The following is a 41,353-nucleotide window of genomic DNA, read 5'->3' as shown; positions in this document are numbered from 1 at the left end:
GGGTGCCGCTGTTCCCGAGGGTGCCGCTGTTCCCGAGGGTGCCGCTGTTCCCGAGGGTGCCGCTGTTCCCGAGGGTGCCGCCGCCGCCCGGTCTGCCGGTCCCCGTCGCGGCGGACCAGCCCACGGGTGACACCGCACGGGTCGTCATGCGGCGGGGTACACGGCTCGCACTCGGCCTCGATGGTCGCGTGAGTGATGCCGTGCCGCGCGGCGAGCATCGCCTTGATCGCATCGGACACCGATCGGGCCTGCGCCAGGCTGGGATGGCCCCCGTCGCCGTGGGCACTGTCGAGATGGCCGAGCTCCAGATGCACCGACGCGGCGAGGAGTCGGTCGGACAGGCTCCAGACGTGCAGGTCATGCACGTCGAGGACATGAGGGTCGCGCAGGATGTCGGCACGCACCGCCGCGACGTCCAGGCTCGCCGGGGTTGCCTCCAGCAGCACCCGTGAGGCACTCGCCAGCAGCCGCGCCCCCTGGACGGCGATGAGCAGCGCGATCACCAGCGAGACCAGCGGATCCAGCCAGTACCAGCCACCGACCAGCCAGATGGCCCCGCCGGCGGCGGCGACCGCCAACGATACCGCGGCGTCCCCGGCGAGGTGCAGCACCGCGGCCCGGGTGTTGAGATCACCATCGCCGCCGTGGACCACCCACGCGCTGACCCCGTTGACAACGGCGGCGGCCAACGCGACGGCGACCACCACTCCCCCATCCACGAAACCGGTCGAACCGAGGCGCCGCAGGGACTCCACCGCCAGCAGCGCCGTCACGACCAGCACGGCGGCGGCGTTGGCCTGCGCGGCAAGCACCGGCCAACGCACCCCGCCGAAGGTGCGGCTCGCCGACGGCGGCCGCCGGGACAGTGCCACCGCGACGAGCGCGAGCACCACGCCGGCAGTGTCGGTCAGGTTGTGCCCGGCGTCGGCGAGCAGACCGACCGAACCGACCGCGAGCCCCGCCGCCGCCTGCCCGATCACGATGGCGATGTTCAATGCGGTCGCCAGCAGCAGCCGGCGCCGTTGGCCGGCACTCCCGGGCGTCTCGGAAACACCATGACCATGACCATGACCATGACCGTGGCTGTGGCCGTGACCGTGGCCGTGGCCGTGATCCCGGCCACGACGATCATCGTGGCCGGCGCCCTGGTCACCGAAGGTGCCGGTGCTGGTCATGCGTCGCACGCACCGGCCAGGGCGGCACGGTCGGCGGCGCCCCCGGAGCCGACGTCATCAGCACCACCGGCCTCGCCAAAGACCCCACCGCGGGCCCCGCCGAGGCTCCCCGGCGCGGCAGCCGCGACGGGGGCGGTGACGTTCGGGTGGATGTGGTCGGTGTCGACGGCCAGGACGACGCCGAGAAGATCGTCCAGGGCATGGCGGAGCTTGTCATCGGCGAGCTCGTAGCGCTGCCGGCGACCCTCCGGCGTGGCGACGACCAATCCGCAGCCACGCAGACAGGCCAGATGATTGGACAGATTCGTGCGCCCCACCCCGAGGATCTCCGCAAGATCCGAGGGGTAGGCCGCGCCCTCCCGCAGTACCAGCAGCAATCTGGCCCGCGTCGGGTCGGACAGCGCGTGCCCGAATCGGGCGAGCACCTCGGCATGCGAGGCAACCTTCACCATGCTTCAACGGTACAGCCGGTCCTGACGTCAGCCAACGCTGAACGGAACCGGCTACCGCCCCGTCGGACGGCGACAGGAATCCGTCGCGCCACCGACCTCCCGGGCCGAGTGCGCGAACTTCTCCGGGTACGTGTGCTTCGGTCGGCGAATTTGGGGGACCTGAGGATGGTCTGCGGGCCTGGACCGTGCCCTGCTCCCCATAACGTGGCCGCCGCGCGATCAGGCGGACCCCTGTGTCCGAGACCCGGGCCAAGTCGGCGCGACGGTCAGGCGTCGAAGAGAGCGCTGACGGACTCGCCGTTGTGGATGCGGCGGATGGCCTCGGCGAGCGCCGGGGCGACCGTGAGAATCTTCAGCTTCGGCACTCGGTCCCCCGCCGGAATTGGCACCGTGTTCGTGCACACGATCTCGGCGACCTCGGGCTGGTCGCCGATGCGCTTAAGCGCACCCGCCGCAAACAGCCCGTGCGTACACGCCACCCGCACCGACCGCACGTTCAGCTCACGCAGCCGCTCAAGCAGCTCGAGCACGGTGCTACCCTTGGCGATCTCGTCGTCGAGCACGATGACGTCCCGGCCAGCCACGTCACCGATGACCGTGCTGATGCTGACCCGGTCGTCGGCGAAACGCTGCTTGGCCCCCGCCGCCACCCGCACCCCGAGCATCCGGGCGAACGCCGCCGCCTCCTTGGCGTTGCCGAGGTCCGGGGAGACCACCGTCGTGTTCGACAGCTCGTAGTGACGGAAGTGCGCGGCAAGTTCCCGCAACGCATGCAGATGATCCACCGGCACGCTGAAGAAACCATGGACCTGCGGCGAGTGCAGGGTCATGGCGAGGACGCGGTTCGCNCCCGCGGTGACGAGCAGGTCCGCGACCAGCCGCCCGCCGATCGAGATCCGCGGCGCGTCCTTCTTGTCCGAGCGGGCATAGGCATAGTGCGGCAGCACGACCGTCGTGCGCGCCGCCGACGCCCCGCGCGCCGCGTCCAGCATCAGCAGCAGCTCGACGAGGTTCTCCTGCACCGGTGCGACCAGCGGCTGGATGAGGAACACGTCGCGTTCCCGGCAGTTCGCGGGAAGCTGGACCTCCAGGCAGTCGTTGGCAAAACGCTGCACCCGCACCCGATGCAGCGGCACGTCAAGGTGTGTGCAGATCTCCTCGGCGAGACTCGGATGGGCACTGCCGCTGAAGACGGCGATGTCTCGCACGAACCGCTCCTCGTTCCCCGGTCTCGGTGTCCCGGGCCTCGGTGTCCCGGGCCTCGGTGTCCCGGGCCTCGGTGTCCCCGGTCGACGTCCGATGGACCCGCCCGTCCCGGATGGTATCGACCAGAGGCCGAGTCATGCCGAGGTCCCTAGCGCCTCCCGGATCGACNCCCGAGTCCCGCCACGCTTCACCGCATTGCCGTACACCCGCCCGGCCAGCCAGACCAGTGCCCCGATCAGCGCGAGCGTCAGCGCCATCGCGACCACCACCTGCCNCCCCGCCACGCTGCCGATCCCGATCACCATCGGCATCAGGACCGGCGCGAACAGCGGAATCATCGCCAGCGCCAGGATGAGGCCGCTGTCCGGCGACCCCGGCAGCACCGAGATGCCCAGCACGTACGGGACAACGATCAGCAAGATCATCGGTGCCGTGACCCCGCCGGCGTCCTCCTGCCGAGACACCAGTGCCCCGGCGGCCGCGAACAGCAGCGCGTACACGGCAAACCCGAGCAGATACCACAGCAGCGCCAGCGCGACCGACCCGATCGCGATCCCGGCCGGAATGTCGAGCTGCCCGGTGGTCAGGCCCAACGACACGCCGACCACCCCGATCAGCGTCAACTGACCGAGAGCCACGGCGCCGATCCCGATGACCTTGCCGGCCATCAGCTGCCACGGACGCACGGTCGCCAGCAGCAGCTCCACCACCCGGCTGCTCTTCTCCTCGATCACCCCCTGCGCCACGGCCGGGCCGAAGATCAGCAGAGACAGGTAGATCAGCCCGCCGGAGAGCAGGCCGAGCAGCAACCGGGCCCCGTCCCGTTCCGAGGCCGGCCGCAGGGCGCTGACCTGGACCGTGGCCGCGGACACGGCTCGCCCCACGACGGCCGGATCACCACCGAGCCCCACGACCTGGCGCTCGAGCGCGACCTGCCGGGCGGCGAGGCTCAACACCGACGTCAGCCGGTCGCCGAGCTCCTTCTTGACGACCACCCGGTAGACGGCGTTCCCCGCCGCGCCAGGGGTCGCAACCACGCGGACGAACGCGTCGACGTCACCGTCGAGCACGGCCCGCTCGCCGACCGCCCGATCCGCCACCGCACGGACCTCGACGTTCTCGCCCAGCGACCGGGCCGCAGCCTCGACCGTCGCCGCCTGCCGGAAGTCGACCGCGGTAAACGCGATCCGGCTCGCCGACGAGCCGCCGGTCAGGGACGTCAGCAGCACCATGGCGCCGATCCCGAGGACGAACAGCCCCGTGGTGATCCGGAAGGCCCGCGACCTGGTCCTGGTCACGATCTCCCGCCGGGCGATCAGCCGGATCACCCGGCCCGACCCCTGCGCCGCGCCATCCAGCCCCCGCACGCTCACGCCGCGTTCTCCGGGAACGCCCCACTCCCCGGCTGCTGCCCAGCCTGCACGACGACGTTACGGAACAGCTCGGTCAACGACGGCCGGCGACGACGGAACTCCCGCACCGGGCCCGTGGCCAGCGCCGCGCGCAGTACCGCCTGGTCGTCGGCGCCCGCGGTGAGGCCCAGCACCGTCCGCGGCCCGTCCCGGTGACGCACGACGACCCCCGGTATCCCGTCGGCCCAGCCCGGCGGCGCCGCCGGCGCGTCCACCACCACCTGCAGATCACCACCCGCGCGCAACTCGTCAACCGAACCGCAGGCGACCATCCGGCCCGCCCGCACGATCCCGACCCGGTCGCACAACCGCTCGACGAGATCGAGCTGATGGCTGGAGAACATCACCGGAACCCCGGCGGCGCGACGCTCCCGCAGCACCTCGCTCATCACGTCGACGGCCACCGGGTCCAATCCGGAGAACGACTCGTCGAGTATCAGGACGACCGGATCGTGCACGAGCGCGGCGGCCAGCTGCACCCGCTGCTGGTTCCCGAGGCTGAGCTTCTGCACCTCGTCGTCCAAGCGGCTGGACACCCCCAGCCGCTCGGTCCACCGCGCCACTGCCCGACGGGCTGCCGCCAGCCCCATTCCGTGCAGTTGCGCGAGGTAGACGAGCTGCTCACCCACCCGCATCCGCGGATACAGACCGCGTTCCTCCGGCATGTAGCCGATCCGGCGGCGGGTGCGTAACGTCAGCGGAACGCCGTCATAACGCACGACCCCGGAATCCGCCGCGAGCACCCCGAGGGCGATACGCATCGTCGTCGTCTTCCCGGCACCGTTGCTGCCGACGAACCCGAACAGCTCGCCGGCCCGCACCTCGAACGTCATCGACTCCAACGCGACGACGTCGCCGTACCGTTTCGACACCCCGTCGATTTCGAGCCGTCCATCGCCCACCTGCACCAGCTTTCCACGGCGTTCCAGGTAACGGTCAACCCCTGCCTCTGCCACCCAGATGCTATTCGCGGTGGTTTTCATGATCAATTTTGCGTGGTGCGACGATGTCAACACCGTTGATTATCAGGATGCGCCGGGGGGGACGAACGGCAGGCCGGCGGGTGTGCCCTCGGCGAGCAGGCGGCGCAGGGCGCCTGTGTCGAGATGGTCGGCGACGAGGTCACCGAGGGCGTCGAGGCGGCGCTGCCGAGCATCGGCGAAGCACGTGAACGCCGGGACGAACGAACGCCCCGCGGCCGTGGCCACGTCGGCGAGATAGGCGCGGCGGAACGCGTCGTTCTCCAGCACCCCGTGCCAGCTCGTGCCGGCGACCGCGCCGACGCGCACCCCGTCCGCGGCGAACGGCGCGCTGTCCGGATGCTCCTCGACGGTCAGCCGCCCGTGCCGGATCTCGTAGCCGGTCAGCGGTCGGCCGGCGGCATCGGTGGCCGCGCGCCGACCGAGCAGCTTCACCGGGTCGAACGTGGTGATGACCGGGAGCAGGCCGAGACCATCGACCTCGCCCGCACCCGATTCGACGTCGTCACGGATGCGACGGCCGAGGATCTGGTAGCCGCCACAGATACCCAGCACCGGACGGGCCGCGGCGGCGCGTTCGGCGAGGGCCGCGGCGAGACCACGGCGACGCAGCCAGCGCAGGTCCTCGACGGTGGAACGGGTGCCCGGCAGGATCACGAGGTCGGCGTCGGCGAGCTCGTCCGGTCGGGTGGCCAGGCGCACCGCGACCCCGGGCTCGACGCGCAACGCGTCGATGTCGGTCACGTTCGACAGCCGGGGCAGCCGGATGACGGCGACCCGCAGCACCTCCCGCCGACCGCCGTGCGAGGCAGGCCGCGCCTCGGGACAGGGCTCGGCGTCGGGACAGGGCTCGGCGTCGGGGAAGGCAGCGAGGTCGAGGGAGTCCTCGACGTCCAGCCACAACCCCGCCTTCCAGGGGACGACGCCGTGCACCGGCCGGCCGGTGAGCCGTTCGATCTGGCGNAGTCCGGGTTCGAGCAGTCGGGCGTCGCCACGGAACCGATTGATCACCCAGCCGGCAACCAACGCCTGGTCGGCCGCATCGAGCAGGGCCAGCGTGCCGAACAGGGCGGCGAAGACCCCGCCCTTGTCGATGTCGCCGACCACGATCACCGGCAGGTTCGCGGCGCGCGCCAGGCCCATGTTGGCGATGTCGGTCGAACGCAGGTTGATCTCCGCCGGAGAACCGGCCCCCTCGCAGATCACCGCGTCGAACCGGCCGCGCAGGTCGTCCAGGCACTCCAGGACAATCGCGGCCAGCCGTTCCTTGTACGGGCGGTAGCCGAGCGCGTCGACCTCGGCGACCGGGCGGCCCAGCACAACGAGCTGGCTGTGCCGCTGGCCCCCCGGTTTGAGCAGCACCGGGTTCATCGCCGCCTCCGGTTCGACACCGGCCGCCGCCGCCTGCATCGCCTGGGCCCGGCCGATCTCCGCACCATCGGCGGTGACCGCCNAGTTCAACGCCATGTTCTGCGCCTTGAACGGGGCGACCCGCACCCCCTCCCGCGCCAGCCACCGGCAGATCCCCGCGGTCAGCACGCTCTTGCCGGCATCCGACGCGGTCCCGGCGACCAGCAGTCCCCCGCTCACCGGCGGCGCTCTCTTCTCCCGGGCCCACCAGAGCCCCCGGAGCCAGCGCGTCCGGATCCGGTACCGAGGCCGAGGCGCGCGGTCAGGGCGGAGGTGACCAGCCGCGCCACCGGAGCCGCCGCCGCCGTCAGCGCGACACAGACCACGCTCACCGCCGCGGACAACCGGGCCGCGGCTGCGACGTCCGCGCCCTGCGGCCGCCGGCCGAACCCGAGCTCCGGCCGGTGCTCGACGCGGTAGGGGTAGCGCAGCTCTCCCCCGAGCCGCAGCCCCAGCGCCCCGGCGAACGCGGCCTCCACCATCCCGGCGTTGGGGCTNGGATGCGACCGGCCGTCCCGGCGCATGACCCAGTACGCGTCGACCGCCGAACCGCCGACGACCGGGGCGCACGCGCAGGTCACCAGCGCGCACATCCGCGCCGGGAGTAGGTTCGCCAGATCGTCGAGGCGCGCCGCCGCCCAGCCGAAGCGTTCGTACCGGGGGCTGTGGTGTCCGATCATCGCGTCAAGGGTGTTGATCGCCCGGTAGGTGACCAGGCCGGGCAGGCCGGCGAGCGCCCCCCACCACAGCGGGGCGACCAGCGCGTCGGAGGTGTTCTCGGCGATGGACTCGATCGCGCCGCGGGCGATCCCGGCGGCGTCCAGCGACGCCGGATCGCGTCCGCACAGCGCCGGGAGCCGTTCCCGGGCCGCGGCGAGATCGTCGGCGCGCAGCTCCTCGCCGAGGCGTCGGCCCTGACGGCGCAGCGAGGCGCCACCGAGGACGGTCCACGTGACCACCGCCGTGAGCGCGACGGCGCGTTCAGCGGCGCGTTCAGCAGCGCGTTCAGCAGCGCGTTCAGCAGCGACGGCGGGCACGGCGACCGCGGCTAGCAGCACCGCGGTGTGCAGCGCTCCGGGCGCCCGGCCGTCCCGGTAGAGCCGGTTCTCCAGCCGGGACGCGGCCCGCCCGAACCCGGCGACCGGATGCAGCCGCGCCGGGTCGGCGAGCAGCCCGTCCAGCACGGCACCGAGGACCAGACCGAACGCGCGCACGGCACGGGAAGGGACCACGGCACGGGAAGGGACCACGGCTCAGACGCTCATCGCGTACGCGACGACCCCGCGACGGACGGCGTCCATCGCCGCCCGGGCGGTCCGGCGCACCCGCGCGCCGTCCGGCGTTCCCGGGTCCGCCTGCACCATCGGAGCGACCTGCGCGATCTGGTCAAGGATGTCGATGAGCTGGCGCATCCACCGAACGAAATCGCCGGCGGTCAGTTCCACGGAACTGTCGGTCAGCACCCGTTCCAACGTGCGGCCCGCGGCCCAGTCGTGCGCGACGGCGACGAATCCGAGCTCGGGCGGGCGCAGGAACGCGAGCCGGTGGGCCTGCTCGGCCTCGGCGAGCCGCTCCGACAGCCGGACCATCTCGGCGAGGCAGTCGCGTAGCGCCGCGCCGCCCGGCAGCGCCGGGACGCCGGCGTCGTCACCGCGCGGCTCGAACACCAGCGTGGACACGGCGGCGGCCAGCGCCGGCGGGGNGAGATCGTCCCAGATGCCGGCGCGCAGGCATTCGGCGACGAGCAGGTCCTGCTCCGAGTAGATGCGCGCGAGCACCCGCCCGGCGGCGGTGACGCGGTCCCCGTCCAGGTAGCCGAGGTCCTCGAGCGCGGCGCGGACCCGGTCGAACGTCTTCGCGACCGTGTTCGTCCGGCCCTCCACCTTCCGTGAGATCGTGGCGGTCTCCTTGACCAGCCGGTTGACCTGCTCGGCGGAGCGCAGGTGCTCCTCGCGGCGCGGACAGTCGTGCACCGGATGGGCGCGCAGGGCCCGGCGCAGCCGGGCGAGCTCGGCGTCGTCCGCCGCGGCCGAACGGACCCTGGCCCGCCGGCCCGGAGGGGCATCGGGGTTGACGTCGGCGGCGCGCAGGGAGGAGGCCAGATCCCGGCGTGACTGCGGCGAGCGCGGGNTGAACGACCGCGGCACCCGGACCCGGCCGAGCGGTTCGACGGCGATCGGGAAGTCGGTCAGGGACAGCCTGCGAACCTGCCTGTCCGCGGTGAGCACCACCGGCCGCGGGCCGTCGGCGGCATTCGCGGCGGCGTCGGCGTCGAGCACGACAGCGAGCCCACTGCGCCGCCCGGCGGGCACCCGCACGATGTCCCCGGTCCGCAGCCGGGCGAGCGCCGCCGCGGATTCGGCCCGCCGGCGCGCCGAACCCTCCCGCGACAGCGCGGCCTCCCGCTCAGCGATCTCCCGGCGCAACCGGTCGTACTCGCCGATGTCACCCTTGTCGCAGCTCAACGCCTCACGCTTCGCGTCGATCGCCTCGGTGTTGCGCTGCACCGCCCGGGCCAGGCCCACCACGGCCCGGTCGGCCTGGAACTGCGCGAACGACGACTCCAGCACGGTGCGTGCCCGCTCCCGCCCGAGCCTGCCGACCAGGTTGACGGCCATGTTGTACGACGGCCGGAACGACGAGCGCAGCGGATAGGTCCGCGTGGAGGCCAGCCCCGCGAGCGCGAGCGGATCCAGCCCCGGCTGCCACAGGACGACCGCGTGGCCCTCCACGTCGATGCCGCGCCGCCCGGCGCGGCCCGTCAGCTGGGTGTACTCCCCCGGGGTGATGTCCACGCGGCTCTCGCCGTTGAACTTCGTCAGCCGCTCCAGCACGACGGTACGGGCGGGCATGTTGATGCCGAGCGCCAGGGTCTCCGTGGCGAAGACCACCCGGACCAGCCCCTGGACGAACAGCTCCTCGACGATCTCCTTGAAGGTTGGCAGCATGCCGGCGTGGTGGGATGCGATGCCGCGTTCCAGCCCCTCCAGCCACGCCCAGTAGCCGAGCACGGCGAGGTCGGTCTCGGGGATCCCGGCGGTGCGTTCCCGGACCAGGGTCCGGATCCGCTGCTGCTCCGCGGGGCCGACGAGCCGCAGACCCGCACGCACGCAGGAGGTGACCGCCGCATCGCAGCCGGCCCGGCTGAACACGAAGACGATCGCCGGGAGCAGGCCGTCGCGGTCGAGCCGTTCGACGACCTCCGGCCGGCCCGGCACCCACGTCCGCCGGCGCGCGCCGGGCGCCGGCCGACCGCGGCCGACCGCGGGNGAGCCCCCCGACAGCGCCCGGCTCTCCTCGCGGGCCAGCCGCAGCAGGTCCGGGTTCACCACTCGTCCACCGACCGCCGTCGGACCACCACGGGCCGCGGGGATGGCTGCCACGGGCGCCTGGCCGGCACCCCCATTGCGGCCACGGTCGCCACCGCGACCACCCTGGGTGGCCCGGCCCCGTTCGCCGTTGCGGTTGCCGCCCCGCCCCCGTCCGCGGTCCCGGTCGCCGCCGCGGTCCCGGTCGCCGATGGTGGCGCGCCGGGTGCCGGCTACCTCGAATCCGGCTTCGACCCCGACGTTCCACCTCGACCGGACGAGATCACCGTCCAGGGTGGCACGAAGTGCCTCGGGTCCGCCCGGCGGCGGGGTGCCGGCAGTGTCCTCGAGGAACAGGTCGTACAGGGTGCGGTCAGCGAGCACATGCTGCCACAGCGGAACGGGACGGTGATCGCTGACGATGACCCGGGTATGGCCGCGCACCGTGACCAGCCACTCGGCGAACTCCTCGGCGTTGCTCACCGTCGCGGACAGGGAGACCAGCCGGACCTGCGCCGGCAGATGGATGATGACCTCCTCCCACACGGCGCCGCGCTGGCGGTCGGCGAGGTAGTGCACCTCGTCCATGACGACATAGCCGAGGTCGTCCAGCCGGCCGTTGTCGACCGGGCCGGCGTAGAGCATGTTGCGCAGGACCTCGGTGGTCATCACCACGATCGGGGCGTCGCCGTTGCGGGAGGTGTCCCCGGTCAGCAGGCCGACCGAGACGGCGCCGTAGCGGGAGACGAGATCGGCGTACTTCTGGTTCGACAGCGCCTTGATCGGCGTCGTGTAGAAGCAACGCGTCCCGGTGCGCAGGGCGAGATGGGCGGCGAACTCGCCGACAACCGTCTTACCCGCTCCCGTCGGGGCCGCGACGAGCACCCCTTCACCGGCAGCCAGCGCCGCGACCGCCTCGAACTGGAACGGGTCGAGTCCGAAGGGGAGGCCAGCGGCGAACTCCACAAGAATCTCGGGCGTGGAGGACACATCAGCCACCCTACGGGACGCGACGGCCGGCAGCCGACCGGTTTATGCCGGTCCCGACCGGCCGGGGAAGAACCTACGAGCGTCAGGTGATGTCGCCGTGGGTGACGTCGGTGCTTGGGGAGACGGGGGCCGTCCCCGCGCCGACGGGTGTTGACGACCCGGTGCCGACCGGGTTCGCCGTGCCGACCGGGTTCGCCGTGCCGACCGGGTTCGCCGTGCCGACCGGGTTCGCCGTGCCGACCGGGTTCGCCGTGCCGGGCGGGTTCGCCGTGCCGGGCGACGTGGCCGTCGCCGCGGGGCCCGCGGAGGCCGCCGGGCGGGGCGGGGCGTCGTCGAAGTCCAGCGGGGAGGTCTCGTCGTCGTCCAGGTCGGCATACGGGGAGGTGTCCCCGCGGCGGGCCACCCGCCGGTCGTTCAGCCAGCCGATGATCAGCGCGACCTCGTAGAGGAGCACCATGGGCAGGCCCAGCGCGAGCATGGTGAACGGGTCCTGGCTGGGGGTGACGACCGCGGCGAACACGAACACCAGGAAGATCTCGGGCCGCCGCCAGGAGCGCAGCTTGGCGGTGCTGACGATCCCGGCCAGATTCAGCATCATGACGAGCAGCGGAACCTCGAACGACAGTCCGAAGATCAGCAGCATCGCCTGGACGTAGCTGAGGTACCGGTTGCCGTCCAGGACGCTGACCAGCCCGTTGCCGCCGAAGCCGAGCAGCAGGCCCAGCCCGGTCGACAACGTCAGGTAGGCGAAGACCGCACCGGTGGCGAACAGGACGAGGGAGACACCGACGAAGGTCAACGACCAGCGCCGCTCATGACGGTGCAGACCAGGGGTGATGAAGGACCAGAGTTGGTACAGCCACACCGGCGAGGAGACCACCACCGCGGCGATCATGGAGATCTTCAGGCGGATAGTGAACGCGTCGAGGATGCCGAAGAAGTACAGGGTGCAGTCGTTCGCCGCCAGGCCGTCCGGGCTGAACCGCTTGCTCGCCGGCAGGTCGCAGTACGGCGCCTTGAGCCAGTCGAAGATGCGCGGCTCGAAGATGAAACAGACGACACCGGCGATCGCGAACGCGAGGAGCGCGATGGCGACGCGGTTGCGCAGCTCACGCAGATGCTCGGTGAGCGGCATGCGACTGTCCTCGACAGTGCGCGTGCGGCGGTAGTTCACCGAGGCGACGAGCCTTCGCGGCGTGGGCAACCCTGGCACGTCGGCGGCTCCTGGTCGAGAGGAAGGAGGAAGGGGCGCCGGCGGACGCCCGACAGGCCGTGGGACCGCCGTGAGGTCAGCCCCGGTCGGCGGCCGACGCGGTGCCGTTCACGGACGCGGTGGCGTTCACGGACGAGGCGGAGACCTGACCGGGCGCGACGGCCTGACCGGGCGCGACGGCCTGCGGCTGGGCCACCGGCGGCTGGGCCTCGATCGGCAACGGGGCCGGCTGCGCCGCGGGCGCGGGCTGGTCATCCTCGCGCAGGCCCTTCGTCTCGGCCTTGAAGATGCGCAGCGAACGACCGAAGGAACGCGCGGCGTCGGGAAGCTTCTTCGACCCGAATAGCACCAGAACGACGAGGGCGATGATGATGATTTCGGTGGTGCCCAGGTTTGGCATGGTCGGCGTCCTCCGATGAGCGCGGTACCGGGCCCGGTCCGACGACCGGTGCGATCGATGCTACGTCCGCCAGCCTAGGAGGGGATAGACGGCGTGCGGGTATCCCGGAGATGACGGATGCGCAACGAAGTCAGCCTGCACGATAGCTCGTAGCACTCGGCGGGCAAAGCGTGTCCACAACGACACCGGAAACCCAAATCATCACCGACCGCTACCTCGTCAACCCGGAAGTCCCAAATTGTGGCGACACAACGTCGTATGGCACGATCGACGTCACGCGACGGTCGCTCCCGTCAGACCACACGGGGACCACGGATCCGGTCGGGCGAGGAGCCGGTCAGGACGTGCGTTCGGCGAGCCGCGCGCTGACCTCGGCGTGGTCGAGCCGCGCCGCGAGCGCCGCGGTGTCCGAGGCCAGGACCGAGACCCGCGCGGACAGCTCCGTCGTGACGGCCCGCACCGCGCGCATCTTCTGCCACACTCGCCACGCACTGAGCGCCAGCAGGGCAAGCGCGCCGACGATGAGGACGAGGTAGAGGAGCGCCCAGAGCATACCGATCACCCTACTCGGCGGTCGGCGTGAGCCCGTAGGCGAGCAGGGCCCGGCGGGCCAAGGCGTGCACCTCCTCGGCGAGCGCCGGCGGCTCGACCACCCGCACGTCGGCCCCGAGGCCGAGGACCAGCCGGTGCAGCCAGAAGGTCTCCCCGGCGTACAGCGTGACCTCGAGCCGTCCACCGGGCAGCTCGCGCATCCCGGTGACCGGGTAGTAGTCGGCCACCCACCGGGCCGGGGACGCCAGCTCCAGCACGACCCGCACGTCCGCCGGGCCGGGCCGGTAGATCCCCTCCCTGGTGTCGCGGGACACCGTGCCCGGCGGCGGAACCGCCGGGGCGTCGAGGATCGTCACCCCGCCCGGCCCGTCGATGCGGTCCAGCCGGAACAGCCGCACCGCCTCCGCCCGGTGGCACCATCCCTCCAGGTACCAGCGGCCGTCCTGGACCAGCACCCGCATCGGGTCGACCTCGCGCTCGGTCAGCTCGTCGCGGGACCACACCAGGTAGCGCAGATGCACCCGCCGGCGGTCCCGCAGCGCCCGCTGCACCACCGCGAGGACCTCGTCGTGGACGTCGAGGGTGACGCGTACCTGGCCGACGGCGGCGGTGCCGGCGGTGCCGACCGCCTCCTCCAGCTTCTCCAGCGCCCGATCCAGGGCCTCGCGGCCGGCGAGGCCGGGCACGTCGGCGAGCGCGCGGGCGGCGACGATCAGGGCGGTCGCCTCGTCGACCGACAGCCGCAGCGGCCGGTCGAGGGTCTGCGGATCGACGATGGTGATCTGATCGCCGGAGTAGCTCAGGTCGATGAGGTCCCCGGGCGCGCCGCCGGGCAGGCCGCAGACGAACAGCAGGTCGAGGTCGTCGCGCAGCTGGCGGGGGGTGATCCCGAAGGCCGCGGCCGCCTCGGTCAGGGAGATCCCGGGATGCGCCCGCAACCAGGGGACGAGCGCGAGCAGCCGGCTCAGCCGGTCGGTGGCGGCGCTCACCGCGTGCCCGGGGCGGGCGGTGGACGATGAGCCGGGGCGGGCGCCGCCCGACGGATCATCGGGCGCTCACCGGACGTTCGTCGCGGCGCACCCCCGCAGGTGGGGACGCCACGTCGCGGGCGGCGGTGCCCGCGAGGGCCGCCCGGAGCCGACCGACCACAGCCGCGCGCAGCTCGGGTGGGTCGACGACGACGACGTCCGGACCCGATCCGACGATCCACCGGGCGAGCTGTTCGGTGTCGGCGAAGTCCATCTCCAGCAGATCCATGCCCGGCGGTGGATTCGTATCCGGCGACGGGCGGGCGTACCGCCGCAGCGCGTGCGCGCTGCCCCGGCGGACCGCCAGCGTGGCGGTCCGGAAGCGGTCCGGGGGGGCCTGCGCCGAGACCATCGCCCGCAGATCGACCCCTGGCGGGACCTGGACCGCGCCGGCCGGTCCGACCATGCGCACCGGGCCGGTGAACCGGGACAGCCGGAACACCCGGGCCGCGCCANGGTGCAGATCGTGCCCGGCAAGGTNCCNCCNCCCCCGCCACGACAGCACCCCCCAGGGCTCGACGTGCCGGTCGGCGGAGTCCGTCTCACCGACCTTCCGGTACGGGAAGCGGATGGTCCGACCGGCCTGGACCGCCGCGAGGCACTGCTCGAAGGCCGGCTCGGTCGCATCGACCCGCGGTTCGAAGCCGTCGAGCACGCCGAGCCCGCCACCGCTCACCGCGGCCCCGCCCGCGGCGAGCTTGCGCAGGGCGCTGGCGGCCGGCCCGGCGAGCGCCGTGCTCGACCACAGCGAGCCGGCGACGGCCAGGGCCGCGGCCTCGTCCGGTTCCAGGGCGATGTCGGGCAGCGCGTAGTCGCCGCGGCGGATGCGGTAGCCGGTCTCGTTGCTGAACGCCGAGTCCGCGCCGGTCTCCAAGGGGATGCCGATCTCCCGCAGATACGCCTTGTCCCGCTCGAACATCCGCCGGAAGGCGTCCTGCTCCTCCTCGGTGCGCCCGGGCTCGTAGCCCTCCACCAGCTCGCCGATCTGGGACACGGTGAGGAAACGCGATGTCGCCATCAGGCACATCGTCAGGTTGAGGAGCCGCTCCACCCGTCGCCGGGACACNCCCGNAAAGGGTAGCCGCCGGAGTTCNCCGGGCACGCAGCNCCCCATCACCGCCGCTGGCCCACCGGTCGCACCGGGCCCACCGGGCCACCCGCGGCCGGGCCGGGTGAGGGCCCGTGGGCTACGGCTGGCCGGCGCCGGCCCCAACACCCGGCGTGGCCCCAACACCCGAGGTGGCGCCGTCGACCGCGATCAGGTCCACCACGAACACCAGAGTGTCGTCGGCGAGGATCGTCGGCGGACGTCCCCCCACCGGGCCATATCCGAGGTCCGGCGGGATGATGATCTGGCGGCGGCCGCCGACGCGCATCCCGTCGATGCCCTGCCCGAAGCCGGCGATCGTGCCGTCCAGCGGGAAGGTCGCCGGCTGGCCCCCCGCCCAGCTGCTGTCGAACTCCTTGCCGTCGCGCCAGAGCACGCCCACGTACCGGACGGTGACGGTGCTGGTGGCGGAGGCGAGCGCGCCGTGACCGGTCACGAGATCGGTGGTGACCAACGTGGCCGGCGCCGTCCCCCGGCCCGCCGCGGAGATCGGCTTGCGGCTCAGGTCGGTGGCACCCGCGACCGCGGGGACCCGCCCGGAGGTGTCGTCGACGGCCGTCCGGGAGGGCACCGGCGCCGCCCTGGTGCCGTCGGGGGCGTCGGAGGCGCCGCAGCCGACCAGGAGCGGGGCGAGCAGCACGGCGGGCAGCACGGCACCCGCGAGCGGGTGCCGGCGGGTGGCGGACGGCCGACGGCCGCTGCCACGCGAGCCGGGACGGGCTGACGCGAAGGGCAGGACGACGCCGGCGCGTCGCGGCACGAACATCACAGGGGCTCGAGTCCTCACATACTGGCGATGAGCTTGTCGACCCGATCATCAACGGAACGGAACGGGTCCTTGCACAGGACCGTACGCTGGGCCTGATCATTGAGCTTCAGGTGGACCCAGTCGACTGTGAAGTCCCGGCGTTTCTCCTGGGCACGCTTGATGAACTCGCCGCGCAGCCGGGCGCGGGTGGTCTGCGGGGGGCGTGACTTGGCCTCGAAGACGTCGAGATCACGGGTGACGCGCTCGACCAGACCAGCCCGTTCCATCCGATAGTACAGGCCCCGGTCGCGGTGGATGTCGTGGTATTTCAGGTCGAGCTCGGCGACCCGCGGCGAGGCCAGCGACAGCCCGTGCTTGTGCCGGAAACGCTCGATGAGCACGTACTTCGTCACCCAGTCGATCTCNCGGGCGACGAGCTCGAGGTCGTCGGTCTCGATCGCGAGCAGGGTACGGCCCCACAGGTCGAGCACCCGCTTGGCGACCTCGTCCCCGTCCCCGCCGCGGCGCTCCACGAACTCGACCGCCTTGGAGTGGTACTCCCACTGGATGTCCAGCGCGCTGACCTCACGTCCGTTGGCCAGCTTGATCCTGCGCTGGCAGGTCATGTCGTGGCTGACCTCGCGAATCGCCCGGATCGGGTTCTCCAGGGTCATGTCCCGCAGCATCACACCGGCCTCGATCATGCGCAGCACCAGGTCGGTCGCCCCGAGCTTGAGCAGCATGGTCGTCTCGCTCATGTTCGAGTCGCCGACGATCACGTGCAGCCGCCGGAACCGCTCGGCGTCGGCGTGCGGCTCGTCACGGGTGTTGATGATCGGCCGGGACCGGGTGGTCGCCGAGGACACCGACTCCCAGATGTGCTCGGCGCGCTGGGAGATGCAGTACACCGCGCCCCGCGGGGTCTGCAGCACCTTGCCCGCGCCGCACAGGATCTGCCGGCTGACCAGGAACGGCACCAGCACGTCCGCGAGCTTCGAGAACTCGCCGTGCCGACCGACGAGGTAGTTCTCGTGACAGCCGTAGCTGTTGCCGGCGGAGTCGGTGTTGTTCTTGAACAGATGGATGTCGCCGGCGATGCCCTCCTCGCGCAGCCGTCGTTCGGCCTCGACGAGCAGGCCCTCGAGGATGCGTTCCCCGGCCTTGTCGTGGGTGACCAGGTCGGGCACGGAGTCGCATTCCGGGGTGGCGTACTCCGGATGGCTACCGACATCCAGGTAGAGACGGGCGCCGTTCTTGAGGAACACGTTGCTGCTACGTCCCCATGACACGACACGACGGAACAGGTACCGTGCCACCTCGTCCGGGGACAGCCGTCGCTGCCCCCGGAACACGCAGGTGACGCCGTACTCGTTCTCCAGTCCGAAGATGCGGCGGTCCACGTCTGTGACCCTATGCTCGGATGCCGCCTCGGCGCGCCGGGACGCTCGGGCCGGATGTCACCCTGATGCGGATTCGCCCCTCCTGCGGACGGACGGGTCGACCGACAACCGCCAGGCCCAGCCCGACGACGAACCAGCCGGCGAGGACCAGTACCGGACGGCCACCGCCGGCACCGTCGAAGTAGGCCGTCGAGCGCAGCAGCGTGGCACCCGCCCCCGGCGGCGCAAACTGGCCGATGTCGCCCCAGGGCCGTGGCAGCATCTCCGGGGCGGAGGCCGCCGCCGACAGAGCGGCACCGGCGACCAGAACCAGCACCGCGGCGACGAGACCCGGCACGCCCGCGACCGCCCCGAGTCCCAGGACCGGCCCGGCGACGGCCAGCGCCAGCAACGTCACGACCGCCATCGTCGTCAGGAACTCCCCGGGCAGGACGTCCAACGCCCCCTGCAGCGCGACGGCCCCGGCGAAGCCGGAGAGCACCGCGAGCGCGGCGAGCCCGGCGAGCCGGATCACCCGCGACCCCACCATCCGTGCCAGCAGCACGCCGGCCGCGGTGATCACCAGCGTCAACGGGAGGTAACCGGCCGCCAGCCCGCCGCCGGCCTGGTCCCGTGGCGCGTTGGCCACCACGTCGACCACCGGGATCTCCAGACCTGGCATGAACACCCGGATGCCCCGGGTCAGCGCCTCGGTGACCGCCGGACTCGCCGCGGAGGCGACCCGCAGGGTCAGGCCGTTGCCGCCGATGACGATCGCGGCGTAGGCGTCACGCTCGCGCAGCGCACGGTCGGCGGCGGCCACCGTCGGCACCGTGCGCACCGTGAGGGCGCCCGGCTCCACCCGGCTGATCTGGTCGGCGAGCGCGGTCGCCGCGGGTGCCGGGCCCACGGTGAGGATCGGCAGGTCCCGGGGACGCAGACTGGTGACGGACGTTCCGTACAGCCAGACCAGGACGCCCATCAGCAGGGCCATGCCGACGGTGATGACGGCGATCCGCCGGACACCGTGCGTGCCGAGCCCGTCAACGCCGCCGAACCGGGCCCACGCCCGTCCGGCCGGATCGGCCGGGCCGGGCAGGCCGGGCAGGCCGGGCAGGCCGGTCTCGCCCGAGGCCGGCGGGGGCGACGGCGCCGAGTGTCCCGGCTCGGGGCGCTGCCCCGGAAGAGGATCATGTTCGCCGCCGCCACGATGCCGTCCCCCGGTCACCACAGGAGGACTCCGACGGTCCGGTCGACGTGCGCCGGGTCCACCGCGCCCTCCCAGGCCGCCGCCACCCTCGGCAGTGGTTGCCTCACCGCGTCCTCCCTCCGTCCGGCGACACCCGCCAGGCTGCTACAGGGAGTAGCGTGACGCCTTCATGCTGTCGGGGCTTGGCCGGCGGCGTGTCGCGGCCGGCATGTCCGGGTGAATCCGCCGGTCCGCGGCGGTTCCGGACACCAGGTGGTCGACGGACCATGGGCGGGACAGGCGGATCGGGCGGGAAGGCTCCCCGGCGGGAAGGATGGCGCCATGGCAACCGGAACGAACGACGCGGCGTCCCATCGAACACGACATGACGGCGAAGGCAGGGCCCGGCTGCGGGCGCAGGCCGTCCGCGGCCGCGGCGGGCTGCCGCTCACGGTCCTCGCCCCGGCCGCGAAGGACCCGCCGCGCGGCGGCTTGGTCGTCGTCCAGGACGCCCGAGGCATCACGCCGTACCTGGTCTCCGTCTGCGACCGGCTCGCCGCCGCCGGCTGGCTCACCGTGGCCCCGCACCTGTATCACCGCGACGGGCTGGACGAGGTGGACCCGGCCGACGGCTGGGCCGCGGCCACGTCGACGATGGGCACCCTGTCCGGCGCGGGCATCGACGCCGACATCGACGCGGCGCTCGGGCACCTCCTCGCCGCGGGCTTCCCCGCCGAGCGGAGCGCGATCATCGGCTTCTGCATGGGTGGCACGGTCGCGCTGCACACCGCCACCCGGCACACCCTCGCCGCGGCGGTGTCGTTCTACGGCGGCGGGATCAGCACACCGTACTGGCCCGGCATCCCCGCCCTGGTGGAGGCGGCACCGTCGTTGCGCGGGCCGTGGCTCGGCCTCTACGGCGAGGAAGACGCCCTGATCTCCACCGACGAGATCGCCGCCCTACGAGCCGCGGCCGCCCGCTCGGGCGCCCCGACGGAGCTGGTCAGCTACGCCGGGGCCGGCCACGCCTTCCACAGCGACGACCGGGAGGCGCTCTACCGCCCGGTCGCCGCGGCCGACGGCTGGTCACGGGCACTCGCCTTCCTCGACCGGCACGTTCGCCCCCGCTGAGGCGCCCGGCCGGCCAATCGAAGATCGTCACCATCGACCTCACGAGCATCACCCATCTGGCGTCCAGAGGTCACGGTGAGCGCACGCGAGAGATCGGCGGCGGATGAGGGCGGCGGTGCGCGCCAGGTACGGCCCACCGGAGGTGGTGGGAATCCAGGAGGTCGACAAGCCCGCGGCCGGCGGCGGTCCGGGCCCCGGACGGTGCCGCGGCTAGGCTGCTCTGATGCCACGTCATAGCTGATGCCACGTCATAGCTAGCGATAGCTGGCGCGGCTCAGCGTAAGTCTGCTCTGCTGGCAGCGTAACGGTTGGAGTATGGGGACCGGGATCGTGGATGCGTCCGTGCTGACGGTTTCGGACGCGGCGACACTGCCCACCGAGGTAGTCCTGGCTCGGCTCGCCACGACCTCGGTGGGGTTGTCCTCGGCGGAGGCGGCGGCGCGATGGGCCCGGGTGGGGCCGAACGCGGTGCGCACCCATCACGCCCGTGTGCTCGCGGTGCTCGTCCGCCAGGTACGCAGCCCCTTGCTTGTGCTGCTGCTGGTGGCGGCCGCGGTGTCGTTCTTCGTCGGGGAGCGCGCCAACGCACTGATCATCGGCGTGATCGTCATGTTCGGAGTGGGGCTGGGGTTCGCCAATGAGTACCGTGCCGAGCGCGCCGCCGAGGATCTGCACTCCCAGCTGCGTCACCGGGCGGTGGTGTGCCGGGATGGCCGATGGACGTCATGCGAGGTGACCGCGCTGGTACCCGGAGACGTGGTGCGCCTTGAGCTGGGTTCGGTGGTGCCCGGGGACGTGCGCATCCTGTCCTCGGTCGCGCTGGAGTGTGACGAGGCGGTCCTCACCGGCGAATCGCANCNGGTGGCCANGGGGCCGGCGCNGGTGCCCGCCGGCGCCACGCTGGGAGAGCTTGCGTCGTGTGCGCTTATGGGCACACTCGTGCGGACCGGCTCGGCGGCGGCCGTGGTGGTCGCCACCGGCGCGCGTACCCAGTTCGGCCGGATTGCGCTCGGACTGGGCGAACGGCACGAGGAGACCCAGTTCCAGGTGGGGCTGCGCCGGTTCTCCGGGCTACTGGCCCGGGTCGCCGGCGTGCTCACCGGCTCGATCTTCGTCATCAACCTGGTGCTGGCCCGGCCGCTGATAGACGCGTTGTTGTTCTCGCTGGCCATCGCGGTGGGCATCACCCCGCAGCTGCTGCCCGCGGTGGTGACGACCAGTCTCGCCNCCGGGTCCCGCCAGCTGGCCCGCCGCAAGGTGCTGGTGAAGCGGCTGGTCTGCATCGAGGACCTCGGCGACATCGAGGTCCTGCTCACCGACAAGACCGGAACCTTGACCGAAGGACGGATCGGTTTCCATCACGCCCTGGACCCCACCGGTGCCCGGTCGGACCAGATCCTGCTACTCGGACTGGCCTGCACCGAAGTACCCGGCAACCCGGCAGTACCCGGCAACCCGGCAGGGACAGCTGGCGGCAACCCGCTGGACGCCGCGCTGTGGCAGGCTCCCGGTGCCGCCAGCCTGCCGGTGTCCAGGTACGTCCAGGTGGCCGCCGCGCCGTTCGACCACGACCGGCGCCGCGCGTCCGTGCTGGCCGACGGCCCGGACGGCCGAGTCCTGATCGTCAAGGGTGCTCCGGAAGGCCTGCTGGCGCGGTGTCGCGACGTCCCCGGCTCGGCCGCGGCGCTCCTCGACGCCGAGTTCCGCGCCGGCAGCCGGGTCGTCGCCGTCGCGTCCAAGCCGGCCCCGGACCTGGACACGGTGACCGCCGAGGACGAGCACGACCTCGTCCTCGCCGGGTTTCTGATCTTCCTTGACCGGCCCAGGCCGTCGGCCGCACAGGCGCTGGCCCGCCTCGCCGCGCTCGGCGTCACCGTGCGAATCCTGACGGGGGACAACGCCATCGTCGCCGAGCACGTGTGTGACGCTCTCGGTCTGGCCGACGGGGACACCGTGACCGGCGACCAGCTCGACCACCTCGACGACGACACTCTTACCGCGAGGCTGTCCACCATCCGGGTCTTCGCCCGCATGAACCCGGACCAGAAGACCCGCGTCATCCGGCTGCACCAACGCGCCGGCACCGGTGCCGCCTACCTCGGCGACGGCGTCAACGACGCGATGGCGTTGCACCAGGCCGATGTCGGCATATCCGTCGACTCCGCCACCGACACGGCCAAGGACGCGGCCGACATCGTGCTCCTGGAGAAAGATCTGCACGTGCTGGCCGACGGGGTCGTCGAAGGCCGGCGCACCTTCGCCAACACGATCAAATACGTCCTGATGGCCACCTCCAGCAACTTCGGGAACATGTTCAGCGCCGCCGCCGCGTCGGCGTTCCTCCCTTTCCTGCCGATGCTCCCGTCGCAGATCCTGCTCAACAACCTGCTCTATGACGCCGGCCAGCTGACCATCCCGTCCGACCGGGTCGACGAGGAGCAGCTTTCCCGCCCGTCCCACTGGGACATCGGCTTCGTCCGCCGTTTCATGATGTTCTTCGGGCCGGTCAGCTCGATCTTCGACTTTCTCACCTTCGCGATCATGCTCCAGGTCTTCCATGCCGGCCCGATCCTGTTCCGTTCCGGCTGGTTCGTTGAATCGCTCGCCACCCAGACCCTGGTGATCTTTGTGATCCGCACCCGGCGAGTGCCGTTCCTCCGTAGCCGCCCAGGCCGGCTCCTCACGGCGGCCACCCTGCTCGTCGTCGTGGTCGGCGCGCTGCTGCCGGCATCTCCGCTGGCCGGCGGACTCGGCTTCCACGCGCTGCCGATCGGGTTCTTTGCCGCGCTCCTCGCCATGATCGCCAGCTATCTTGCCCTCGTCGAAGCCGGCAAGCACGAGTTCTACCCACATCTCGCCGGGACACTGATCGAACCACCTCACCGGCACCGGCACCGGCACCGGCTGCACCGGCGGGCGGCACGCTTCAGTCACTCCGGTCGGCTTCCGACCCGGTCCCCCGCACCGCCACCACGCTGAGTTGGGGTCGCCACCGGCTCGCAACCGGTGGGCCTGGGCGCACCGCCGACCGGAGCGCGCGCACGCAGGCGGCGTGTTGGCCGCCGACCGGGGATCTCCCCCTTACCCGCGCAGGACGTCGATCATAGTGGAGATGGAAAGGCCGAGCAGAACGATGGCGGCGAGCTGCTGGATCCGGCGCAGCGGAGCAACCCGCAGCAGGAAGTGGCCAAAGGCGGCAGCCAGCCCAGTGACGGTGCACAAGGCCAGCAACGCGCCGACGCCGACGGGGATCGGGCGGTGGTAGCGGGCCGCGAGGGTGGCGGTGAGAATCTGGGTGAGATCACCGAACTCGGCGACGAGGACAACACCGAACGCCTCGACCCATACGCGTCTCGCGGCGGGTCCCCCGACGACGCCGGCGGCCTTGTGCCCCTCCAGTTCGGCGGGGTCGGCGGGGCGGGAACGCAGAAGGAGGACCGCACCGACGAAGAACAGCGCCCCGGCGACCAACTCGACAGCCCTTCGGGGCAGCGCCGCGACCAGGCCGCCGACGGCGGTGGCGACACCGACGTGTACTGCGAACGCTGCCCAAATCCCAGCGAGAACCGGCAGCGGCCGGTAGCGGGCGCCCAGAACGAGTGCTGCCACGAACGTCTTGTCCGGCAGTTCGGCCGGGAAGACCACAGCGAAGGCGGTCGCTGCAATGATGACATTGTCCACAGCGAGCCCCCGCCGGCCCGGGGCCAGCCCACCCCGGCAGGGCGGCGTGTGATGAGCCCCTTCGGGGGCTCCTGCCTGGTCGAACGGCATCCTACCCGGCCCGCGGACCTCACGAACCACGAAACACGCCCCCCGTGGGGACGCCGCAGCACAAGAAACGTTCGCCCGCTGGGGCTGGCAATCTTGGTTCGGGGTCCCGAAATCACCAAAGATGTCGTGGCCCTGTTGCGCAACCCCGACCAGATCGCGCTCTGCCTTGCCGATCCCGATCCCGCGGCGCCTGCCGTTGACGAGTTGCTCCGCTACGAGCCGCCCGTGCGGTTCACCCACCGGGTCGCGTTGGGTGAGCGTGAACGAAACGGGTGCCGAGCCGGACGTCACCGCCCCTCGCGCCGACGCGCCGCGGGTCGTCTTCGATGCTGGTCGCGGGCGCTCGCCCGCGGGTTCGACCCCGGCCCGCTCCACAGGTATTCAGGACTATTAGTGTGATTTGGGATTTCGTCAAACCTCAAACCTTTTGCTAGGCGTAAAGTTCGCATAATGCGAACCGGGCGATGCCCGCAGTGCGCCACCAGGCGTGCGAAGTCCTTCGGCCGGCGACGGGCGTACGTCCGCTCCACGGGGCCGTACCCCACCCGCCGGCCCGGTGCTCGGTGAGCACGGCGGGCAGCTCGACATCCAGGCCGAATTTCTCCGTCAACCCGGGCTACCCGGCCGTCTGCGGGGTGGTCGCCAGCCCGCGGTGTGGTCCTGGCTGAGGATGGCCGCCGCCCACCTCGCAGACGAACGTCCACGAGCCGTCATCCATCGGCGCGGGCTGGATGAACTCGTCCGGGTGGAAGGGGCGTACCTGTGTATCCACGCCACAGCTGCACGGGTCGCGAGCTGTGCGTCGCGCCGTATGCTGGTCCTGGCTGCAGTGCGCCGGAGACGCCAGCGAGGAGGTCTCGTCCATGAGCNNNNCNNNNATNNNCNANCCGTTGTNCCCGCCGCTGCGCCCCACGGTCACCGTCGAGGAGCTCCTGGCCGCGAGAGGTACCCAACCCATCCGCTCGCTCGACGACCTGGCCGCTGACACCTTCGATTCCGACGAGGAGCTCGACGAGTTCCTCGCGTTCACCTACGCCGAGCGTCGTCGCGACGTCGCCTGAGCCGTCGCCGTGCAGCCCGTCGTCCTTGACACCGACATCGCCTCCCTGAGTCACAAGCGCAGGCTCAGCAGGCCCGTGGCAACCCACCTGATCGGCCGCCGGCCGCTGATCACCTTCGTGACCTTCGGTGAGCTCACCAAGTGGACCGATCCGCGAGACTGGGGTAGTCGTCGACGTCAGGAACTCGCCGACTGGCTTTCGGGAATCCCTGTACTGCCCGGAGACGAAGCCGTCGCTGCCACCTGGGGCGTACTCTCCGCAGCCGCCACCCGGGCCGGACAGCCCCGTCCAGTCAACGACATGTGGATCGCGGCGTGCTGCCTCACCCACAATCTGCCGCTCGCCACCTTGAACCTGAAGGACTGCATGTACTTCAGGGATCATCATGGTCTACGGATTCTTGGCGAGGAGTAACCGCTGCTTCCGAACGGCGGGCCCCGGGGNCATGCGGTACGCCGTGGTGGCCGGCTGCGACGTCGCCACCGTGACGACTCAGCCGGGATCGAAGTCCCAGCAGAACACGCAGCGCGCCGGTTTCGACCTCCTCCACACCCGCGCCATCCTCAACGCGCGGCGATGTTGGCGGGCCAGCCCGAGGCTGTCCGGTCAGCCATGGAGAAGACCGGTGGCGGAAACGGCCGGCGCAGGTTGGCGCTGCTAAAAAGAGCCATGACCACGACACCACGAATTCAGCAGTACCAGGGCGATCGACGCGAGCTCCGCCCTCTGTTCGAGCTGGCCGAAGACTCGGCCAGTCAACTCGACGCCTACCTCCACCTCGGCCACGTTCTGGTCGCGCTCCTCGACGACCGAATCGTGGGACATCTTCAATTCGTTCCCACCGGACACCCACAGACGGTCGAGATCAAGAACATGGCAGTGCTGAAGCCCCATCAGGGACATGGGATAGGCCGGGCGCTCATCGAGTCACTGGTCGAGCTTCTCGCGGGTGCTCCGGTGACCGCGCTGCTCGTCGCGACGGCCGCCGCCGACATCGACAACCTGCGCTTCTACCAGCGGCGCGGGTTCCGGTTCCGCTCGGTCGAACGCGACGCTTTCACGGCGGCGACGGGCTACCCCGGCTGCGTCGTCATCGACGGCATCGAGCTGCGCGACCGGGTCTGGCTTGACCTGGCGCTGCCCGCCACCGGGCCCCGCGTCGAAAACCGGGACCTTCTCCTGGCCAGCCGCCCCGGGTTGTTCGAAGCCGAGCACTGCCTCCCGCACACCGGCCTGGGCTAAGTAGGGAGCCGACCGGCCGGCCTGAGCAGGAACGTTGCGACCTATATCGCCGTGGCCATGATCCTCGGCATCTATTTCGCGCTGAGCTCCGGCACCGTGGACAGCATCGTCTACGACGTCGTCCTGGAGGAGACAGGCTCGAGCAAGCTCTACGAGACCTGGATCGGCCGGGTCACCATGATCGAGAACGGTGTTCTCGTGGTCAGCGCGCTGGCCGGTGGGGCGATCGCCGGCTGGGCCTCCGCGCGGGTGGCCTCCTTCGCCACCTTGCCGTTCGTGGCGGCTTCGGCCGTGGCGGTCTCGGCCGTGGCGGTCTCGGCCGTGGCGGTCTCGGCCGGTCAGGCTCGGGGCGCCTCGCCGAGAGGTAAGGCGGCATGAGAGCACCATTGGACGCTCACATGCAACGGCCCAGGCGGCGTACTCCAGCCAAGTCTCGATGAGAGAGCTCGGGCGCGGCTCGGGTGGATATTGCTAATCGAAGATGTCGGCGGCAGTGACGGTGAGACATCCTGGCGGCGCGTTACGGATCTCCTCGCGAGCGCACAGCGCGAGGCGCGCCNGGGCAGAGCCTTCGGTCCCGCCACTGTCAGGGCCGGCAGCTCCGTCGTCTGTCTGGCGCTCCGAGGCTGCTGGAACGGCCGATGTAATAGCGTGAGCCTTTTCCAGGAGCCGGCTGGAGATCCGTCGACCGTCAACAGAGCGCGCCCACTTCGCCTCGCCGAACAGAACCGGGTGTCGGTCCCTGCCCGCGAGCACGACCGCATCGATCTCGTTCTGCCCACCCGCGTTCCAACAAGGCCCGACCGCGACGATGTCCCTGCCCAGCGCGCCGACGACCGCGAGTCGGCGTAGGTGCTCGCGAAACGCTTCCTCCCACGGTTTGCCGAGATGGTCGTCCAGACTCTCGATCAGTACTGGCAGCAGTGCTTTCCCTAATCCACGCTCGATCTCCGCGCGGTACCGAGACAGCACGCCGAGATAGAAAGCGAGGAAATTGTCGGCGATCCGGTAGACGCGCCGACGGCTGCGCGCTGGTTCGGTGACGGGCATCAGCCGTTCGACCAGCCGCAGCTCGACGAGCCGATCCAGAGTACGGGCCGGTTCAGCCCGAATATAGTCCTTGATCTCGTTGTACTGGGTGCGGCCCTCGGCGATCGCGTGGAGCACGGCCGCCGGGTATTCACCGTGCTCCACCTCGGTGGCAAGCACGAGTTGGCCCTCGGTGAGCAGCGGCGCCCCGGGCCGGCAGGCCAGCCGTAGCAGGTTGTCAGCGAGATCGGCGCCCTGGTCCCACCACGACAGATACAACGGAACTCCGCCAACCAGCCCGTAGACGAGCGCCCGGTCGGATGGCGTCAGGCTGGGCAGCATGAGTGCGGCCTCGTGCGGACGGAACGGATGCAGCGACAGTGACAGATCAAATCTGCCGTACAGAGGCGCCCGCTGCTCCTGTAGCGCGGTCATGTGCCGCACGGCCGACCCGCACACGAGCATCCGCAGCCTGGTCCGGCCGGCTGTTCGATCGAGGAAGGCCCGCAGGACTCCGGGCAGTTCGGGTGAGGTGGCGACGATCTCGGGAAACTCGTCCAGGATGACGAGGAGCGGCTCCTGCTCAGCCGCCGCGGCGAGGTCGTCGAGCGCGTCGTCCCAGTCGAGATAGGGACGAGCAGCGAGATCACGGATTCGCCCCGGTAGCGCGATGGCCGCCTGACGGGANAGTTGCGCCAGTTCCCCAACTGCCGCCCGACCGGCTCCGGTGTGGGACACCGACCGACGGCCCTGGGCGAAGCGCTGCAACAGCGCGGTTTTGCCGACCCGTCGCCGTCCCCCCACCACCGCCGGCCGGGGGTCGGTCGAGCGCCACCACGCCTCCAGAGCGGCGAGTTCGTCGGTGCGATTCACAAAGGCCACCGCCGCCCCGCCTCCCTCCAGCAACTCACACCACCTGTAACTTACTTGCTATGTAAGTTATACCCAGCGCCATCCGTACGCGGCTCGCGACATCCACGATTCTGTGATCTTTCCGCCTACCCGGCCGACAACCCTGACCGGATCGTGCTGCACGAGCTCATCCGGAGAGGGATCACGATGACGCCGCTCACGGACCACCTCGCCTACCGTAGGACCTCGTCCTGCGCGGCATCGCCAGCCTCCCGGTCCGCTTCAAACAGCACGCCGGTGTCCTCGGTCAGGTGCCGACGTAGGCCGCGAGGTGCTCGCCGGTGAGGGTGGAGCGGGCTGCGACGAGGTCGGCGGGGGTGCCCTCGAAGACGATCCGGCCGCCGTCGTGGCCAGCGCCGGGACCGAGGTCGATGAGCCAGTCGGCGTGCGCCATGACCGCCTGGTGGTGCTCGATGACGATGACCGACTTGCCGGCGTCGACGAGCCGGTCGAGCAGGCCGAGCAGCTGCTCGACGTCGGCGAGGTGCAGGCCGGTGGTCGGCTCGTCGAGGACGTAGACGCCGCCCTTCTCGGCCAGGTGGGTGGCCAGCTTGAGCCGCTGCCGCTCGCCGCCGGACAGCGTGGTGAGCGGCTGGCCGAGGCTGAGGTAGCCGAGCCCGACGTCGGCGAGCCGGTTGAGGATGGCGTGCGCGGCCGGCGTGCGCGCCTCCCCGGCGCCGAAGAACTCCTCGGCCTCGGTCACCGACATCGCGAGCACCTCACTGATGTCGCGGCCGCCGAGATGGTGCTTCAGCACCGATGCTTCAAACCGTTTCCCCTCGCACTCCTCGCAGGTGGTGGCGACGCCGGCCATCATCGCCAGGTCGGTGTAGATGACCCCGACGCCGTTGCAGGTGGGGCAGGCGCCCTCGGAGTTGGCGCTGAACAGCGCCGGCTTCACGCCGCCCGCCTTCGCGAACGCCTTGCGGATCGGGTCGAGCAGTCCGGTGTACGTCGCCGGGTTGCTCCGTCGCGAGCCGCGGATCGCGCCCTGGTCGATCGACACCACACCCGCGCCGGCTGGCCCCGAGAGATGGGGGATCGACCCGTGCACGAGCGAGCTCTTGCCGGAGCCGGCGACGCCGGTGACGACGACAAGCACCCCGAGCGGGATGTCGACGTCGACGCCGCGCAGGTTGTGCGCCGTCGCGCCGCGGATCGCTAGCCGGCCGGTGGGCGTCCGCACCGCCTCCTTGAGGGCGGCCCGGTCGTCGAGATGGCGGCCGGTGCGGGTGCCGCTGACCCGCAGCCCCTCGACGGTGCCCTCGAAGCAGACGGTGCCGCCCGCTGTTCCGGCGCCGGGGCCGAGGTCGACGACGTGGTCGGCGATCGCGATCGTCTCCGGCTCGTGCTCCACGACGAGCACCGTGTTGCCCTTGTCCCGCAGCCGTAGCAGCAGGTCGTTCATCCGCCGGATGTCATGGGGGTGCAGGCCCGTGGTGGGCTCGTCGAAGACGTAGGTGACGTCGGTGAGGGAGGAGCCGAGGTGGCGGATCATCTTGACCCGCTGCGCCTCGCCGCCCGACAGCGTGCCCGACGGCCGGTCGAGCGAGAGGTAGCCCAGCCCGATCTCCACGAACGAGTCGAGGGTCCGCCGCAGCGTGGCGAGCAGCGGCGCGACCGACGGCTCGTCGAGGCCGCGGACCCATTCGGCCAGGTCACTGATCTGCATCGCGCAGGCGTCGGCGATGTTGATCCCTTTGATCCTGGAGGACCGAGCCGCCTCGCTGAGCCGGGTGCCGCCGCAGTCGGGACAGGCGGTGAAGGNGACCGCCCGGNCCACGAACGCCCGGATATGCGGCTGCAGGGCGTCGGGATCCTTGGCGAGGAACGACTTCTGGACCTTGGGGACCAGCCCCTCGTAGGTGAGGTTGACACCGTTGACCTTCACCTTGGTCGGTTCCTTGTAGAGGAAGTCCCGGAGTTCCTTCTTCGTGTACTGGCGGATCGGCTTGTTCGGGTCGAGGAAGCCCGACTCGATGAAGATCCCCACCGTCCACCAGCCGTCCACCTTGTAGCCGGGAATGGTGATCGCGCCCTCGGCGAGCGACTTGGAGTCGTCGAAAAGCTGGGTGAGGTCGATCTCGGAGACCGTGCCCCGGCCTTCGCAGCGCGGGCACATGCCGCCGGCGCGGGTGTAGGTCTGTTTCACGGTCTTGGTCTTACCGGCACCGCGTTCGACCGTGACCGCGCCGGCCGCTCGGACCGAGGGGACGTTGAAGGAGAACGCGTTGGGCGAGCCGATGTGTGGCTCGCCGAGCCGGCTGAACAGGATGCGCAGCATCGCGTTCGCGTCGGTGGCGGTGCCGACCGTGGAGCGGGCGTCGGCTCCCATCCGCTGCTGGTCGACGATGATCGCGGTTGTCAGCCCTTCGAGTACGTCGACCTCGGGCCGCGCCAGCGTCGGCATGAAGCCCTGCACGAAGGCGCTGTACGTCTCGTTGATCAGCCGCTGCGACTCGGCGGCGATCGTGCCGAACACCAGCGAGCTCTTGCCCGAGCCGGAGACGCCGGTGAACACCGTCAGCCGGCGCTTCGGGATCTCGATGCTGACGTCCCTGAGGTTGTTCTCGCGCGCGCCGTGCACGCGGATCACATCGCTGCGGTCGGCAACGTGCGGCGCCGGCGACCGCGGGTCCGGCGACCGCGGGTCCGGCGACCGCGGGTCCGTCCTCGTGGCCGTGCTCATGGCCGTGCTCATCGTGTCTCCATCTGCCTGGTGCACGGGAGGTGCCTGGTGCACGGGAGGTGCCGTCGGGCCGGTCATGCTGCGATCGCCGGACGGCTCAGCGGAGCTCGTTGATGCGGATCAGGNTGCCCGCGGGATCGCGGGAGGCGCAGTCGCGAACGCCGTACGGCTGCTCGGTCGGCTCCTGGACGACCTCGGCGCCGCTGGCCTGCAGCCGCGCGAAGGTGCCGTCGAGGGCGGCGGTGGCCAGCGACGAGCAGCCGACCGCGAAACAGACCTCGGTGACACTCAGGTCGCCACGACGCAGCAGCGCCATTGCGCGCTCGATGCGCCGCGCCATCAGATAGGCGTACGGCGACTCGCCGTAGGCGAGCCGGAACTCGCGGCTGAGATGCCCGGCCGACATGTGCGCGCCGCGGGCGAGCGCCTCGACATCCAGCGGCCGCGCGTACTCCCGGTCGATCCGGTCGCGGACGCGGCGCAGCCGCGCGAGGTCGATCAGGCGCCGCGCCGCGACGGGTCTGCTCGTCACCTGCCAGATCGTGCCACATCGCGCCGAGCACGTGGACGGGCCGGGCAACGGACAGGTGAACGGTCCACTCCGCCGCGCCCTGGGTGGCGATGGGACCGTGCAGGTTCAGTACCGCGTCACGGATTCGCTCATGTGCCCTTCCTCGCTGCTGGAGTGGATGTGCCGACGGCGGGTCGTGGTTCGGTGAGCGTGGTTACGAGTTCGTCGATCAGATTCTCGTCAACGGGTTGGCTGGTGGCAAGCATCCGGTACCAGATGACGCCGAAGACGAGGTCAGCGGCGGTGCCAGGGGNAGGGACGGGNGGCAGCTCGCCGCGGGTCCGGGCCCGGTCGAGGATGATCCCGAGCGCGTCACGGCGGCGCTGCAAGAACGAGGAGCGGAACCGTCCCCGGAACTCCTCGTCGATCTGAGCGTGGGCCATCAGTGCGCGCAGTGCATCGGCTACCCGCTGGTCACGGCCCAGCCGGAAGCTAGCCGTGAGGAAGGCACGCAGGTCGGCGGTGTAACTGCCCTCGTCCGGGATGGGCACGTGCAGGTCGGCCTTGGTGGCCAGCGCGTCAAGCAGCACGTCGGCCTTGGACGGCCACCAGCGGTAGATCGTCTGTTTGCCCGCGCCGGAGCGGGCCGCGATGCCCTCGATCGTCAAGCCTGCGTAGCCAACCTCTCCCACGAGCTCGATCGCCGCGGCAAGGATGGCCAGCCGGCTCTCCTCGCTGCGCTTGCGTCCGGGTCGGACCGGGATGGGGTGGTCGGTCACGGAGGCATGCTATCGTCAATCCGATACGAGACGTAACGGTTCGATTTAGGAGATCACGTGAGCGAGCACACCGCGCTGGTCGTCGGGGGAACGTCTGGGATCGGGTTGGCCACCGCCCGGCGGCTGCAAGCCCTTGGCGCAACGGTCCACGTTGTCGGCCGCGGCAAGCAGCGGCTCGATGACGTCGCGGCCAGCGACCCGGAGCTGATCGTCCACCGGGCGGACGGCGGCAACCGTGCCGAGATCAGCGCCGTCATCGAGACGATCGGCCGAATCGACTGGCTGATCATCAGCCTCAGTGGCAGCGAAGGTTCGGGATCTGTCGCTGACCTGGACTTCGACATGCTCCGCCGAGCCTTCGACGCGAAGTTCTGGGCTCACCTCACCACCATCCAGGCGGCTGTGCCGCACCTCACAGCGACCGGCTCCATCACGTTGCTCGGCGCGATCACCGCCCGCGCCGGAATGCCAGGAACCGCAGGCATCGCAGCCCTCAACGGCGCCGTCGAGGCCCTGGTCAAGCCGCTTGCTGTGGAACTCGCGCCGATCCGGGTCAACGGCGTCTCCCCCGGCCTGGTCGACACCCCCTGGTGGAGTGGCATACCCGACGAGGCCCGGAAGGCATACTTCGCCCAAGCCGCCCAGGCGCTCCCCACCCAGCGGATCGCGACCGCGGACGACATCGCCGAGGTCACCGTCGTCGCAGCCACCAACGCCAACCTCACCGGCACAGTCATCGAGACCGACGGCGGGGCCCGTCTCGTGTCGATGGGCTGACCAGCCTTCCAACCCGTCAGCGACGTCTTCTGCCGACAGCCCCGCGTGCAACGCGTCCAGCAGTCGCGGGGCAGCACCAGCGCGATCCCGTCAGCGGTGGTTGGTCAGCAGCCGCTTGACCACCTGGTTAGACGGGCCGGCCTGGATGGTGCCCAGCTCCCGCAGCACGGCCCGCGACCAGCCATCGGGAAGATCGCCGGCCGCCGTGTCACCGCTCCGCAGGACGATGCGTGCGACGTTCTCGTTCGCCCGGTCGGCGGTCCGCACCTGGCCCGCCGTCGCTGGGCACGGTGGCACCCGCGCGGGGGTGTGTAAGAACAACGGCTCTGCCAAGATTCCGGTGGTGACAGGCCCGGTCCCGGGATGCCACGCGGAGCTCGGCATCCCGGGGTCATCCCCCGGCGGACATCGCGGCCCCGGGAACCGACCGATAGTCGGCGAACACGGTGGGCCGGTCAGGTGGCCGGTCAGGTGGCCGAGGTCTGCGCGAGCAGCCCCTCGAGCGCCGGGCCGACGATCCGCTTGAACATCCGTCGGGTCCGGGTCCGGTCCAGCATGCCGACCTCCAGGTTGGCGGCCGCGAGGACCCGCTCGCCGTTCTGCGGCAGGCCCGGGGGCACCCCGACGGTCAGGGCCTGCACCGCGACACGCAGCGCCTCGGCGAGCGGCTGGCCGTCCCGGTGATGCTCCTTCAGCGACGTCGTGACCTGCTCGGAGGCGCCACCGATCGCGACGAAACCCCGCTCGTCGGCGATCGACCCGTCATAGGTCAGCCGGTAGATCTGGTCGTCGGCGATCGAGGTGCCGACCTCGGCGACGACGATCTCGACCTCGTAGGGCTTGACGCTCTCGCTGAAGATCGCACCGAGGGTCTGCGCGTAGGCGTTGGCGAGCGCGCGGCTGGTCACGTCACGCCGGTCGTACATGTAGCCACGCGAGTCCATGAGGCGGATGCCCGCCGTCCGCAGGTTCTCGAACTCGTTGTACTTGCCGACCGCGGCGAACGCGATGCGGTCGTAGATCTCACTGATCTTGTGCAGGGTCGCCGACGGATTCTCGGCGACGAACAGGATCCCGTTCTCGTAGGTGAGGACGACGACGCTGCGACCCCGCGCGATGCCCTTGCGCGCGTACTCGGACTTGTCGCGGACCTGCTGTTCGGGGCTCGCGTATCCGAACGGCATGGTCACGTCAGCCTCCCGAGTTCGTCGAACGGTCCGCGATGATGGCCGTCACCACCGGTTCTATCTCATCGTCGGCATAGCGACGGTAGCCGTCCGCCGTCACGACCGCGACGATCGGGTACAGCTTGCGGATTACGTCCGGCCCGCCGGTCGCCGAGTCGTCGTCGGCGGCGTCGTAGAGGGCCTCGACGCTGATCCGGACGGCGTCGTCCTGGCTGAGATCGGACCGGAACCGCTTCTTCAGTGAACCCTTCGCGAACACCGAGCCCGAACCGATCGACTCGTACGTGCGTTCCTCCGACTTCGCCGCCGCGATGTCGTAGGAGAAGATCCGCCCTTTGCCCGTGTCGAGGTCGTACCCGGCGAACAGCGGGACGACGGCGAGGCCCTGCAGGGCCATCGGCAGGTTCCCCTTGACCATGGCCGCCAGCCGGTTGGCCTTCGCGTCCAGGCTCAGCGTCGACCCCTCGATCTTCTCGTAGTGCTCCAGCTCCACCTGGAACAGCCGGATCAGCTCGGCGCCGACCCCGGCGGTGCCGGCATACCCCACACAGGAGTAGTCGTCGGCGTGATGGACCTTCTCGACGTCCCGCTGAGCGATCATGTGCCCCTGTGTCGCGCGCCGGTCACCGGCCATGATCACGCCACCGGGAAACGCCACCGCCACGATCGTCGTGCCGTGCGCCACCTCGGTGACCGGCCCCGGCAGGCCACTCCGGGCCCCCGGCAGCAGGTGCGGCGCCGACCGCGACAGGAAATCGGCGAACGACGATGTTCCCGGCGTCATGAACACAGCCGGTAGGCGCCCGGCGGCCCCCAATGGATCAGCCACGCATCCCCCTTCCGATAGTCGGTCACGTGGGCCGCGCGCCCGGGGCGTCCCCGAGGCTCCCGGCCCGACGTTACAGATGAAGCACAACATAGGGCTATCGCCCCCCGAAGCTGGCGGGCAGGCCGGTCGAACGGGTCGGCCGGGTCGGCCGGGAAGGCGGTCACGGCCGCGCGTGCGGCCCGCCGACCTGCACCGGGGCACGCGGGCGGTGCGGGGCCGGACCCCCGCGGAACGCGGCCTCACCCGGCGGCGTCGACCCCGCCAGAGCTACCACCGCCGGGCGTCATCCACGGCGCCCGATACCGCCGGCTACCGGACCGCCGGCTACCGGACCGCCGGCTACCAGACGGCCGGCTACCAGACGGCCGTTACTGGCCGCCCTTCTGGACATAGCCCTTCACGAACTCCTCGGCGTTCTCCTCCAGGACGTCGTCGATCTCATCGAGCAGGGAATCGACGTCCTCGGACAGCTTCTCGTGCCGCTCCTTGAGGTCGGAGGCACTCGTGTCCTCGGTCGCGACGTCGTCGATCTCCTCCGCCCGACGGTCCGCGCGTTGCTGCCCGCCGCCGCTGTCCCTGGTGGCCATGAAGCCCTCCTTCGATCGCCTGGCGCGACACTATCCCGCCCCACCGACACCATCCGTTCGATCGGTGAGAGGTCCACTCCATCACGAACCAGCCGCTACGTCGCGACGTCCGCCCAGGGCGCAACGTGAACCTCCTGCCAGGGATCGGCGCCGGCTCTCCCGACCGGGATCGGCGCCGGCTTTCAGCGGCCGGCGAGCGCGTCCACCAGATCACTCGCCGTGGGGCAGCGGGTGAGCAGCTCGCCCACGTGCGCCTTCGTGCCGCGCAGCGGCTCCAGCGTCGGCACCCGCTGCAACGAGTCCCGACCGATGTCGAAGATGACCGAGTCCCAGGACGCGGCGGCGACCTGCTGCGGGTAGAGCGCGAGGCAGCGGCCCCGGAAGAAGGCGCGGGTGTCCTCAGGAGGCTCGGTCATCGCCCGGGTGACCTCCTCCTCGCTGACGACGAGATCGAACCGGCCCCGGGCCACCAGGCGGTTGTAGAGGCCCTTGTCCGGACGGACGTCGTGGTACTGCAGGTCGACGAGCTCCAGCCGCGGCGAGTCCCAGGCCAGGCCGTCCCGCGACCGGTAGCCCTCCAGGATCGACAGCTTCGCGACCCAGTCAAGCTCGCGGACGCAGCTCATCGGGTCGACCTCGAGGCGGCCGAGGATCGACTCCCAGCGGGAGAGCACGTCGGCGGTCTGGCTGTCGACGTCGGCACCGAACCGGTCCTCGACGTACTTGCGGGCCTGTTCGAAGTACTCCATCTGCAGCTGCACCGCGGTCATCCGACGACCGTCGCGCAGAGTAACCAGATGCTTGAGGGAGGGATCGTGCGAGATCGCCCGCAGCGCCGCCACGGGCCCGTCCACCGACAGGTCCGCGGTGAACCAGCCGTCCTCGATCATCGAGAGGACCAGGGAGGTCGTTCCCACCTTCAGGTAGGTGGCGACCTCGCTCATGTTCGCGTCGCCGATGATGACGTGCAGCCNGCGGTACTTCTCCGGGTCGGCGTGCGGCTCGTCCCGGGTGTTGATGATGGGCCGCTTCAGCGTGGTCTCGAGCCCCACCTCGACCTCGAAAAAGTCGGCCCGCTGGCTGATCTGGAACCCCGGCTCCCGGCCGTCGACACCGATCCCGACCCGCCCGGCCCCGCAGACGACCTGACGGGAGACGAAGAACGGGGTGAGGTTACGGACGATCTCCCCGAAGGGCGTCGACCGTGCCATCAGGTAGTTCTCATGGCATCCGTACGAGACGCCCTTGTTGTCGGTGTTGTTCTTGTAGAGGTAGACCGGCTTGGAGCCGGGCACGGACAACGCCCGGCGGGCGGCCTCGGCCATCACCCGCTCCCCGGCCTTGTCCCACAGCACGGCGTCGCGAGGGTTGGTGACCTCGGGCGAGGAGAACTCCGGGTGCGCATGATCGACGTAGAGCCGCGCCCCGCTGGTCAGGATGACGTTGGCCAAGCCGAGATCGTCCTCGTTGGCCGGGGCGCTCGGATCGACCGCCGGCTCGCGGGGCAGTTCGAAGCCCCGGGCGTCGCGCAGCGGTGACTCCTCCTCGAAGTCCCATCGGGCGCGGCTACCCGGCGCCGACGTTCGACTGGCATACGAGTTCACCACCAACGACGAAGCCAACATCTGATTGGTGTTCGGCTGACCGGGCACCGATACGCCGTACTCGGTCTCGATCCCCATGATCCGACGCGCGCTCACTCTGCAAGCGTAGGTGCTACACGGGCGGTCGGTTAGCCGGACGTCTGCCTTGTTTGCTCTGGGCCGCTCGGGATGACACGTCCGCAGCCACGCCTATCGTCAGAATTCGGTGGCGACACGGTAGTCCGACCGACCGGCGTCCACCGCGGATGCGGGCGGGAGGATACACCCAGGGGTGCCAGTGCCGCGATGCCCAACGCAACGCCGCGATGCCACCCAGAGCACCGCCGTGACCCCGGGGCCGAGTGACCCCGGGGTCACGGCGGTGGCACGTGTCCCGCCGTTGGGCGGAACACGGGACCCGAGCCCCTTACAGATAACGGCCGTTACAGGTACTACTGCGACCGTTACAGGTACTGGCCGGTGTTCGCGATCGTGTCGATCGAACGGCCGGCCTCGGTACCCTTCGTTCCGGTGACGAGCGTGCGGATGTAGACGATCCGCTCGCCCTTCTTCCCGGAGATCCGGGCCCAGTCGTCCGGGTTGGTCGTGTTCGGGAGGTCCTCGTTCTCCTTGAACTCGTCCATGCAGGCGGCGAGCAGGTACTGCATGCGCAGCCCCTTCTGCCCGCCCTCGATGTGCTCCTTGACCGCCATCTTCTTGGCCCGGGCGACGATGTTCTCGATCATCGCGCCGGAGTTGAAGTCCTTGAAGTACAGGACCTCCTTGTCGCCGTTGGCGTAGGTCACCTCGAGGAAGCGGTTCTCCTCGCTCTCCGCGTACATCCGCTCGACCACGCGCTGGATCATGGCCTGAACGGTCGCCTCCCGGTTACCGCCGAACTCGGCCAGGTCATCCGGGTAGAGCGGCAGCTCCGGCACGACGTACTTGGCGAAGATGTCCCGAGCCGCCTCGGCATCGGGCCGCTCCACCTTGATCTTCACGTCGAGCCGACCCGGCCGCAGGATCGCCGGATCAATCATGTCCTCGCGGTTGGACGCGCCGATCACGATGACGTTCTCGAGCTGCTCGACGCCGTCGATCTCGCTGAGCAGCTGCGGGACGATCGTGTTCTCCACGTCCGAGGACACCCCCGAGCCACGGGTCCGGAAGATCGAGTCCATCTCGTCGAAGAACACGATCACCGGCATTCCCTCGGACGCCTTCTCACGCGCCCGCTGGAACACCAGCCGGATCTGCCGCTCGGTCTCGCCGACGAACTTGTTGAGCAGCTCGGGACCCTTGATATTCAGAAAGAACGCCCGACCGGTGCCCTGGCCGCCGGTCTTCGCCTCGACCTTCTTGGCCAGCGAATTGGCGACCGCCTTGGCGATCAGCGTCTTGCCGCAGCCGGGCGGGCCGTAGAGCAGCACACCCTTCGGTGGCTTGAGCTGATGCTCCCGGTAGAGCTCCTTGTACAGGAACGGCAGCTCGACCGAGTCCCGGATCGACTCGATCTGGCTCTTCAGGCCGCCGATCTGTTCGTAGCCGATGTCGGGAACCTCTTCGAGGACGAGCTCCTCGACCTCGGACTTGGGAATCCGCTCGAAGGCGTAGCCGGAACGGGACTCGATCAACAACGAGTCCCCGGACCGGATCGGTCCATCGAGAAGCGGCTGGGCCAGCATGACCACCCGCTCCTCGTCGGTGTGACCGAGCACCAGCGCCCGGTCCCCACCCTCGAGGACCTCTTTGAGTAGGACGATCTCACCCTGCCGCTCGAACGCGCGCGTCTCGACCACGTTCAGCGCCTCGTTGAGNATGACCTCCTGGCCGGGCAAGAGATCACTGATGTTGACGCTCGGCGACACGGTCACCCGGAGCTTTCTGCCCTGAGTGAACACGTCGACGGTGCCGTCTTCGTAGGAGGAGACGAAGATCCCGTAGCCGCTGGGCGGCTGCGCGAGCCTGTCGACCTCCTCCTTCAGGGTGACGATCTGGTCTCGCGCCTCGCGGAGAGTCGCGACGAGCCTGTCGTTCTGTCCCGTGACAGCCGACAACTCCGCCTGGATCTCCGCGAGCCGTTCCTCCAGCACCCTGAGCTGCCTGGGCGATTCGGACAACTTACGCCGCAGCATGGCCACTTCCTCTTCCAGGAAGGCGACCTGCGTCGTGAGCTCGTGTNTTTCCTTCTCGTACGCCGACCGCCGTGATTCGGCATCACCTGGACGACCCGTGCTCCCATCGGAGCCAGAGCCCGAACGGGGACCGGACACTGCGCCTCCNCCNCCCCCGTGCTGACCGGGACGCNCCCACACTNCCGTTGTGACCGCCGCTGGCAGGCCGGTCGGGCAAGGACGATCCAGCTTTGCCGTAAACAGCGGGTTACGGTGCCATGCTGACAGAAGATCGGAGCCCTGTGGCAACTCCAGCGAAGCCGGGCGTTTCGGCAGACCTGCGGGTGCGGGTCGACCAGGATGCCTGCACCGGCGACGGTCTGTGCGCGCAACTCGCTCCCGCCGTCTTCGAGTTCGACGTCGACGGTCTGGCCTACGTCAAGGACAGCGCGGGCGAGCTGCAGACGCAGCCCGGCGCCTACGTCCCGGTGCCGCTGCCGCTCGTCGACGCGGTGGTCGACGCGGCCGACGAGTGTCCGGGGACGTGCATCTACGTGGAACGCCCCGACGGCACGCTGGAGGCCGGCGGGCCCGTCGGCTGACGATGGGCCCGGCCGGCCGGCACACTCGCGACCACGGCCTGCCCCATGGGACCCCATGGGAATGGCCTGCCCCATGGGACCCCATGGGATACGTCACATCGGCTGGATCGTCGCCGACCCTGGGTCGGCGTCCCGGGATCGGTCGGTCTCGGCCCTGGGCTCGGTCTCGGCCCTGGGCTCGGGGGCGGTCTCGGAGGCGGGATCGATCCCGATCGGCGCGCCCTTCGCCGGCCGGCGGCGGCGCACCGGAGGAGTGACCCCCTCGGCGAGGCGCCGCGCGGTCACCAGGAAACCGGTGTGGCCGACCATGCGGTGGCCAGGCCGCACGGCCAGACCCTCGACGTGCCAGTCCCGCATTATCGACTCCCACGCCGCGGGCTCCGTGAACGTGCCGTGCGCCCGTAGCGTCTCGACGATCCGGGAAAGCTGGGTGGTGGTAGCGACGTAGGCACAGACCACCCCGCCGGGCACCAGCGCCGCGCTGACGGCGTCAACGACCTCCCAGGGCGCGAGCATGTCGAGGACGGCCCGGTCGACGTCACGCTCGGTTGTCTCGGCCAGCTCCCCGACCAGCACGGTGTGGGCGGGATGCGGGCCGCCGAAGAACGCCTCGATGTTGCGCCGGGCAATCTCGGCGAAGTCCGCGCGCCGCTCGTAGGAGACCAGACGCCCGCAGTCGCCGATGGCACGCAGCAGCGAGCACGACAGCGCCCCGGACCCGACGCNGGCCTCTAGCACCCTGGCGCCCGGGAAGATGTCCGCGTAGGTGACGATCTGCGCCGCGTCCTTGGGGTACACCACGGTCGCCCCGCGCGGCATGGACAGCACGAAGTCGACGAGCAGCGGGCGCAGCGCCAGGTAGTCGGTACCACCCGTGCTGGTGACGACGATCCCCTCCGGCCGGCCGAGCAGGGCGTCGTGCTCGACGGCTCCCCGGTGGGTGTGAAACTGCCTGCCCGGTTCGAGGACGACGGTGTGCCGGCGCCCCTTGGGATCAGTCAGCTGCACCCGGTCACCCTTGGTGAACAGGCCTCGGCGATGAGCGGCGCCGGTCGGAGGCGGAGCGTAACCGCCGGCCAGGGACGGCACCTGCCCCGGGGACACCGACTCGTCGGGCGGGGCGCTCACCGGGACGCCACCATGCGGGCGGCGGCGGCCGGATCGATACGGGCGACGAGATCCACCATCGCGAGCACGCCGACCGGGCGGCCCGCCTGCTTGACGAGGTACTCCGACGCCGGCACCCGCTGCACGGCCGCCAGCAGGGCCTCGCCTTCCAGATCGGCGTCGAGGACCATGCCGGGCGAGATCACCCGACTCACTTCATCCACGGTCATCCAGGGTCTCCGATGCTCCGGCAGCGCGTCGACCGCGGAGCCATTCATGATCTTCAGGGGGCTGCCGTCACGGTCGATCACCGCGACGGCGGTGGCGCCGACCTCCTGAGCTCGCCGCAGCGCCTCCGCCAGCGGAACGGCACCCTCGACGGGCAGCGTCCGGCGCGCAAGGCGACCGGCGCACAGGCCGGGCAGCCGCTCCCGCACCTGCGCGGCGCGCAGCGACTGGTAGGCCGCGAACGCGAGGAAGCCCGCCAGAGCATAGGTGTACACCATGCCGATGCCGTCGGAGGTCGACGCACCCCAGACGACCAGGCCGGCGGCGACGACGAACCCGCCGTAGGCACCGGCCCGCAGCCCCCGCAGCTTGTCGCGCGTCAGACCCCACACCGCGGCGACGACCACCCGTCCACCGTCCAGCGGGAGGCCCGGTGCCAGGTTGAAGAGGAACAACGCGGCGTTGATGAGTCCGAGATCGTGCAGGACCGCGGCGGCGTCGCTGGTGTCGTCGAGGCCGAGCAGGCCGAGGTGACAGCCGGCGGCCAGCACCCCGTTGACCGCCGGGCCGACGAAGGCGATCAGGAACTCGCGGCCGGCGCTGCGGGGCTCCGGCTCGAACTCGGTGAACCCGGCGAAGCCGTGCAGGGTCACGGACCGCACGG

General features: G+C 70.8%; 36 protein-coding genes and 2 pseudogenes (1 of these 38 running past the window's edge). 9 read left to right on the top strand and 29 right to left on the bottom strand.

Annotated features, from left to right (window positions below; all coding sequences use genetic code 11):
- From ALLO2_RS13405 to ALLO2_RS13330, 16 genes are all read right to left on the bottom strand, one after another.
- Positions 1 to 1,175: cation diffusion facilitator family transporter (locus ALLO2_RS13405; protein WP_035732420.1), on the bottom strand; the 1,175-nt coding region annotated here is incomplete at its 3' end.
- Entirely contained in the window at positions 1,172 to 1,627 is a 456-nt protein-coding gene (locus tag ALLO2_RS13400) for a helix-turn-helix transcriptional regulator (protein WP_011436996.1), read from the bottom strand. The genes ALLO2_RS13400 and ALLO2_RS13405, both read right to left, overlap by 4 nt.
- Positions 1,628 to 1,893: 266 nt before the next feature.
- A complete protein-coding gene (locus ALLO2_RS13395) occupies positions 1,894 to 2,835 on the bottom strand; it encodes a ribose-phosphate pyrophosphokinase (RefSeq protein WP_011436997.1) in 942 nt (313 codons plus the stop codon).
- Between the two features lie 132 nt (positions 2,836 to 2,967).
- On the bottom strand, positions 2,968 to 4,206 hold the full coding sequence (locus tag ALLO2_RS13390) for an ABC transporter permease (RefSeq protein WP_051875208.1): 1,239 nt from the start codon (positions 4,204 to 4,206) through the stop codon (positions 2,968 to 2,970).
- Entirely contained in the window at positions 4,203 to 5,147 is a 945-nt protein-coding gene (locus ALLO2_RS13385) for an ABC transporter ATP-binding protein (RefSeq protein WP_051875223.1), read from the bottom strand. Before ALLO2_RS13385 ends, ALLO2_RS13390 begins: the two co-directional genes overlap by 4 nt.
- Positions 5,148 to 5,270: 123 nt before the next feature.
- Positions 5,271 to 6,815 carry a cobyric acid synthase gene (locus ALLO2_RS13380; RefSeq protein WP_035732418.1) on the bottom strand — a complete coding sequence of 515 codons (1,545 nt, stop codon included), beginning with the start codon at positions 6,813 to 6,815 and terminating at the stop codon, positions 5,271 to 5,273.
- The gene (locus tag ALLO2_RS13375) at positions 6,812 to 7,849 is read right to left on the bottom strand and encodes a cobalamin biosynthesis protein (protein WP_232235086.1); all 1,038 of its coding nucleotides are present in this window, start codon (positions 7,847 to 7,849) and stop codon (positions 6,812 to 6,814) included. The genes ALLO2_RS13380 and ALLO2_RS13375 overlap by 4 nt, the downstream gene beginning before the upstream one ends.
- 39 nt (positions 7,850 to 7,888) lie before the next feature.
- Positions 7,889 to 10,933, bottom strand: a complete 3,045-nt coding sequence (locus tag ALLO2_RS13370; RefSeq protein ID WP_035732416.1) for an RNA helicase — start codon at positions 10,931 to 10,933, stop codon at positions 7,889 to 7,891.
- Between the two features lie 82 nt (positions 10,934 to 11,015).
- Positions 11,016 to 12,146 (bottom strand): twin-arginine translocase subunit TatC, encoded by a 1,131-nt coding sequence (gene tatC, locus ALLO2_RS13365; protein WP_023841084.1) that lies wholly within the window; start codon positions 12,144 to 12,146, stop codon positions 11,016 to 11,018.
- A 76-nt stretch (positions 12,147 to 12,222) separates the two neighbouring features.
- The gene (gene tatA, locus ALLO2_RS13360; protein WP_011437004.1) at positions 12,223 to 12,546 is read right to left on the bottom strand and encodes a Sec-independent protein translocase subunit TatA; all 324 of its coding nucleotides are present in this window, start codon (positions 12,544 to 12,546) and stop codon (positions 12,223 to 12,225) included.
- A 337-nt stretch (positions 12,547 to 12,883) separates the two neighbouring features.
- On the bottom strand, positions 12,884 to 13,099 hold the full coding sequence (locus ALLO2_RS13355; protein WP_011437005.1) for a hypothetical protein: 216 nt from the start codon (positions 13,097 to 13,099) through the stop codon (positions 12,884 to 12,886).
- A 10-nt stretch (positions 13,100 to 13,109) separates the two neighbouring features.
- Entirely contained in the window at positions 13,110 to 14,087 is a 978-nt protein-coding gene (locus ALLO2_RS13350) for a YafY family protein (RefSeq protein ID WP_011437006.1), read from the bottom strand.
- A gap of 55 nt (positions 14,088 to 14,142) precedes the next feature.
- Positions 14,143 to 15,144 carry a YafY family protein gene (locus ALLO2_RS13345; RefSeq protein ID WP_232235085.1) on the bottom strand — a complete coding sequence of 334 codons (1,002 nt, stop codon included), beginning with the start codon at positions 15,142 to 15,144 and terminating at the stop codon, positions 14,143 to 14,145.
- Between the two features lie 169 nt (positions 15,145 to 15,313).
- A complete protein-coding gene (locus ALLO2_RS13340) occupies positions 15,314 to 16,003 on the bottom strand; it encodes an FKBP-type peptidyl-prolyl cis-trans isomerase (protein ID WP_035732414.1) in 690 nt (229 codons plus the stop codon).
- Between the two features lie 14 nt (positions 16,004 to 16,017).
- A complete protein-coding gene (pafA, locus tag ALLO2_RS13335; protein WP_011437009.1) occupies positions 16,018 to 17,382 on the bottom strand; it encodes a Pup--protein ligase in 1,365 nt (454 codons plus the stop codon).
- A gap of 10 nt (positions 17,383 to 17,392) precedes the next feature.
- Positions 17,393 to 18,589, bottom strand: a complete 1,197-nt coding sequence (locus ALLO2_RS13330) for a hypothetical protein (protein ID WP_232235084.1) — start codon at positions 18,587 to 18,589, stop codon at positions 17,393 to 17,395.
- Between the two features lie 303 nt (positions 18,590 to 18,892).
- Here ALLO2_RS13330 and ALLO2_RS13325 point away from each other — a divergent pair, with 303 nt between their 5' ends.
- Both ALLO2_RS13325 and mgtA read left to right on the top strand, forming a co-directional pair.
- The gene (locus ALLO2_RS13325) at positions 18,893 to 19,681 is read left to right on the top strand and encodes a dienelactone hydrolase family protein (RefSeq protein WP_011437011.1); all 789 of its coding nucleotides are present in this window, start codon (positions 18,893 to 18,895) and stop codon (positions 19,679 to 19,681) included.
- 315 nt (positions 19,682 to 19,996) lie between these two features.
- Positions 19,997 to 22,660, top strand: coding sequence for a magnesium-translocating P-type ATPase (gene mgtA, locus ALLO2_RS13320; protein ID WP_051875204.1), 2,664 nt, complete (start codon positions 19,997 to 19,999; stop codon positions 22,658 to 22,660).
- Positions 22,661 to 22,762: 102 nt separating this feature from the next.
- Here mgtA and ALLO2_RS13315 read toward each other — a convergent pair whose 3' ends face one another.
- A complete protein-coding gene (locus tag ALLO2_RS13315) occupies positions 22,763 to 23,362 on the bottom strand; it encodes a TMEM165/GDT1 family protein (protein WP_035732410.1) in 600 nt (199 codons plus the stop codon).
- A 953-nt stretch (positions 23,363 to 24,315) separates the two neighbouring features.
- Here ALLO2_RS13315 and ALLO2_RS23385 point away from each other — a divergent pair.
- From ALLO2_RS23385 to ALLO2_RS13300, 5 genes and pseudogenes are all read left to right on the top strand, one after another.
- Positions 24,316 to 24,513: pseudogene (locus tag ALLO2_RS23385) on the top strand (hypothetical protein).
- Between the two features lie 9 nt (positions 24,514 to 24,522).
- Positions 24,523 to 24,927 carry a type II toxin-antitoxin system VapC family toxin gene (locus tag ALLO2_RS13310; protein WP_011437014.1) on the top strand — a complete coding sequence of 135 codons (405 nt, stop codon included), beginning with the start codon at positions 24,523 to 24,525 and terminating at the stop codon, positions 24,925 to 24,927.
- A gap of 40 nt (positions 24,928 to 24,967) precedes the next feature.
- Positions 24,968 to 25,174 (top strand): annotated as a pseudogene (locus ALLO2_RS28270) (hypothetical protein); the annotation flags it as partial.
- An 8-nt stretch (positions 25,175 to 25,182) separates the two neighbouring features.
- The gene (locus ALLO2_RS13305) at positions 25,183 to 25,755 is read left to right on the top strand and encodes a GNAT family N-acetyltransferase (RefSeq protein WP_049760924.1); all 573 of its coding nucleotides are present in this window, start codon (positions 25,183 to 25,185) and stop codon (positions 25,753 to 25,755) included.
- A 57-nt stretch (positions 25,756 to 25,812) separates the two neighbouring features.
- Complete coding sequence (locus ALLO2_RS13300) at positions 25,813 to 26,133, top strand: hypothetical protein (protein ID WP_011437016.1); 321 nt, start codon at positions 25,813 to 25,815, stop codon at positions 26,131 to 26,133.
- Positions 26,134 to 26,226: 93 nt separating this feature from the next.
- On the opposite strand, the gene ALLO2_RS13295 is transcribed toward ALLO2_RS13300, so the two are convergent.
- From ALLO2_RS13295 to ALLO2_RS13280, 4 genes are all read right to left on the bottom strand, one after another.
- Complete coding sequence (locus tag ALLO2_RS13295) at positions 26,227 to 27,666, bottom strand: ATP-binding protein (RefSeq protein WP_232235082.1); 1,440 nt, start codon at positions 27,664 to 27,666, stop codon at positions 26,227 to 26,229.
- A 277-nt stretch (positions 27,667 to 27,943) separates the two neighbouring features.
- Positions 27,944 to 30,385, bottom strand: coding sequence for an excinuclease ABC subunit UvrA (locus ALLO2_RS13290; protein WP_035732407.1), 2,442 nt, complete (start codon positions 30,383 to 30,385; stop codon positions 27,944 to 27,946).
- A gap of 97 nt (positions 30,386 to 30,482) precedes the next feature.
- Positions 30,483 to 30,917 carry a helix-turn-helix domain-containing protein gene (locus tag ALLO2_RS13285; protein ID WP_084588430.1) on the bottom strand — a complete coding sequence of 145 codons (435 nt, stop codon included), beginning with the start codon at positions 30,915 to 30,917 and terminating at the stop codon, positions 30,483 to 30,485.
- Between the two features lie 128 nt (positions 30,918 to 31,045).
- Positions 31,046 to 31,675, bottom strand: coding sequence for a TetR/AcrR family transcriptional regulator (locus ALLO2_RS13280; protein WP_035732406.1), 630 nt, complete (start codon positions 31,673 to 31,675; stop codon positions 31,046 to 31,048).
- A gap of 57 nt (positions 31,676 to 31,732) precedes the next feature.
- Between ALLO2_RS13280 and ALLO2_RS13275 the strand changes: the two genes are divergently transcribed.
- Positions 31,733 to 32,452 (top strand): SDR family oxidoreductase, encoded by a 720-nt coding sequence (locus tag ALLO2_RS13275; protein ID WP_023841073.1) that lies wholly within the window; start codon positions 31,733 to 31,735, stop codon positions 32,450 to 32,452.
- 90 nt (positions 32,453 to 32,542) lie between these two features.
- Here ALLO2_RS13275 and ALLO2_RS25640 read toward each other — a convergent pair whose 3' ends face one another.
- The 6 genes from ALLO2_RS25640 to arc form a co-directional block, all read right to left on the bottom strand.
- Positions 32,543 to 32,719 (bottom strand): hypothetical protein, encoded by a 177-nt coding sequence (locus ALLO2_RS25640; RefSeq protein ID WP_157493378.1) that lies wholly within the window; start codon positions 32,717 to 32,719, stop codon positions 32,543 to 32,545.
- Positions 32,720 to 32,919: 200 nt separating this feature from the next.
- A complete protein-coding gene (gene prcA, locus ALLO2_RS13265) occupies positions 32,920 to 33,642 on the bottom strand; it encodes a proteasome subunit alpha (RefSeq protein ID WP_023841072.1) in 723 nt (240 codons plus the stop codon).
- 1 nt (position 33,643) lies between these two features.
- The gene (gene prcB / locus ALLO2_RS13260) at positions 33,644 to 34,468 is read right to left on the bottom strand and encodes a proteasome subunit beta (protein WP_023841071.1); all 825 of its coding nucleotides are present in this window, start codon (positions 34,466 to 34,468) and stop codon (positions 33,644 to 33,646) included.
- A 368-nt stretch (positions 34,469 to 34,836) separates the two neighbouring features.
- Positions 34,837 to 35,055 carry a ubiquitin-like protein Pup gene (locus tag ALLO2_RS13255; protein ID WP_011437025.1) on the bottom strand — a complete coding sequence of 73 codons (219 nt, stop codon included), beginning with the start codon at positions 35,053 to 35,055 and terminating at the stop codon, positions 34,837 to 34,839.
- A 182-nt stretch (positions 35,056 to 35,237) separates the two neighbouring features.
- On the bottom strand, positions 35,238 to 36,755 hold the full coding sequence (dop, locus tag ALLO2_RS13250) for a depupylase/deamidase Dop (protein WP_369808155.1): 1,518 nt from the start codon (positions 36,753 to 36,755) through the stop codon (positions 35,238 to 35,240).
- A 347-nt stretch (positions 36,756 to 37,102) separates the two neighbouring features.
- Positions 37,103 to 38,911, bottom strand: a complete 1,809-nt coding sequence (arc, locus tag ALLO2_RS13245; protein ID WP_035732402.1) for a proteasome ATPase — start codon at positions 38,909 to 38,911, stop codon at positions 37,103 to 37,105.
- Between the two features lie 119 nt (positions 38,912 to 39,030).
- On the opposite strand from arc, the gene ALLO2_RS13240 reads away from it, so the two are divergent.
- The gene (locus ALLO2_RS13240; RefSeq protein WP_011437028.1) at positions 39,031 to 39,354 is read left to right on the top strand and encodes a ferredoxin; all 324 of its coding nucleotides are present in this window, start codon (positions 39,031 to 39,033) and stop codon (positions 39,352 to 39,354) included.
- Positions 39,355 to 39,447: 93 nt separating this feature from the next.
- Here ALLO2_RS13240 and ALLO2_RS13235 read toward each other — a convergent pair whose 3' ends face one another.
- Both ALLO2_RS13235 and ALLO2_RS13230 read right to left on the bottom strand, forming a co-directional pair.
- Positions 39,448 to 40,434, bottom strand: coding sequence for a tRNA (adenine-N1)-methyltransferase (locus tag ALLO2_RS13235; protein ID WP_051875215.1), 987 nt, complete (start codon positions 40,432 to 40,434; stop codon positions 39,448 to 39,450).
- A gap of 44 nt (positions 40,435 to 40,478) precedes the next feature.
- A protein-coding gene (locus ALLO2_RS13230; protein ID WP_084588433.1) for a site-2 protease family protein crosses the window boundary here: on the bottom strand, positions 40,479 to 41,353 show its 3' portion. It continues 343 nt past the right edge of the window; 875 of the gene's 1,218 nt are visible here — the last part of the coding sequence; its start codon lies off the right edge, out of view — the gene reads right to left on this strand; it ends in the stop codon at positions 40,479 to 40,481.

This window comes from Frankia sp. Allo2, from assembly GCF_000733325.1.
Lineage (GTDB): Bacteria > Actinomycetota > Actinomycetes > Frankiales > Frankiaceae > Frankia > Frankia casuarinae.
Note: the sequence above shows the minus strand (reverse complement) of the source record. Positions and strands in the feature narration are given on the sequence as shown.

Bases quoted from the DNA above. Each gene is read 5' to 3' on its own strand.
- tatA (WP_011437004.1), bottom strand. From the start codon at position 12,546: ATGCCAAACCTGGGCACCACCGAAATCATCATCATCGCCCTCGTCGTT.
- ALLO2_RS13255 (WP_011437025.1), bottom strand. From the start codon at position 35,055: ATGGCCACCAGGGACAGCGGCGGCGGGCAGCAACGCGCGGACCGTCGG.
- ALLO2_RS13325 (WP_011437011.1), top strand. From the start codon at position 18,893: ATGGCAACCGGAACGAACGACGCGGCGTCCCATCGAACACGACATGAC.
- ALLO2_RS13240 (WP_011437028.1), top strand. From the start codon at position 39,031: ATGCTGACAGAAGATCGGAGCCCTGTGGCAACTCCAGCGAAGCCGGGC.
- ALLO2_RS13400 (WP_011436996.1), bottom strand. From the start codon at position 1,627: ATGGTGAAGGTTGCCTCGCATGCCGAGGTGCTCGCCCGATTCGGGCAC.
- ALLO2_RS13355 (WP_011437005.1), bottom strand. From the start codon at position 13,099: ATGCTCTGGGCGCTCCTCTACCTCGTCCTCATCGTCGGCGCGCTTGCC.
- ALLO2_RS13300 (WP_011437016.1), top strand. From the start codon at position 25,813: ATGATCCTCGGCATCTATTTCGCGCTGAGCTCCGGCACCGTGGACAGC.
- ALLO2_RS13305 (WP_049760924.1), top strand. From the start codon at position 25,183: ATGACCACGACACCACGAATTCAGCAGTACCAGGGCGATCGACGCGAG.